60 protein-coding genes (1 of these 60 only partly in view) are annotated in these 56,803 nt (G+C 31.7%); 57 read left to right on the top strand and 3 right to left on the bottom strand.

Annotation, left to right across the window (positions count from 1 at the left end; genetic code table 11):
• The first annotated feature begins 76 nt into the window (after window positions 1-76).
• The 32 genes from ACREWB_RS15575 (at window position 77) to ACREWB_RS15420 (ending at window position 28,516) form a co-directional block, all read left to right on the top strand.
• The gene (locus ACREWB_RS15575; protein WP_431548361.1) at window positions 77-916 is read left to right on the top strand and encodes an SLC5/6 family protein; all 840 of its coding nucleotides are present in this window, start codon (window positions 77-79) and stop codon (window positions 914-916) included.
• Window positions 917-1,232: 316 nt separating this feature from the next.
• Window positions 1,233-1,574, top strand: coding sequence for a hypothetical protein (locus ACREWB_RS15570; protein ID WP_431548360.1), 342 nt, complete (start codon window positions 1,233-1,235; stop codon window positions 1,572-1,574).
• 85 nt (window positions 1,575-1,659) lie between these two features.
• On the top strand, window positions 1,660-2,484 hold the full coding sequence (locus tag ACREWB_RS15565; RefSeq protein ID WP_431548359.1) for a flagellin N-terminal helical domain-containing protein: 825 nt from the start codon (window positions 1,660-1,662) through the stop codon (window positions 2,482-2,484).
• Between the two features lie 437 nt (window positions 2,485-2,921).
• Window positions 2,922-3,326 (top strand): flagellar basal body rod protein FlgB, encoded by a 405-nt coding sequence (gene flgB, locus ACREWB_RS15560; RefSeq protein ID WP_431548358.1) that lies wholly within the window; start codon window positions 2,922-2,924, stop codon window positions 3,324-3,326.
• Window positions 3,327-3,332: 6 nt separating this feature from the next.
• Window positions 3,333-3,767 carry a flagellar basal body rod protein FlgC gene (gene flgC, locus ACREWB_RS15555; protein WP_431548357.1) on the top strand — a complete coding sequence of 145 codons (435 nt, stop codon included), beginning with the start codon at window positions 3,333-3,335 and terminating at the stop codon, window positions 3,765-3,767.
• Between the two features lie 11 nt (window positions 3,768-3,778).
• Window positions 3,779-4,078, top strand: a complete 300-nt coding sequence (gene fliE, locus ACREWB_RS15550; protein ID WP_431548356.1) for a flagellar hook-basal body complex protein FliE — start codon at window positions 3,779-3,781, stop codon at window positions 4,076-4,078.
• 15 nt (window positions 4,079-4,093) lie between these two features.
• Window positions 4,094-5,650, top strand: a complete 1,557-nt coding sequence (gene fliF / locus ACREWB_RS15545) for a flagellar basal-body MS-ring/collar protein FliF (RefSeq protein ID WP_431548355.1) — start codon at window positions 4,094-4,096, stop codon at window positions 5,648-5,650.
• Between the two features lie 6 nt (window positions 5,651-5,656).
• Window positions 5,657-6,670 carry a flagellar motor switch protein FliG gene (gene fliG / locus ACREWB_RS15540; RefSeq protein WP_431548354.1) on the top strand — a complete coding sequence of 338 codons (1,014 nt, stop codon included), beginning with the start codon at window positions 5,657-5,659 and terminating at the stop codon, window positions 6,668-6,670.
• Window positions 6,654-7,400 carry a FliH/SctL family protein gene (locus ACREWB_RS15535; protein ID WP_431548353.1) on the top strand — a complete coding sequence of 249 codons (747 nt, stop codon included), beginning with the start codon at window positions 6,654-6,656 and terminating at the stop codon, window positions 7,398-7,400. The genes fliG and ACREWB_RS15535 overlap by 17 nt, the downstream gene beginning before the upstream one ends.
• A gap of 17 nt (window positions 7,401-7,417) precedes the next feature.
• A complete protein-coding gene (gene fliI, locus ACREWB_RS15530; RefSeq protein WP_431548352.1) occupies window positions 7,418-8,725 on the top strand; it encodes a flagellar protein export ATPase FliI in 1,308 nt (435 codons plus the stop codon).
• Window positions 8,726-8,761: 36 nt separating this feature from the next.
• On the top strand, window positions 8,762-9,217 hold the full coding sequence (gene fliJ / locus ACREWB_RS15525; RefSeq protein WP_431548351.1) for a flagellar export protein FliJ: 456 nt from the start codon (window positions 8,762-8,764) through the stop codon (window positions 9,215-9,217).
• Window positions 9,214-11,844 carry a flagellar hook-length control protein FliK gene (locus tag ACREWB_RS15520; protein ID WP_431548350.1) on the top strand — a complete coding sequence of 877 codons (2,631 nt, stop codon included), beginning with the start codon at window positions 9,214-9,216 and terminating at the stop codon, window positions 11,842-11,844. Before fliJ ends, ACREWB_RS15520 begins: the two co-directional genes overlap by 4 nt.
• A 33-nt stretch (window positions 11,845-11,877) precedes the next feature.
• The gene (locus ACREWB_RS15515) at window positions 11,878-12,546 is read left to right on the top strand and encodes a flagellar hook assembly protein FlgD (protein ID WP_431548349.1); all 669 of its coding nucleotides are present in this window, start codon (window positions 11,878-11,880) and stop codon (window positions 12,544-12,546) included.
• Between the two features lie 29 nt (window positions 12,547-12,575).
• On the top strand, window positions 12,576-12,977 hold the full coding sequence (locus ACREWB_RS15510) for a TIGR02530 family flagellar biosynthesis protein (protein ID WP_431548348.1): 402 nt from the start codon (window positions 12,576-12,578) through the stop codon (window positions 12,975-12,977).
• A gap of 123 nt (window positions 12,978-13,100) precedes the next feature.
• Window positions 13,101-14,093: a flagellar hook-basal body complex protein gene (locus ACREWB_RS15505; RefSeq protein ID WP_431548347.1), complete on the top strand. Its 993-nt coding sequence runs from the start codon at window positions 13,101-13,103 to the stop codon at window positions 14,091-14,093.
• Between the two features lie 113 nt (window positions 14,094-14,206).
• Complete coding sequence (locus ACREWB_RS15500) at window positions 14,207-14,398, top strand: flagellar FlbD family protein (protein ID WP_431548346.1); 192 nt, start codon at window positions 14,207-14,209, stop codon at window positions 14,396-14,398.
• An 11-nt stretch (window positions 14,399-14,409) separates the two neighbouring features.
• Window positions 14,410-15,222 carry a motility protein A gene (locus tag ACREWB_RS15495; protein ID WP_431548345.1) on the top strand — a complete coding sequence of 271 codons (813 nt, stop codon included), beginning with the start codon at window positions 14,410-14,412 and terminating at the stop codon, window positions 15,220-15,222.
• Window positions 15,215-15,958 (top strand): flagellar motor protein MotB, encoded by a 744-nt coding sequence (locus tag ACREWB_RS15490; protein WP_431548344.1) that lies wholly within the window; start codon window positions 15,215-15,217, stop codon window positions 15,956-15,958. The genes ACREWB_RS15495 and ACREWB_RS15490 overlap by 8 nt, the downstream gene beginning before the upstream one ends.
• A complete protein-coding gene (locus ACREWB_RS15485; protein WP_431548343.1) occupies window positions 15,955-16,407 on the top strand; it encodes a flagellar basal body-associated FliL family protein in 453 nt (150 codons plus the stop codon). The genes ACREWB_RS15490 and ACREWB_RS15485 overlap by 4 nt, the downstream gene beginning before the upstream one ends.
• An 8-nt stretch (window positions 16,408-16,415) precedes the next feature.
• Window positions 16,416-16,784, top strand: coding sequence for a flagellar biosynthetic protein FliO (locus ACREWB_RS15480; protein WP_431548342.1), 369 nt, complete (start codon window positions 16,416-16,418; stop codon window positions 16,782-16,784).
• Window positions 16,768-17,598, top strand: coding sequence for a flagellar type III secretion system pore protein FliP (fliP, locus tag ACREWB_RS15475; RefSeq protein ID WP_431548341.1), 831 nt, complete (start codon window positions 16,768-16,770; stop codon window positions 17,596-17,598). The genes ACREWB_RS15480 and fliP overlap by 17 nt, the downstream gene beginning before the upstream one ends.
• A gap of 10 nt (window positions 17,599-17,608) precedes the next feature.
• Window positions 17,609-17,878 (top strand): flagellar biosynthesis protein FliQ, encoded by a 270-nt coding sequence (gene fliQ / locus ACREWB_RS15470; protein ID WP_431548340.1) that lies wholly within the window; start codon window positions 17,609-17,611, stop codon window positions 17,876-17,878.
• 11 nt (window positions 17,879-17,889) lie between these two features.
• The gene (locus ACREWB_RS15465) at window positions 17,890-19,728 is read left to right on the top strand and encodes a fused FliR family export protein/FlhB family type III secretion system protein (protein WP_431548339.1); all 1,839 of its coding nucleotides are present in this window, start codon (window positions 17,890-17,892) and stop codon (window positions 19,726-19,728) included.
• 12 nt (window positions 19,729-19,740) lie between these two features.
• The gene (gene flhA / locus ACREWB_RS15460) at window positions 19,741-21,807 is read left to right on the top strand and encodes a flagellar biosynthesis protein FlhA (protein ID WP_431548338.1); all 2,067 of its coding nucleotides are present in this window, start codon (window positions 19,741-19,743) and stop codon (window positions 21,805-21,807) included.
• Window positions 21,804-23,060 carry a flagellar biosynthesis GTPase FlhF gene (gene flhF, locus ACREWB_RS15455; protein WP_431548337.1) on the top strand — a complete coding sequence of 419 codons (1,257 nt, stop codon included), beginning with the start codon at window positions 21,804-21,806 and terminating at the stop codon, window positions 23,058-23,060. The genes flhA and flhF overlap by 4 nt, the downstream gene beginning before the upstream one ends.
• On the top strand, window positions 23,054-23,917 hold the full coding sequence (locus tag ACREWB_RS15450) for a MinD/ParA family protein (RefSeq protein ID WP_431548336.1): 864 nt from the start codon (window positions 23,054-23,056) through the stop codon (window positions 23,915-23,917). Before flhF ends, ACREWB_RS15450 begins: the two co-directional genes overlap by 7 nt.
• 12 nt (window positions 23,918-23,929) lie before the next feature.
• The gene (locus ACREWB_RS15445) at window positions 23,930-24,574 is read left to right on the top strand and encodes a flagellar brake protein (protein ID WP_431548335.1); all 645 of its coding nucleotides are present in this window, start codon (window positions 23,930-23,932) and stop codon (window positions 24,572-24,574) included.
• Between the two features lie 12 nt (window positions 24,575-24,586).
• Window positions 24,587-25,315, top strand: coding sequence for a FliA/WhiG family RNA polymerase sigma factor (locus ACREWB_RS15440; RefSeq protein WP_431548334.1), 729 nt, complete (start codon window positions 24,587-24,589; stop codon window positions 25,313-25,315).
• Window positions 25,316-25,343: 28 nt separating this feature from the next.
• The gene (locus tag ACREWB_RS15435) at window positions 25,344-25,805 is read left to right on the top strand and encodes a DUF6115 domain-containing protein (RefSeq protein ID WP_431548333.1); all 462 of its coding nucleotides are present in this window, start codon (window positions 25,344-25,346) and stop codon (window positions 25,803-25,805) included.
• Window positions 25,806-26,001: 196 nt separating this feature from the next.
• Window positions 26,002-26,784 carry a flagellar hook-basal body complex protein gene (locus tag ACREWB_RS15430; protein ID WP_431548332.1) on the top strand — a complete coding sequence of 261 codons (783 nt, stop codon included), beginning with the start codon at window positions 26,002-26,004 and terminating at the stop codon, window positions 26,782-26,784.
• Window positions 26,785-26,812: 28 nt separating this feature from the next.
• Complete coding sequence (locus tag ACREWB_RS15425; RefSeq protein ID WP_431548331.1) at window positions 26,813-27,610, top strand: flagellar hook-basal body complex protein; 798 nt, start codon at window positions 26,813-26,815, stop codon at window positions 27,608-27,610.
• A 318-nt stretch (window positions 27,611-27,928) separates the two neighbouring features.
• Window positions 27,929-28,516: a hypothetical protein gene (locus tag ACREWB_RS15420; RefSeq protein ID WP_431548330.1), complete on the top strand. Its 588-nt coding sequence runs from the start codon at window positions 27,929-27,931 to the stop codon at window positions 28,514-28,516.
• Between the two features lie 70 nt (window positions 28,517-28,586).
• Here the strand turns inward: ACREWB_RS15420 and ACREWB_RS15415 are convergent, their stop codons facing one another.
• Entirely contained in the window at window positions 28,587-30,230 is a 1,644-nt protein-coding gene (locus tag ACREWB_RS15415; protein ID WP_431548329.1) for a putative manganese-dependent inorganic diphosphatase, read from the bottom strand.
• A gap of 178 nt (window positions 30,231-30,408) precedes the next feature.
• Here ACREWB_RS15415 and ACREWB_RS15410 point away from each other — a divergent pair, with 178 nt between their 5' ends.
• Window positions 30,409-32,973, top strand: coding sequence for a cation-translocating P-type ATPase (locus ACREWB_RS15410; protein WP_431548328.1), 2,565 nt, complete (start codon window positions 30,409-30,411; stop codon window positions 32,971-32,973).
• 59 nt (window positions 32,974-33,032) lie between these two features.
• On the opposite strand, the gene ACREWB_RS15405 is transcribed toward ACREWB_RS15410, so the two are convergent.
• Window positions 33,033-33,458 (bottom strand): hypothetical protein, encoded by a 426-nt coding sequence (locus tag ACREWB_RS15405; protein WP_431548327.1) that lies wholly within the window; start codon window positions 33,456-33,458, stop codon window positions 33,033-33,035.
• A 191-nt stretch (window positions 33,459-33,649) separates the two neighbouring features.
• On the opposite strand from ACREWB_RS15405, the gene ACREWB_RS15400 reads away from it, so the two are divergent.
• Window positions 33,650-35,944 carry an AAA family ATPase gene (locus ACREWB_RS15400; RefSeq protein ID WP_431548326.1) on the top strand — a complete coding sequence of 765 codons (2,295 nt, stop codon included), beginning with the start codon at window positions 33,650-33,652 and terminating at the stop codon, window positions 35,942-35,944.
• Between the two features lie 62 nt (window positions 35,945-36,006).
• Here ACREWB_RS15400 and ychF read toward each other — a convergent pair whose 3' ends face one another.
• Window positions 36,007-37,104: a redox-regulated ATPase YchF gene (gene ychF / locus ACREWB_RS15395; RefSeq protein ID WP_431548381.1), complete on the bottom strand. Its 1,098-nt coding sequence runs from the start codon at window positions 37,102-37,104 to the stop codon at window positions 36,007-36,009.
• A gap of 305 nt (window positions 37,105-37,409) precedes the next feature.
• On the opposite strand from ychF, the gene mraZ reads away from it, so the two are divergent.
• The 23 genes from mraZ to pyrR all read left to right on the top strand — a co-directional run.
• A complete protein-coding gene (gene mraZ, locus ACREWB_RS15390) occupies window positions 37,410-37,838 on the top strand; it encodes a division/cell wall cluster transcriptional repressor MraZ (protein WP_431548325.1) in 429 nt (142 codons plus the stop codon).
• 14 nt (window positions 37,839-37,852) lie between these two features.
• Window positions 37,853-38,785 (top strand): 16S rRNA (cytosine(1402)-N(4))-methyltransferase RsmH, encoded by a 933-nt coding sequence (gene rsmH / locus ACREWB_RS15385; RefSeq protein ID WP_431548324.1) that lies wholly within the window; start codon window positions 37,853-37,855, stop codon window positions 38,783-38,785.
• A gap of 27 nt (window positions 38,786-38,812) precedes the next feature.
• Window positions 38,813-39,298, top strand: coding sequence for a hypothetical protein (locus tag ACREWB_RS15380; protein ID WP_431548323.1), 486 nt, complete (start codon window positions 38,813-38,815; stop codon window positions 39,296-39,298).
• Window positions 39,299-39,374: 76 nt separating this feature from the next.
• Complete coding sequence (locus ACREWB_RS15375) at window positions 39,375-41,570, top strand: stage V sporulation protein D (protein ID WP_431548322.1); 2,196 nt, start codon at window positions 39,375-39,377, stop codon at window positions 41,568-41,570.
• A 232-nt stretch (window positions 41,571-41,802) separates the two neighbouring features.
• On the top strand, window positions 41,803-43,248 hold the full coding sequence (locus tag ACREWB_RS15370; protein ID WP_431548321.1) for a UDP-N-acetylmuramoyl-L-alanyl-D-glutamate--2,6-diaminopimelate ligase: 1,446 nt from the start codon (window positions 41,803-41,805) through the stop codon (window positions 43,246-43,248).
• On the top strand, window positions 43,249-44,643 hold the full coding sequence (locus ACREWB_RS15365) for a UDP-N-acetylmuramoyl-tripeptide--D-alanyl-D-alanine ligase (protein WP_431548320.1): 1,395 nt from the start codon (window positions 43,249-43,251) through the stop codon (window positions 44,641-44,643). It begins immediately after the preceding gene.
• Complete coding sequence (gene mraY, locus ACREWB_RS15360) at window positions 44,643-45,593, top strand: phospho-N-acetylmuramoyl-pentapeptide-transferase (protein WP_431548319.1); 951 nt, start codon at window positions 44,643-44,645, stop codon at window positions 45,591-45,593. Before ACREWB_RS15365 ends, mraY begins: the two co-directional genes overlap by 1 nt.
• A 24-nt stretch (window positions 45,594-45,617) precedes the next feature.
• Entirely contained in the window at window positions 45,618-46,724 is a 1,107-nt protein-coding gene (gene spoVE / locus ACREWB_RS15355) for a stage V sporulation protein E (RefSeq protein ID WP_431548318.1), read from the top strand.
• Between the two features lie 230 nt (window positions 46,725-46,954).
• Window positions 46,955-47,758 carry a cell division protein FtsQ/DivIB gene (locus tag ACREWB_RS15350; protein ID WP_431548317.1) on the top strand — a complete coding sequence of 268 codons (804 nt, stop codon included), beginning with the start codon at window positions 46,955-46,957 and terminating at the stop codon, window positions 47,756-47,758.
• Between the two features lie 71 nt (window positions 47,759-47,829).
• Window positions 47,830-48,552, top strand: coding sequence for a DUF881 domain-containing protein (locus ACREWB_RS15345; RefSeq protein ID WP_431548316.1), 723 nt, complete (start codon window positions 47,830-47,832; stop codon window positions 48,550-48,552).
• A 10-nt stretch (window positions 48,553-48,562) separates the two neighbouring features.
• On the top strand, window positions 48,563-48,904 hold the full coding sequence (locus tag ACREWB_RS15340; RefSeq protein WP_431548315.1) for a small basic family protein: 342 nt from the start codon (window positions 48,563-48,565) through the stop codon (window positions 48,902-48,904).
• Between the two features lie 9 nt (window positions 48,905-48,913).
• A complete protein-coding gene (locus tag ACREWB_RS15335; protein ID WP_431548314.1) occupies window positions 48,914-49,630 on the top strand; it encodes a DUF881 domain-containing protein in 717 nt (238 codons plus the stop codon).
• A gap of 128 nt (window positions 49,631-49,758) precedes the next feature.
• The gene (locus ACREWB_RS15330) at window positions 49,759-50,418 is read left to right on the top strand and encodes a YggS family pyridoxal phosphate-dependent enzyme (RefSeq protein ID WP_431548313.1); all 660 of its coding nucleotides are present in this window, start codon (window positions 49,759-49,761) and stop codon (window positions 50,416-50,418) included.
• 14 nt (window positions 50,419-50,432) lie between these two features.
• Entirely contained in the window at window positions 50,433-50,876 is a 444-nt protein-coding gene (locus tag ACREWB_RS15325) for a cell division protein SepF (protein ID WP_431548312.1), read from the top strand.
• 38 nt (window positions 50,877-50,914) lie between these two features.
• Window positions 50,915-51,175, top strand: coding sequence for a YggT family protein (locus ACREWB_RS15320; protein WP_431548311.1), 261 nt, complete (start codon window positions 50,915-50,917; stop codon window positions 51,173-51,175).
• A gap of 21 nt (window positions 51,176-51,196) precedes the next feature.
• Window positions 51,197-51,970 carry a YlmH family RNA-binding protein gene (locus ACREWB_RS15315; protein WP_431548310.1) on the top strand — a complete coding sequence of 258 codons (774 nt, stop codon included), beginning with the start codon at window positions 51,197-51,199 and terminating at the stop codon, window positions 51,968-51,970.
• Between the two features lie 16 nt (window positions 51,971-51,986).
• Window positions 51,987-52,598: a DivIVA domain-containing protein gene (locus ACREWB_RS15310; protein WP_431548309.1), complete on the top strand. Its 612-nt coding sequence runs from the start codon at window positions 51,987-51,989 to the stop codon at window positions 52,596-52,598.
• 93 nt (window positions 52,599-52,691) lie between these two features.
• Window positions 52,692-53,384, top strand: coding sequence for a 5'-methylthioadenosine/adenosylhomocysteine nucleosidase (locus tag ACREWB_RS15305; protein WP_431548308.1), 693 nt, complete (start codon window positions 52,692-52,694; stop codon window positions 53,382-53,384).
• Window positions 53,385-53,395: 11 nt separating this feature from the next.
• Window positions 53,396-54,193, top strand: a complete 798-nt coding sequence (gene aroF, locus ACREWB_RS15300) for a 3-deoxy-7-phosphoheptulonate synthase (protein WP_431548307.1) — start codon at window positions 53,396-53,398, stop codon at window positions 54,191-54,193.
• A gap of 109 nt (window positions 54,194-54,302) precedes the next feature.
• Window positions 54,303-54,902, top strand: coding sequence for a TraR/DksA C4-type zinc finger protein (locus ACREWB_RS15295; protein ID WP_431548306.1), 600 nt, complete (start codon window positions 54,303-54,305; stop codon window positions 54,900-54,902).
• Window positions 54,903-55,013: 111 nt separating this feature from the next.
• The gene (gene lspA / locus ACREWB_RS15290; protein ID WP_431548305.1) at window positions 55,014-55,460 is read left to right on the top strand and encodes a signal peptidase II; all 447 of its coding nucleotides are present in this window, start codon (window positions 55,014-55,016) and stop codon (window positions 55,458-55,460) included.
• A complete protein-coding gene (locus ACREWB_RS15285; RefSeq protein WP_431548304.1) occupies window positions 55,461-56,378 on the top strand; it encodes an RluA family pseudouridine synthase in 918 nt (305 codons plus the stop codon). It abuts the gene before it with no gap.
• 178 nt (window positions 56,379-56,556) lie between these two features.
• Window positions 56,557-56,803: the beginning of a bifunctional pyr operon transcriptional regulator/uracil phosphoribosyltransferase PyrR gene (gene pyrR / locus ACREWB_RS15280; RefSeq protein WP_431548303.1), read on the top strand. 290 nt of this gene lie beyond the right edge of the window; only the first 247 of its 537 coding nucleotides appear in the window; the start codon lies at window positions 56,557-56,559; its stop codon lies off the right edge, out of view.

The following is a 56,803-nucleotide window of genomic DNA, read 5'->3' as shown; positions in this document are numbered from 1 at the left end:
AAAATTTAATTGACTCATTTGAAATCCTCCCGTATATGTTGGTTTTGTCACTTAACATTATACTAGAGTATTTCCCTTGAGTCTTTATTTTTTTTATTCTTCGGTCATTTCATTATACAACTTACCTATTGTAGCATCAGCAATGACAACAGTTTCCTTAAATGAATTTGCAGAAGTAATTCTTGGAGGAAGTATTGCAATACCAATTACTTATGCATTCATGGGTGTAGACGGTCTAAGTCAATCAATAGGTCTATCATTTATAGCACTACCAAATATATTTAGAACTATGGATGGTGGTCGACTTCTTGGAACACTTTGGTTTATGTTATTATTCTTTGCAGGGTTTACATCAGCTATTGCAATGTATAATTACTTAGTTACAATACTCGAGGAAGGCATGGGTATGGCAAAGAAGAAGGCATCTTTAATAGTTTTCTTTGGATATATATTAGTTGGTCTACCTGTTGCACTCGAGCCAATACTTACGAAAACAGCTGAACTTGCTTATTTTACGGAACTTGATAATTGGGTTGGTACTTATTTATTAGTTGTTATGGGTCTAATTGAAATAATTGTAGCTGGTTGGCTTATGAAAGATAATCCACTAGATGAGATTAACCATGGCTCATACTGGCAGGCACCAAAATGGATATATACTGTTATGATTAAATTTGTAACGCCTGCGGTAATAATAGTTATTTTAATTGGATCAACTTGGACCTATATTCAAGAAGGATATTTTAAATTTATACCAACTTTTGTAGCAAAAACACCAGAGCTAATTCCATGGGTTAACGGTGCAAGAGTAGTTTTAATGTTAGTATTTATCCTAGGATTTGTTGGAACTTATAAGAGTTTAAAAGCCGTTTATGGAGAAGAGATTACACAGAATAAGGTTCTTATAAGGAAGTAACAATCACATAGGTAGAAATTATTATATATTTTAAATCATTATAAGGAGGTGTAACTATGAGTGGTCAGGCGTTGGCCTTTATGCTAGTAATGTGGTGTGGAATAATAACTGCATCGATCCTTGGATTAAGAGCTGTATTAAAGAATAAATAAGTAAGGGTACACAAAAAAATAGCCAATAGATAGTTACTTTAAACTATTTATTGGCTATTTTTAATACTCTATATAAAGTTATTAGTAAATCAAACGAAATATAAAGTGATATAATAAATTATCGCATGTGTTATAACATTATAAATATAAAGAGGTGATGTTGTGTGAGTAGCAATGAGCAAATTACAATTTCAATGCAGCAAGCTGAAGAAATTATTGAAAAACTAAAACAAATAAGCAGTGTTTGTTATGAGCCTAATCTAAAAACGAAAATTGATGTACTACAAAGTTTTGTTTCTAATATTCTTAGTCCGGAAGGTGAACCTTCTGTTCAAGAAGTTATATATGAAAAAATGGTAGAAGTAAAGCGCAGTAATCCAGATCTTCATTTAAAGCTATATATGTTATATAGAAATCTTATGAATGGTAAAGTTTCAGAAATAGATGCAATGGATTCTTATGAAAATGCTTTAAGTATGTACCCACCAGATGTGATACTATATTAAAGTTAAAAAAACTTCTAAAGTAAAACGATATATATACGATATACTAGTGTAGATAGCAAATAAAAACTTTAATGGAGTTGATTGTATGAGAATAAGTAAGAATATTGCTTCTTTAAATATATATAAAGCATATAGCCGGAATATTAAAAAGCAAAATGCATCCCTAGGGCGGATATCTTCTGGTGTTAAAATAAATAGTTCTAAAGAGGATCCTAATGCCATTGCTCAAAGTGAGAGACTTAGAATGCAGATAAGGGGTCTTCAGATGGCAGCGAGAAATACTCAAGATGGAGTTAGTATGCTTCAAACGACGCAAGGTGGGCTTACTGGGATTACTGAAAGTTTACAAAGAGTTAGAGAATTATTAGTAAAAGCTGGAGGAACCACTAATGATGCAGACAAAGTGATTATTCAAAATGAAATAGACCAAATGATTAAGGGTGCTGATGATCTGGCAAATAATACTGAATTTAATGGAGTTAAACTTTTAGTCGGTGGGGAAAATGATGGTACAGATTTTATAGAAACTGTTACAGGTGCTAATGTAGGAGAAAAGATTAAAATACTAAAATATGATTTAGATACTGTGGGCTTAGGCCTTGATGATATAGATGTGAATGATATAGATGGGTCTTTAAATAAAATCGATAATGCTCTTGATACAGTCATTGGTGCTAGAAGTAAGTATGGTGCTTTAGAGAATAGACTTGAAAGTACCTTTAATTCTATAATAGGGATGGCGGATAAAATACAATCTGCCGAAAGTAGTATAAGAGATACAGACATGGCAGAAGAAATGATGGAATATGCTAAGTATAATATTCTAATAGAAGCTTCAACTGCTATGATGGCTCAATCCAATAGATTTCCACAGGATGCATTAAAAATTCTAGAAAATGTTAGATCTTGATAAATTAATTAGAAATAAACTACATTTAATAATAGCAAAAGGAGACTTGATAAAATTCAAGTCTCCTTTTTAAAATGTAAATTATATTTCTTTTTTTATTTAAGTATTTTAATAGACAAATTACAACAATAATGTATAATACAATAGTAGAGTGTAAATATAAGATGAACAATGTAAACATTATTTACAATGCAACATAACCATTCAAAAATACATTTAAACAGTTAAAAATGACAGTTTGAATCTTAAATCTAATTAAATTAATAAAAAACAATAGAAAAAAATTCATTAAGTCTAATAATAGGTATATAATGAGAGTTATAAAGTGTAATATATTAGGACTTAAATGAAATTCGTGAATTTTTAGTAAAAAATGAAATTTCAAGAAGGAATTTTAGATTATTTGTCAAACTAATAGATTAGGGGAGATGGTGATTTTGAATATGAATGGAAGTTCAACAAGTGAAAATACGTATAACTTGTTAAAAAAGAGTATGGATGCTTCAGCACTGAGAGGCAAAGTTATTGCAAATAACATTGCAAATATTAATACAAAGGGATACAAAAAGTTCTATGTTACGTTTGAGGATACCTTAAAGGATAGCATGGGTGGAGATAGAATGAAGACCGATAATAATAAGCATATGCAAACGAGTAGTAACAGTGGAGAAATCACAGTGAAAAAAGACGAAAGTACTAGCATGAGGCAAGATGGTAATAACGTAGATATAGACCTTGAAATGACCAATCAAGCAGCAAATACATTAATGTACAATGCACTAGTTAAGCAAGTTAATAGTAAGATTTCGCTTAAAAGTTATATTATAACGGGGGGGAAATAATACATTATGAATAATGTTTTTAACGGAATGAGAATTAGTTCTAGTGGACTAACAGCAGAAAGATTAAGGATGGATACAATTGCTTCAAATATTGCAAATGCAACTACTACAAGGGGAGAAGATGGTAAGCCCTACATAAGAAAGATAGCTGTATTTAAGGAGAATTTACAAAAGGAATTAGATAAAACTAGCGGTACATACAAAACAAGTTTTAAAGGGGTACAGGCTATGGGCATTGTAAATGATGACTCACCTTTAAGAAGGGTTTACGATCCATCACATCCAGATGCAGATGGAGAGGGGTATGTGACTATGCCAAACGTAAACATTTTAAATGAAATGGCAGATATGATTGCGTCTACAAGAGCATATGAGGCAAATGTAAGTTCTATAAATGCCCAAAAAAGTATGTTTTCTAAAGCTTTAGAAATAGGTAGATAGGAGAATGATATATGAATATTAGTACTTATGTAAACAATGCAAAAGCAATTAATGAGTTTCAAAAGAATGACGTAGAAGATAAAAGTGAAAATAGTGGCTTTTTAGACACCCTAAAAGAAAAATTGAGTGAAGTTAATGATAAGCAATTAGAAGCAGATGATCTTACTCAAAAATTTATAAAAGGCGAAGAGGAAGATGTGCATAAGGTTATGTTATCTACAGAAGAAGCTAAACTGTCTTTAGAGCTAGCAGTACAAATTAGGAATAAACTTGTAGAGGCATATCAGGAATTCAATAGAATGCAGATATAGTAAGGGGTGCTAGCGATGAATAAGCTACTTGAAATGAGAAATAAATTTTCTCAAAGTTGGAGCAAATTAAGTGGAAGCAAAAAAATAGCTTATAGTTTGCTTATGTTGGTAGTCACATTTGCCCTTATCTATTTTTTAGTAGCAGCAACTTCGACAAAATATGATGTCTTGTTTTCTAATATGACAGCAGAGGACTCAGGTGCAATTGTAGCAAAGTTAAAAGACAAGAAAGTTGATTACAAGATTACAGGTAGCTCAATACTAGTTCCTAAGGCAGATGTTGATAGCCTTAGAATGGAGCTTATGTCAGAGGTTAAAATCACAGAAGGAAGCGATGGGTTTGAACTTTTTGATAGTGGTAAAATGGCACCTACAGATACAGAAACTAAAATCATGTACCAAAGAGCCTTAGCTGGCGAAATTGAGAGAGCAATTAAGTCTTTTTCAGAAATTGAGGGAGCTAAGGTTAATTTGGTGTTACCAGAAAACACAGCCTTTGTTCGCGAAACGGAACCGGCTAGTGCTTCTGTTACATTGAAACTTAAAGCAGGTACAAACCTTAATAGCTCACAGGTAAAAGCTATAGTATCACTTCTAACTGGAGCTGTGGAGAACCTTCCAAAGGAAAATGTTAGTATAGTATCTGATAAATTTAAACTCTTAACAGAAGGATTATATGATGCAGAACAAGATACCTTAACTGCATCTACAGATAAGCAACAATTGTTAAAAGCACAGGTCGAAAAGAATTTTGAAGCAAAAATAATGAAAGTACTTGAGCCTATATATAAAGATGGAGTGCGAGTTTCAGTTAATACGGAGCTGGATTTTGATGCAGTTGAAAAAAATACAGTTAAGTATGATCCGAAAGGTACAATTGTAAGTTCACATCAAATCGAAACATGGAATGATAATTCTGGTAATGGACTATCCACTAGTCCTGTAGATGAGGCCTCAAAAAATACTGTTGAAACAACTTCGCCTGATGGAAATGTTGTGACTAGGGAGATTACAAGAAATAATGAAATCTCGAAAATAGAAGAGACCATAATACAAGCCCCAGGTTCAGTTAGTAAAATAACTACTTCAGTTGTATTAGATGGTAATTTAGATGAAGCAACTAGAGCTTCTGTAAATAATTTAGTTGCTAGCACTATAGGATATTCTGAGGATAGAGGAGATTTAATAAGTATAGAAGGTTTGTTTTTTAACACCGACAGTAAAAAAGCTGCCGAACAAGGGCTACTTGATATAGATATTGCTAACAAGTTAGCTGATAGAAAAATATTATATACTCGTATTGCATATGGAGCTTTAGGTATTATATTATTTATTATATTTTTAGTTGTAATTCGAAAGGCTAGTAAGAAGAAAGATAAAACTTCTGTAAGTATTGATAGTTTAATTGGAGATGAGATTGCTCCGAAGCAGCAAGAATATTTTGCTCCTATTGAATTTGATACAAACAATAAAAAATCAAACATGGAAAAGCAAGTTAAAAAGTATGCAGAAGAAAAACCTGAACAAGTTGCAGATATAATTAAGTCTTGGCTGACAGAGGATGAGAGGTGATAAATAGTGGCTAAGAATGGGAAACTTACGGGAATTCAGAAGGCGGCTATATTATTTATAACCTTAGGTCCAGACGCTTCTTCAGGTATAATAAAAAAATTACCAGAAAAAGATATTCAAAAGATCACCTATGAAATTGCTAATATAACTTCGGTTAAATCGGAACAAAGACAGACAATTCTTGATGAATTTATGGAAATGAATAAGGCAAAAGATTTTCTTTTAGAAGGTGGAGTTGACTATGCAAGGAATTTACTATCCAAAGCACTTGGAACTTCCAGAGCAAAAGAGATATTAGATAAGGTTATGGAAGAAACACAACAATATAGACCATTTTCCATTGCAAGAAAAGCAGATGCACATCAACTTTTGAATGTTATATCAAATGAACATCCACAAACAATAGCACTTATTATGTGTTATATGCAGTCGGATAAGGCGGCTCAGATATTAGCGGCACTACCACTGGATTTGCAAAGCGACGTATCTTTTAGAATTGCAACCATGAGTAGTATATCTCCTATGGTTATTAAAGAAATTGAAAAAGTTTTAAATGGTAAATTATCTTCTGTTATTAGAACAGATAGTGCTGTGGTTGGTGGCATTGAATCCTTAGTGGAGATTTTAAACCAAGTGGATAGAACTACAGAAAGAAATATTACCGAGGGCCTTGAGAGAGAAGATGCAGAACTTGCAGAAAAGGTTAAAGAATCTATGTTTGTATTCGAAGATATTATTACCTTGGATGATGTTTCAATACAAAGAATTTTACGAGAAATAGATAATAAGGACTTGTCTCTTGCATTAAAAGGATGTTCAGAAGAAGTTGCAAACTGTATATACAAAAACCAATCTAAAAGAGCAGCTGCATCACTAAAAGAAGACATGGAATTCCTTGGACCAGTTAGGCTTATGGATGTTGAAAAAGCTCAACAGAAAATTGTTGGTGTATTAAGACGTTTAGATGAAGCTGGTGAAATCGTACTTTCAAGAGGTGGAGAAGATGCAATCATCAATTAATGTGATAAAGAATTCAAGAATTATCGATCAGGGAAATAGAGAAATAAATACCCAGTTAAGCGTAGCTGCTAGAAATGTAAACACACGTAGCGATAATGGTAGTTTAGACGTTAGTATGGAAAGCTATGAAAAAATTGCAAGCAATATGTTAGAGAATGCAAGAAGGCAAAGTGAAAAAATTATATCCAAAGCCTATATAGATGCAGCAAAGGCAAAAACCGAGGCTTTTAAAGAGGGTTTAGAGAAGGGGAACAGGGAAGGCTATGAAACAGCATATAAAGATGCTATTGATGGCGCAATGGAATCGGCAGACACTGTGAGGGCTGATGCTGATTTTATACTAACTCAAGCAAAACATCAATATAGTGAGTATTTAGTAAAAAAGGAAAAGCATATAAAAGCACTAATCATAAATATTGCTGGAAATATATTAAAAAAAGAGGTAAAAGAAGTAGATGCTCTAAATGAAATGATATTCAACACTATAAAAAGTGAAAGAAATGTAAAATCATATGTAATAAAAATCAATAGTACTCATTTTATTACCATAAAAGATGAAATTCAAAATTTTAAAGACAGGCTTGCTTTTCAAGGTGATATATTTGTAATAGAAGATAATTTTTTAGATGATGGAACTGCTGTTATTGAAAAAGAAACTGGTAAAAGTGTTGTAAGCATAGCTTATGGTATTGAAAAAATAATAGAAGTTTTTCAGGAAGAACAAATATAGAAAGGTCGAGAACAATTATGATAGCTTTAAATTTTGAGTATTTAATGAATAAAATTCCTGATATTAATTACACTTATTCTGAAGGTGTGGTAGTAAATGTTATAGGGCTTACTATTGAAGTTCAAGGGATAACGGCTTTTGTTGGCGAAGTGTGTAAAATTTATAATAAGTCAAATGATGAAATCTCTTGTGAAGTTGTAGGTTTTAGAGATATGGATGTAATTTTAATGCCTCTGGGAGAGCTTGTGGGTATTGCCCCAGGCTGTAGAGTAGTACCAACGGGAAGTCCCTTAAACGTCAAATGCTCTGAGGAACTATTTGGTAAAGTCCTAGATGGTTTAGGAAACCCATTAAACGGCTCAGAAATTACTAAATATACAGCTTATTCACTAAATGCATCTCCACCAGATCCGCTAAAAAGACGAAGGATAACAGATATTATACCTACTGGAGTTAGGGCAATTGATGGATTTTTAACTTGTGGAGAGGGGCAAAGAATTGGTATCTTTGCAGGTAGTGGAGTAGGTAAGAGTACCACACTTGGGATGATAGCAAGAGAGGCAAAAGCTGATGTAAACGTAATTGCACTTATTGGAGAAAGAGGAAGAGAAGTGAGAGATTTCCTTGAAAAAGATTTAGGTGTAGATGGAATGAAAAAGTCAATTATTATATGCGCAACATCCGATAAGCCAGCTCTAGTAAGAATAAAAGGTGCATTTACAGCTACAGCTATTGCAGAATATTTTAGAGACCAAGGTAAAAAAGTAATCTTAATGATGGATTCAGTGACAAGATTTGCAATGGCACAGCGAGAGGTTGGACTAGCAATAGGAGAACCTCCAGCTACTAAAGGATATACTCCCTCAGTGTTTGCAATGTTACCTAAATTAATGGAACGTAGCGGTATGTCTGATAAAGGATCTATTACAGCTTTTTATACAGTACTTGTAGATGGTGATGATTTTAATGAGCCAATAGCAGATGCTGTAAGGGGTATACTAGATGGGCATATAGTTTTATCTAGAGCTCTAGCCGCAAAAAATCATTATCCAGCTATTGATGTTTTAAATAGTGTTAGTAGGCTTATGACTGAAGTTGCTACAAAAGAGCATGTGCAGGCTGCTTCAATGGCAAGGGATTTAATGGCAACTTATAAGGATTCTGAAGATTTAATAAATATTGGGGCCTATGTAAAAGGAAGCAGCGCAAAAATTGACAGTGCAATTAAGTACAATGATAGTATAGAAAAATATTTAAAGCAGGATGTACATGAAAGTACAGACATTACAGATAGTTTAAATATGATGAAAAACATGTTTAATTAAAAGTTCAGAGTGAGCTTTCAAAGAGGAGTTTTTAAATTGGCTGAAAATTATAGGTTCAGATTGCAAAAACTGCTTGATATTAGAAAAGACTTTGAGGATAAAAGTAAAATTAAATTTATAGAGGCACAAAGAGAAAAGAACATTATTGAAGATAAGCTTAATAATTTAAAAGAAACTTATAAGATAAATAGAAATATAGATGCATATGAACCGCTCCTTCAGCAGAAAATGAGACAGAATTATTTAAATGCTCTAAATTTGGCAATTAATGAAACCTCACTTGACTTAGATGATAAAGATAAAATATTAGATCAAAAGAGAGAAAAATTAAAACAATGCCAGGTTGATAAGAAGACTGTTGAAATACTTAAAGAAAAACAAAAAAGTGCTTTTTTAAATGAACAAAATTTAATTGAACAAAAAACCAATGATGAATTTGCACTTTATGCTTTTATAAGAAATAATCATGGGAAGGGAGGTGAGAAAAGATGAACGTAAATATGAATGTAAGTACTAATGCTACTTCCAAAAAACTTGACATTATAAATGTATCAAGTAAAACGGAACAGTTTAAAAAAGTCCTAGATAACCATGAATTTCGTTTTAGAAATTTAACAAATGAAAATACACAAAAAAACCTCGTTAGGTCTGAAAATACTAAAAGCGGTATTGAAGAAGCTATAGCTTATGGTACTACCACAATAAATTTGAATGATTCTGAAGATATTACTGAGTTAAAAGCAGAAATAGTCAAATTTATAGAAATATCTATTGATTCAGCAAAGCAAAATCCTGTTAATCTAGATGGAGAGTTAAGAGAAGAATTGATAAGTTTTATACAAACAACTGTTGATGATTTAAAACAAACTCCAGAGAATCTCTCAAAAGGTTCTGCCGAAAAAGATGGTAATAATGATTCAATAGTTCAAACTCAGCAGGTATTAAAATCTTTGAGTTCCATGTTTGAAACTCAGCAGAGTGCTGTAAAAACCCAAAATAAGCTGAGTAGTTTAAAATCTAGTGACATAGGAAAGATGATTGATGATCACTTAATAGACGTAGAAGATTTAACGCCTGATGTGAAAAATACGCTTAAAGATAACCTTACTAAAATATTTGCACTGATAGATAATTTAGATGCAAATACGGACGAGCTCTTGCCAACACAAAACGTACTAGAAAAGTTAATGAGCAATTCTAAAGATAAGAGGCCGTTAAGATTAGAGATAATCAATTTTGTACAAACAGTTACAGAGGCGTTAAACCCAGAACCAGGAAATAAAATTAATGCTTCAAAACCTCAAATTCTACAGATACTACAATCTTTGAGTTTAATGTTTGAAACTCAGCAGAGTGGTTCAAAAACCAAGAATAAGGAAAATGACTTTAATTCTGTTGACCTAGAAAAAATGCTTGATGATAACTTGATAGGTGTAGAAAATTTAACGCCAGATGTGAAAAATACACTAAAAAATAACCTTACTAAAATATTTGCACTGATAGATAATTCAGATGCAAATACGGACGAGCTCTTGATAACACAAATTGTACTAGAAAAGCTAACAAGAGAAGTTAGTGGAGTAAAGGGAGAGTTAGACACAAGTTATTTGAAAAACTCTAAAGATGATACATCAAAACCTCAAATTCAACAGATACTACAATCTTTGAGTTTAATGTTTGAAACTAAGGAAAGTAACTTAAAGCCTGTTGGTCTAGAAAAGATGATTGATGATCAATTAGTAGGAGTAGAGAATTTAACGCCAGCCACAAAAGATACACTGAAAGATAACATTATTAAAATATTTACACTTATAGAAAAATCAGACTCGCATAAAGTAGAGTTAGATACAAGTTATTTGAGTAATTCTAAAGATAATGCTTCAAAGCCTCAAATTCAGAAGATACTACAATCTTTGAGTTTAATGTTTGAAACTCACGAAAGCAACTTAAAACCTGTTGACCTAGAAAAAATGCTAGATGAACACTTGATAGGCGTAGAAAAACTACCTGATAAAACAAAAAATACGCTTAAAAATAACCTTAGTAATATATTTAAACTTATTGGAAAGTCTAATGCAAATAAGTACGAGCCCCTTAAAGTACAAAATGTACTAGAAAAACTAATGGTGGAAGTGGGCCAGGTAAAGGGAGATTTAAGTTTATTACCAAAAGATAATATTAATGTACAAGAGGCTCAAATTCAGCAGATAATACAATCGCTAAGCTCTATGTTTAAAACTGATCACAGTGGTTCAATGACAGAGAAGCAACAGCGTGATGTTAGTTCTATTAATATAGAACAGTTAATAGGAGTAGAGAATTTAACACCTGAAGCTAAGAATATGCTTAAGAGAAGTTTTAGTGAAATATCTGTACTGATAGAAAAATCAAAAACAAATGTTGAAGGATCGTCTAAAATACTTCAAGTGTTACAAAAATTAACAACGCAGGTGCATGTGGTAAAGGGAGATTTAAGTCTTCTGAAAATGCCTAGTCCTCAAAATGTTATAGTAAATAGTGAAATAAAATCAATAAAAAATAGTTCTAAAAACTCCCTTGAAGAAAAATTTCTTGGTAATTTGATCAGCGGTGATAAGGATGAAATGAAAATATCAAAGGCAATCAATTTTATGAATCAATTTAAGGGTGCAGAAACTTTAAGTACAGGTAGAGTAGAAACTCCAAATGTGGTTATTGTTAAAAGCAATTTTACAGTTGATATTGTTAAGTCAATGAAATTTATGGAAAATAATAATATTAAGAATTTAACGATAACAATGAGTCCTAAAGAACTTGGAGAAATAACTATAAAGCTTACGGTGGAAAGTGGTGTTATGAAGGCATTTATATCTGCTCAAAATAAGGACACTTTTAATTTGTTAAATAGTAATATTCAAGATATTAGTGACAAATTAAGAAATATGGATATTAAAATTCAAAGCTTGGATATAAATATTTATGAGGATTCTACATTTTTCAATAAAGAATCTAACAAGAAAAATAGTAATCAGAAACAAAACAATGATTCAAAAACAAATTCAGTTTCAGAAGAAATAGATGATGTTCTTATAAGAGATAATTATTCTATAGAACAAAATGCAGTAAATAAATTTGTTTAATTATCTTAGAATAAATGGTTAAGGGGTGATAAGATGGCAACAGATATGAATACAGCACTTTCAAATGATGAGATGGCAAGACTTGCTAGGGCAACTAGCAGAGGAACAAAGATTGTAAAGAAAGGTCAAGGAATGGACCAAAATTCTTTCCTTAAAATACTTTCTGCGGAACTTACTAACCAGGATCCAACGGCGGCTAAAGATGGTACGGAATTTGTAGCTCAAATGGCCCAATTTGCATCACTAGAGCAAATGACTAATTTAAGTAGTACAATATCTTTTTCTAACTCATCTTCACTAGTTGGAAAGATGGTAGCTTTTGATAGCTATGATGAAACAGGAATGCAATATGGAGGAACCGTTAAGGCTGTTTTTAAAGAATCAGGTGCGACTTACATGGCGGTGGAACTTTCAGATGGTACTCTAAAGGATTTTCCAGCAGACAGTTTATCAGATGTTATAGATGCATCGGATAGTACATCTAATTATTTGAATGGAAATGAGGGGTTTTCAGCAGCTATAAACTTAATGGGTAAACATGTTGAAACATCACCAATGGAAGATGACGTAGTTTATTCAGGAACTGTTAAAAGTGTTTCTAGAGATGCAAAGGGAATTAATTTAACTATAGCTTACCTAGAAAATGGTGAGGAATTAACTAAGAATGTAAGCTATGGAGACATCGTAAAAGTAGAAGAGTAATTAATTAAGATGGTAAGGTGATGTTAGACATGTCATATAGAGTAATAAATGGAAAACTATATTCAACAGCAGACTTTACTGAGTATTCAAGGGAAGGTCTCAAAAATAAAACAAATAATGTGAGCAAAGAACAAAGCCAATTTAACAAAGTTTTGGATAAGCAGATAAAAAAAGAAGAATGTTTTACCATATCGTCACATGCAGCACAAAGGCTTAATACTCGAAATATTGATTTTAGTGATGATGATATGAAGAAGATTAATACAGGTATAAATATGGCAGAGGACAAAGGTGCCAAACAATCTTTAATACTATATAAAGATATGGCTCTCATAACAAGTATCAAAAATAGAACTGTAATTACTGCTTTAGACAAAAATGAAAGCGAACCAAGTATAATAACCAATATAGATAGTGTAGTTATGATATAAGCTGGACCTTATAGGGGGCTTAACTTTGTGGAAAGACAGAAGCAAAGTGATTATTATAAAAATTAGAATTACATTATATATTTATTGATTTAATTAAAAGAATAAAATAGTGGAGGTAATATTATGTTAAGATCATTATATTCAGGAGTAAGTGCAATTAAAGTAAATCAGGTGAAATTGGATGTTATAGCAAATAATATAGCAAACGTTGGTACTACAGCATTTAAAAGCTCAAGAGTTAGATTTAAAGATATGATAAGTCAAAGTGTAACTGAGTCTGCAGCTCCTGGAACAAATCAAGGTGGAGTTAATCTAAAGCAAGTAGGTCAAGGTGTACAAATTTCAGGAATAGATACAATGGTAGGTCAAGGTATGATGCAACCAACTTCTAGAAATCTAGACGTTGCAATGGATGGTGAAGGATATTTAATGGTTGGTAAAGGTGCAATACCTACTACGAATGCTGCTGGCGTAACGCTGGATACTACTACAAGTGCAGTAACTCCTGATGAAAAAATGGGACTATATTACACTAGAGATGGTGCTTTAACTCTAGATAAAAGTGGTAATTTATTAAATTCCGATGGCCTAAGGGTATTAGGTTACACATTCGGCAATTTAACTTATACTTCTGGAGTAGCTAAATTAAGTTATGTCGATGCAAATGCTGCATTAACTCCAGAGGCAAAACTTGTACCTCTTGTCATTCCAGATACAATCACGGATGGTAGTGTTGAGGTTAAAATTAAAAGTTTTTCAATAGAGAAGGATGGTCAAATAAAAGCAGTTTTAGATAACGGTAAAATAACGGTTCTTGGACAAATTGCTACGGTTTCATTTAAGAATCCGGCAGGACTTGCGAAAGTTGGAGGAAATTTATACGGAAGTACATCTAATGCAGGAGAAGCAATAGTAAGAACGGCAGAGGACTCAACTCTTGCGGATAACACTCAAGGCTATGGAGACATGCTTCAAGGAATGCTTGAAATGTCAAACGTTGACCTAGCAGAACAATTTACAGACATGATAATTACAACAAGAGCCTTCCAGGCAGCTGGTAAGACTATTACCACAGGAGATGAAATATTACAAGAAATAATAAATCTAAAGAGATAATATAAGCCATAAGAAATTTTAAATTAAATTTGAATAAGTCTCAAATACTTTAAGTATTTGAGACTTACCAAATTTTTTATACAAATAATACATATTGCATATTAGGAGGTCCTATGATAAAACTTACAGGATTAAATAAAATAGAATTCATATTAAATGCAGAAGTTATTGAAAAAATCGAAACAGTTCCAGACACTTTATTAACTTTAATAAATGGTAAAAAGTATCTTGTACTTGAGAGTACGGAGGTCATAATCGAAAAAGTATTAAAGTATAAAAGGAAGATATTTACTGGGGAGTTATAGGAGGAAGTGCCATGAAAAAACATGATATGTTGACAGGTGTTGGACTTATTGTAGGGGTTATTTTAATCTTTTGGGGTATGACAGCTGGAGGAGCTAGTTTAAAAATTTTTTTTGACCCTGCTTCAATAGCAATTACCGTAGGAGGTTCATTTTCAGCACTGCTCATAGCTTACCCTCTTTCAGCAATGAAGAAGGTAATCAAAGTTCTTGTACAGTCTTTTAAAGAAGGTACAATGTCTAGTACAGAAATTATTAATAGTTTTACTAATTTATCTAAAAAGGCAAGAAGAGAAGGACTTTTATCTCTGGAAGATGAGATGGCACAATTAACAAATGAGTTTTTAAAAAAAGGACTTCAAATGGTAGTTGATGGACTGGAACCTGAAACAATAAAGGAAATTATGGAATTAGAAATAGGGGAAATGGAGAGACGTCATACTGATGGCGCTAATATGTTAAAAGCTTGGGGAGCTTATGCACCTGCTTTTGGTATGCTTGGTACCCTTATAGGACTTATTCAAATGTTAGCAAATTTAAGCGATTCCTCAGCTCTTGCTTCTGGTATGGGAAAAGCATTAATAACTACATTTTATGGGGCACTTCTAGCAAATTTAATATTAATTCCAATGGCTCAAAATTTGAATTATAAATCTAGTATTGAAGTGAATAATCGTGAGATGATGCTTGAAGGAGTACTTGCAATTCAGTCTGGTGTAAATCCAAGAATTGTTGAAGAAAAATTAACATCTTACTTATCTCCTTTTGATAGAACTGTATTTTACGCGGAGCAAGCCAAAGCTGCTGGGGTGAGCGAAGATGCCTAGAAAGAAAAATAATAAAGAGGAGATGCGAACAGATGCTTGGATTGCTACTTTTGCTGATACCATGACACTGCTTCTAACTTTCTTTGTTTTATTATATTCCTTTTCAACAGTGGATGCAGCTAAGTTCGAACAAATTGCATCTTCACTTCAATCAGTACTCACAGGCGAAGCTGGAACTACTATTATGGATTTAAATGTGAAAAGCGGAGAAATTCCATTAGTTGGTGAACCTATGCCAACGGTGCCAGATACAACAGCTACTACTGAGACGGAAGACATATATGAAAAAGTCCAAAGTTTTATAAAAGAGAAAAAACTGGAAAACATAGTAAAGTTAAAATCTGATGATAGAGGGGTTATAATTCAACTTAGGGAAAACATTTTATTTGAGAGTGGAAAAGCAGAAATTATAGGTAAAATTAAACCTGTTTTAAAAACAATAAGCGGCCTTGTATCTTCTTTCCCTAATGATATTGTAATAGAGGGGCACACAGATAATGTACCAATTAGTAATTATGAATATAAAAATAATTGGCAATTATCTTCGGCAAGGGCATTAAATGTACTTGAATTTTTTGTGGGAATGAATGACCAAATGCATCCAGAGCGATTTACATCTGTTGCTTACGGCGAATATCAGCCCATTGCACCGAATAATAACGATGTAAATAGAACTTTAAATCGAAGAGTAAATATTTTAATTGTCGCAAATGAAAAGGAGGCCACTAAAAAATGAGTGATAAACCAAAAAACGGAAATTCTTTTAAGATTATCATTATAGTTCTATTAATACTCGTCATAATTGGCGGCGCAACTTTTGGAGTTATGTACTTCCTTAACAAAAAAAATTCTAGCGTACCTGCTAAACCAGAGGCGATTATTGAGCAAACTTATCCCTTGGGTGAATTCACTATAAACCTTATAGATGACGGTGGCAAAAGGTATCTGAAAGTGAATGTTTATATAGGGTATGAAATTAATAAGAATTTAACTACAGAATTAGATGAAAAAAATGAGCCAATTATTAGAGATGCAGTTAATACATATATTAGAGCAAAACATGCTGCAGACTTTAGTGTTACGGGTCTTGATCTTATAAAAAATGAGTTAATTAAAAGTATAAATCTAAATTTAACTAAGGGCAAAATTACTAATATATATTTTAATGATATATTAGTACAGTAGGTGATGAAATGATAGATGGAGATTTTTGGATTCTTATTTTTAAAATTATAATATTCTTGCCTTTTATATTAGTTTTGATGTATTTATCACTAAAATACGGCAGCACTAAACTTCAAAAATTACAAAATGGTAAATATATGAAAATTTTAGATAGAGTTGCACTATCTAAGGAAAATAGTGTTTTGGTTGTGAAAATTGGTGCGAAAGCATACGCAGTATCTTCTAGTTCCCGGGAAATACGTATTCTATTTGAACTTCCAGCTGAAGAGGTTACTGGTATTGAAAATAGTAAAGATATACCTAAGTTTGAAGACATGAAAGATTTATTTAAAAAACATATTATTAAAAAGGATGTAAAAAATGAAAATAAAAAATAAAAACTTGTTTATTTTTGCTTTGGGGTTATGTGTAATAGGGATTATTACAATAAAAGTTGTAAGTGCAGCGCCTCAGACACTACCGATACCTAAAATTAATATTTCAGTTGATAATGCAAATACGCCAACTGAATATGTTGATAATATTAAGCTTCTAATGCTTCTTACAGTACTTACACTTTTACCTTCAATTATTATAATGTCTACTAGTTTCGTTAGAATTATTGTTGTATTATCCTTATTTAAAAGCGCTATAGGTGTTCAACAAGCAATTCCCAAAGAAGTTATTGTAGGACTTGCACTATTTTTAACATTTTTCACTATGGCACCAACCTTTGAAAAAGTAAATACGCAGGCTTTAACTCCTTATTTAAATAATACAATAACTCAGGAAGTTGCAATTGAAAAAGGGTCTGCGCCTATGAGGGATTTTATGTTAAGACAGACTAGAACAAAGGATTTAAAACTATTTTTAGAAGTAGGACAAAAAGAGGATACAGTTAAGAATGAAGTTGACGCAAAGGGTAATGAAATACTTACAAACGGGAAGCCTAAACTTACCTATGATAAAGTACCCATGTATGTGGTGGTCCCTTCTTTTATAATAAGTGAACTAAGAAGAGCTTTTGAGATGGGATTCCTTTTATTCATACCGTTTATTATAATAGATATTGTTACTGGTAGTATACTTATGGCTATGGGAATGATGATGCTACCGCCAGTTATGATTTCGCTTCCCTTTAAATTATTGTTATTCATTATGGTAGATGGATGGAATCTACTTGTAAAATCACTTATTATGAGTTTTAGTTGAGGTGAATTAAATGACCGAAAGTATTGTTTTAACTGTAATAAAAGATGCTATTCAAACCGCAATATTGATGGGTGCTCCAATTCTACTTACAGCTACTTTAGTAGGGCTATTAATAAGTATATTTCAAGCAACTACTCAAATTCAAGAGCAGACACTTACTTTTGTTCCAAAGCTTCTTGCAGTAGCACTAATGGGACTCCTAATGGGTAGCTGGATGCTTCGCACTATAGTTACTTTTACAACTAGAATATTTGATCTTATGGTTAATATGGGAGGCTAGGTGGAAATGTTTTGATGAATACTGCTTATTATTTAGGCTTTATAATGGTACTCCTTAGAATATCAGGATTTTTTATGAGTACACCGATTTTCTTTCCTAAGTTTTCGCCTCCAATGGTAAAGGTTGGATTTTGTGTTATGTTCACGTTTTTGATTTTGCCAGGGGTTAATTATGAAAATGTAAATTTAATTAATAATAACGGAACACTGATAATATTTTTTATATCGGAGGTTATCACTGGTTTAACACTTGGATATATAACAAAGTTTTGCTTTTTCTCAGCACAGATGGCAGGTCAACTTATGGATTTTCAAGTAGGATTTTCTATGATGAGTATATTTGATCCTGTATCTAATGAAAATGTTACACTACTTGGGCGCTTACTTTACTGGACAAGTATAGTAATGTTTTTTGTTGTAGATGGTCATCATATGTTAATAAGGGCTATTATTGAATCTTTTAATGTTGTAAAGATTGGTAAGTTTATTCTTGTGCAAGAAACAGCTATGATGATGGTAAAAGTTTTTATTCAGTTTTTTACACTGGGACTAAAAATTGCCATACCAATTATCCTGATAATAATCATAACGGATTTATGTATGGGCTTAGTATCAAGAACGGTACCTTCGCTAAATATTATAATTTTAGGTATGCCAATAAAAATACTAGTAGGACTCAGTTGTTTTGTTTTACTTTTACCTGCTGCATTAAAGTTAATAGTAAATTCTTTTTATCTTGTTCCAGATATAATAAAAGAGTTTTATAGGGTAATACCATTACTTATTTTTATATCAGCAGATAGTGGTGAAAAAACTGAAGACGCTACTCCTAAAAAGAAAGCAGACTCAAAGAAAAAGGGACAAGTAGCAAAGAGTAAGGAATTATCTTCTACCTTTACACTTTTAACAGTTACCCTTGTTATGATTTTGTTAGGTTCTTATGCATTAGGTAATTTAAAAGGCATATTAAGTCTTTTTCTTGGAAATTATTTAACATTGCCTCTTACTGAGTATACTGTAAGAACTGTACATCTTACGGCAATACTAAGATTTGTACTTCTTGTTTTACCACTTGTGGTGCCTATTATGATCATGGGGATTATTGCAAGTTTAATACAATCAGGTTTTATATTTACAGGCGACCCACTTAAACCAGATCTAAAAAAGTTAAATCCTATAAGTGGATTTAAAAAGATATTTTCTACAAGGTCCCTAGTGGATTTAGTAAAAAATTTAACTATAGTAAGCGCTATAGTCTATGTAGCTTATGATTTCATCAGTAGTAATTATTTAGATATAATGAATTATGGAAGCCTTAAAATAGAAGCTATTTTAGTGGTTTTTGGAAAACTAGTCCTAGAGATATTTTTCAAAATCGCTATACTTATGCTTATAGTATCCGTAGCAGATTTTGCCTATCAAAAATATAAGCATAACAAAGAACTTAAAATGAGCGTACAGGAAATTAAAGAAGAATACAAACAACAAGAAGGAGATCCACAAATTAAATCTAAGATAAGACAAAAGCAAAGAGAAATGGCCTCTAGTAGAATGATGCAGGAAGTTCCAGATGCTACTGTGGTTATTACAAACCCAACTCATATTGCAGTTGCCATTAAATATGAGACAGGAGGAGAAGGTGCTCCAATAGTTGTAGCAATAGGTGCAGATAATGTTGCTATAAAAATAAAAGAGGTTGCAAGTGAGAATGATGTGCCGATTATTGAAAACAAACCACTTGCAAGGTTAATATATAAAGAGCTTGAGATAGGATCTGAAATTCCAGCTGATATGTATGAAGCTGTGGCAGAAATATTAGCAATAGTATACAAATTAAAGAAAAGAAAGTAGTGGATGATAACTGTGGCTGAAAATACAAGATTCAAATTAAAAAATAATTTAGATATTCTAGTTGCCTTTGGCGTAATAGGTATTGTACTAATGATAATCATTCCATTACCACCAAAGCTTCTTGATGTAATAATAGCAATGAATATAACACTGGCAGTTGTAATTTTACTTTTAACAATGTTTACAACAGAAGTTTTGCAGTTTTCTGTTTTCCCAACATTACTGCTTATCACAACACTTTTACGCCTTGGATTAAATATATCTTCTACAAGGCTAATACTTACAGAAGCTTATGCAGGTGATATAATTGAGGCTTTTGGTGAGTTTGTTGTGGGAGGAAATTATGTAGTCGGAATAATTATTTTCTTAATAATAATCATTATACAGTTTATAGTTATCACAGCTGGTGCTGGTAGAGTTTCAGAAGTTTCAGCTAGATTTACATTAGATGCTATGCCAGGTAAACAGATGAGCATAGATGCAGATCTTAATGCAGGTGCTATAACTGAAGAAGAGGCAAGAGGGCGAAGAACAAAACTCCAAGATGAAGCTAGTTTTTATGGAGCTATGGATGGAGCTTCCAAATTCGTAAAGGGAGATGCTATAGCTGGTATAATTGTTACTATAATAAATATTTTTGGTGGGATAATTATAGGTGTTGTAATGCTTGGAATGCCAATTTCCGAGGCTACCTCCACTTATGTTAGGCTTACAGTAGGGGATGGTCTTGTAGGGCAGATTCCGGCGCTTTTAATATCAGTTGCTTCTGGTATTCTGGTTACAAGATCTGGTAGTACTACAAATTTAGGAACTCAAATAACGTCGCAACTTACTGCGTTTCCAAAGGTTATTGCACTGGCATCAGTTGTATTATTAGTGCTAGCTGCAATTCCAGGAATGCCCCACTTTGTTTTTATAGTATTATCTATAATTACTGCAACAAGTTCATATTTCCTCTTTAAGGATGAAAAGGATCAAAAGATAATTAGAATAGAAAACGATGAACAAGAAAATTATGAGACTGAAAATAGAGAACCTGAAAATGTAATGAATTTGATTTCTGTGGAGCCTATGGAAATAGAAATAGGATATGGACTCATTCCCTTAGCAGATGAGGCTACTGGAGGAGATTTACTTCAAAGAATTGCCTCAGTAAGAAGGCAGTGTGCACTAGAGATGGGAATTGTTGTTCAGCCCATTAGAATTAAAGATAATCTGCAGCTTAAAACAAACGAATACGTAGTTAAAATTCGCGGAACTGTTATAATTAAAGGAGACTTAATGCCAAGTATGCTTCTATGCATTGATCCAAGTTCTGAGGATATTAACGTACAAGGTATTAAAACTATTGAACCAACCTTTGGACTTCCGGCAGTGTGGATAAACAATGACCAAAGGGAAGATGCGGAAATTAAGGGACTCACAGTTGTGGACCCAACTACCGTAATGGTAACTCATTTAACTGAAACTATTAAAAGTCATGCCTTTGAACTGCTAGGTAGGCAAGAAACTAAGCTTCTAATTGATTCAGTGAAAGAAAAATATGATACCGTAGTTAACGAGCTAATACCAGATCTTATGACTATTGGTGAAGTGCAAAAGGTACTTCAAAGCTTGCTTAAAGAAAGAGTAGCTATAAAGGATATGGTTACAATTTTAGAATCTTTAGCAGATAATTCTAGGATAACTAAGGATATAGAAGTTTTAACAGAATACGTACGTTTTTCACTTGGAAGAAGTATTTGTAATGGACTAGTTGATGAAAATGGGAGTATAACAATCATAACGCTTTCACCTGAAGTTGAAAATGCTATTGCCAGTAATATTCAGAAGTCCATACAAGGTTCTTTTCCGGCAGTAGATCCAGATACTACAGGTAAGATATTAAATTCTATTAAGAATAATATTAGCACAATTTATTTTCATAATAATCAGCCGGTAATACTGGTATCTCCAAAGATAAGACCAGCATTTAGAAGACTTATAGAAATGGTGTTCCCGAATATTACAGTGCTTTCTCTTAATGAGATACCCAATGAAGTGGAGATTAAAACCGAAGGAGTTGTGACTCTACAATGATTATAAAACGATATGTAGTTAATAATATGAATGAGGCTATGACAAGGATAAGATATGAGCTAGGCAGCGACGCGGTAATTATAAGCCAAAGAAAAATCCGAAAACCAGGAATAAAAGGCTTATTCTCTTCGAAGATTGTTGAAGTAACGGCTGCAGTTGAAAATGAAATAAATACAGAGCAGCAAAATGTAAAAGACGGTATTGAAGCGATTAAAAAAGTTGTTCAGAAGGAAAGTGAAATTAGTAGTTACCATAAAGAAGATACAAAACAGAATAATGAAGTACATAATATTCCTATAAATCATGAGGATAGCAGTAATAATTTCTCAAAACATATAATGGATGAAATGAATGAAATGAAAAATATGATCAGTAAACTAACGAATACTAATTCGTTAACGAATACTAATTCGCTCTCGAATACTAATCCGCTGAAAAATGATAGTAAACAGGAAACTAATTGTAGTAATGAACCTAAAAGCTCAATCGCTCAAATACTTGAAGATAATGATGTAGACGTACAAAATATTGATTATATATTGAAAAAAATAGAAGAAGTGGAGCCCAGTGAAGCTGAGTCAAACGAAACTGAAATCACTCAAATTGAAAAGACAAAGAATGTATTAAAAGATATGATTCATGTTACTAAACCAGAATTACAAGGTAGAATAGTACTGGTAGGGCCAACAGGTGTAGGTAAAACTACTACTATTGCTAAACTTGCAGGAAGGCTTGCACTAGTTGAGAAAAAAAAGGTAGGACTAATTACTGTAGATACTTATAGAATCGGTGCAGTAGAGCAGCTAAAAACTTACGCAGATATTATGAATATACCTTTTAGTGTTGTATATAATATGAATGATATGGATAAGGCAATTGAAGGGATGAGTGATCGAGAGGTGATTTTAATTGATACTACAGGACGTAGTAGTAAAAATAAAATGCAAATCTCTGAACTTCGAACATTTGTAGAAAAGGCTGATACTCAAAATATTCATTTAGTGCTAAGTTCTACAACAAAGAACAAAGATATTAAATATATTATTGAAGGATATCAAATTTTACATTATAATAGTATAATAGTAACTAAATTAGACGAAACTTCCACTTATGGTTCCATCCTTAATATACTTAGGCTTGCGAAAATTCCACTAAGCTTTGTGACAACTGGTCAAAACGTACCTGATGATATTAAAGAACTATCCGAGGACAAGCTTATTAGTCTTATATTAGGAGAGGATACCATATGCTAGATCAAGCACAACGACTTAGGCAAATGGCAGTTCAAAATGATGATACAAGTGGTATAAGTAGACCTAGAATTATAACAGTGACCTCTGGTAAAGGGGGAGTTGGTAAAAGCAATATCGTAGTGAATTTATCTATTGCACTTCAAAAGATGGGCAAGAAAGTTATGATTTTTGATGCAGATATTGGCATGGGAAATGATGATATTATAATGGGATGTACTTCTAGATATAATGTTTTTGATGTTATAAGTAAAGGCAAAGAAATTCAGGATGTTGTCCTAACAGGACCTTTTGGTGTGAAGCTTCTAGCAGGTGGATCAGCACTTACAAAAGTTGAGGATTTAACAGAAGCTGAAAGAAATTTGTTTTTAGATAAGCTGTCAGCTTTAACAGGATTTGATTACATAATAATGGACACAGGTGCTGGTGTAAATAAAAGTGTTTTAGGCTTTATAGCTTGCTCAGAAGATTTAGTAATAGTAACCACACCGGAACCTACATCACTAACTGATGCATATAGTCTGCTTAAGGCTGTTAAACATTTTAACATTAAAGATTCTGCTAAGGTTATAGTGAATAGATCTCTAGATAATAAGGAAGCTGACCTTACCTATAATAAATTTAACAATGCAGTTACTAAATTTCTAGGCATGAAGCTAGAGTATTTAGGTAAAATAAGTGAAGATAAGAAATTAGCTTATGCAGTAAGAACGCAACAACCAGTAATTATAAGCTACCCGCATTCTGAAGCAGCTCAAGACATAAATAGGATTGCAAATAAAATCGAAGGCGCTAGCCACAAATCAAGTGGTATGGGAGTAGAAGGGTTATTTAAAAAAATCTTCAGTATTTTTTCATAAGGGGTTGGTGTAATGACTAAAGTGGATTTTACCATAAATAAGAAGCTAGAAATCCTAGTTGACGAAAGATATTTTAAGAGTAATATACAAGATATAACAGAACAATATATAGCAATTAGCATTCCCATTAATTCGGGAGAATATCTTCCACTATCTAAGGGGACGCTTATAGATGTAATTTATTATGAAGAAGATAATCTATATAAATTTAAGTCAGTAGTTATAGGTCGTAAATTTGAAAACATACCTATTTTACTTATAGCAATACCTGTGGAAATAAAAAAGATTCAAAGAAGGAAATATGTTAGAGTACCTACAATAGGGACAGTTAAATATATAAATCTTAAAAATGAGCCAATGACTAGTCCTAGCACTATACAAGAAAGCGAATATTCGCAGGCTATATTACTAGATTTAAGTGGTGGTGGCATGAAGGTTAAAATATCAGAAGAAATTAAGTTAAGTAATTTTATTTTGGTATGTTTAACTATTAATGACGAAGACATACTTATAGTAGGGCAAGCAATGCGAATAGTTAAAGATGATGAAGGTAGATTTAATTGTGGACTTAGTTTTGAATTCTTAGATAATGCTACTCGTGAAAAAATTATTAAGCTTAATTTTAAACTTATGAGAGAACAGATGAAAAAAATTTAGGGTGGTGTAGATATGTCAATAGCAAGTGTAGCTTCTGAACGCGAGCAAATTGTGAAACAGCATATACCTCTAGTTAAATATATTGCGTCTAGAGTAATAATTGGTAAAACTAAATATGTTGAATATGAAGATTTAATTAGTTATGGTATGCTAGGACTTATGGATGCACTAGGGAAATTTGATGATACTAAAGGTATGAAGTTTTCAAGCTATGCATCAATAAGGATAAAGGGATCTATGATTGATGAGCTCAGGCGAAATAGCCCTATATCTAAAGGTGCTATGGATAAGCTAAACAAATATAATGCAGCTATTGAAAGGCTACAAAAACGTCTTTATAGAGAACCACTAAATCATGAAATAGCAAGCGAGCTAAATATTACAATTGATGAGGTTTCAGACATTGAAAATACCATAAATTATATATCAATAGTATCACTTGAAGATTTAATATTTTCTGATGAGGATGACATGCCACTTAGTGGTACAATAAAAGATGATAAGAGTCCAAGTCCAGAAAAAACTTTGGAAGAAAAAGAGCAAATTGAATACTTAGCGTTAGGTCTTGATCACCTAAAGGAAAAAGATAAATTGGTTATAACGCTTTATTATTATGAAGGGCTTACACTAAAAGAAATAGGAAATATATTAAGTGTATCTGAATCAAGGGTTTGTCAACTTCATAGTAGGGCTCTCATAAATCTAAGAAAAGCACTAGCAAAGCTAAAATATGAAATATAATATAATTTAAAAAGATGGAGTGAGTAATATGCCATGGTTTCTGATTTTTATCGGATTAATTCTTGTGATTTTAAATGTTTTAGCTATAAAAAAACAAAATAGATCCTTTAATGGAGTGCTAGGAAGCGCTATGGGAAATATTAATGATGATGATATTAGAATAGGAGAACTTAGACGAGAGTTTTCTGAAAGTATTTTAGAACTACAAAGTGAAATAATGGATATGAAGAGGATTATGGGAACAAATATGGAATTACATAATAATAAGGAATTGCATAAAACAAGTGAATTACCTAAAGAAGATAGTGAGATAATGTATGATAAAAAAGAAATTGTAATAGCTAAGCCCAATATTAGTAATAATAATAGTGAGAAAATCCAGAAAATAATAAAATTATTTGATGAAGGGTATTCTGAGGACTCAATATCAGAAATGCTACATCTAGGTAAGGGGGAAGTGCTATTAATAAAGGATTTATATATAAGATAAAAAAAATAATAGACTTTCTAAGTGATAGAAAACTTCTAATAGGAATAGGCATAGGTATGATTTTATCATCTATTTTACTAAGTGGTGCAAAGATAAATTATGAAATGAGTAAAGGAAAAATTGAAATAAAAGCTAAAGGATATGGAATGCGTTATCCTGATGAAATGCCAATTATTATTAATAAGGATGTGAAAAAATGATTAGAGGGCTTTATACAGCAGTTACAGGACTCATAACGGGAGAAGCTAAACAAAGTGTAGTAACCAATAACTTAGCGAATGCCAATACAACTGGGTTTAAAAGTGATAATCTTTCTATTAAAAAATTTGATGACGTGCTAATACAAAACTACGATAAAATTGTAAACGGTGTGAATACTAAAAGTACTATTGGATCCTTAAGTATGGGGAGTGAAATAGATGATTTAAATACATATTTCACGCAAGGAGTAATTCAAACTACGGATAAATCTACAGATTTTGCTATTGAAGGAAGTGGATTTTTTACCGTACAAAGAGATAATGGTATTGATAATAAAAATTATTACACTAGAAGTGGTGATTTTCATGTTGATGCAAAGGGATATTTAGTAACGGATAGTGGAGATAAGGTATTATGCAAAGATAAACTAACAAATGCAAATGGACCACTATTTGTTGGCGAAGGCACAATGGTAGCTGATAAGTATGGAAATATAAAAGTTAACGGGGAAGATCGATACAAACTAAGTACCGTAGACTTTGAAGATTATAAGAGCATGAAAAAAATTGGTGATAATTTATTTGAAGCTGCAAACCCTATCCAAAATGCTGATGTTACAGTTAGACAAAACGCATTAGAAAAATCAAATGTCAATGTGACAAGTGAAATTGTAAATATGATGACAATAATGAGAAATTTTGAAAGTAACCAAAAGGTTGTACAGGCTATAGATGAAACACTAGGAAAAGCAGTAAATGAAGTTGGTACAGTAAGGTAGTTATTAAAATGAGGGTGGTGAAGCGTATATGTTAAGAATGTTATGGAGTAGTCGAAGTTCTATGATGGCCCAACAGGAAAAATTAGATAGCATATCAAATAATATTGCAAATGTAAATACCAACGGGTATAAAAAAGTTAATACTAATTTTAAGGATCTAGTCTACGAATCTCTTGATAGAGCAGGGTACCCTGTATCATCAGGTAAAGATGGTAAAGCAATACTACAAAATGGTACTGGTGTAAGGGTTGGGGAATGGACGCGAGATACTTCCCAAGGAAATATTACATCTACAGACGTTCCAACAGATTTAGCTATAGATGGAACGGGTTATTTTGAAGTAGTTCAAGCAGACAATAGCAAGGCTTATACAAGAGCTGGTGATTTTACAACAGATGCAAATGGTAATATAGTTGACCCTAAAGGAAATAGGCTTAGTATAGTAGATAATTCTGGTAACAATATTAATACTATAGATGGACCTTATAAATTCCAAAGAAACAATTTCGTTGTAGATTCGAGTGGAGTTGTATCCGTAAAAGAACCAGCAGGTAACTTGGCTGTGGGAAAAGTGAAGATTTCAAATGTTATTGGTGACAATTCAATGGTTTCTATAGGAGATGGTCTATTTATGCCAAGGCCTGGTTCAGAGGCTATAGATAGCACAGATTATTCTATTAGACAAGGTTTTTTAGAACTATCAAATGTAGATATTACAACTGAAATGACTCAAATGCTTATTACTCAAAGAGCTTTCCAACTTAGTTCTACTACCTTAAAAACGGCTGATGAAATGTGGCAAATGGCTAATAATTTGCGAAGATAAATAAAATATAAAAATAGACATGCTCTTATGAGTATGTCTATTTTTACTTTTACAAAATAATAATTGAGAAATAGTTTTAATTATTGAGAATCCCTCATATATTATTAGCAGTGGCTGTAACAATATGAAATAGGAGGGATGAATTTGGGTATAGGATATACAGTTGGTTGTTTAATTAGTATATTACTCTGGAAACTCGACAGACAAGGGCTAGTGCGAACTGTTAACAAAAAAATAAGGAAAAAAATCAAAAACCCTTATGTGATACAATTTTTATATTTATGTGCTTTAACTTTTATATATATGGGGCTTTTTATTGTGAAAAATAATGAGATATACAATGCCATCACAGCTTTTATAGTATTAGATATAAGTAATACAGAGAGAAAAAATATAAATAACACGGAAAAGAAGCATTTTTATGACACCATTTCCACTATATCTAGAGCACTAGTATGTGGATTTATTGCACCATTATTTTATATTGTAATACTTGGGAATGCGTCAGCTATTGTATTTACTCTACTCTACAATATTAGCTTTGATGAGGAACTTAATTTAATGGGTTTATTAGTAGCTATAGCTAACATAATTCCTTCATTGATAACTGAAGTTTTTTTATATATAATTTATGTTTTAAGAAATCGAAAGTTCAAGGTAAAATTTAAAGGTGATTATATTAGCAATCTTTTTAAGATGCCTATGTTAAATGTGGATATATTAGCTGCCTATATAGGATCTGTTAATTTTTACTGTCATTATAATGGGAAAAATATGCATTACCTAAAATCCTATGGAGACTATAACAATAAGATCGATGATGTGTGTGTTAAGAATTATTTAAATATTAGTTATTCTATATGTTTTATGATTTTTACAGCTTTTGTAGTGGTGTATTTATTATAGAACATAAAAAAATGGAAGCATTTATTATTAAAATAAATGCTTCCATTTTTCTACTACTTAAATTACTAATTTAGTTTGTTTTATTTATGGCATCTGTAATAGGGGGTATAACTTGTTTTTTTCTTGAAACTAGACCAGGAATGTATACTCCGTTATCAGTAAGTGTAATATTAAAGGCTTTTGAAATAACTTCTTTATGTTCACCAACGGCTATTAATGTGGAACCGCCATTTAGTATATCGGTTAGCATTAGCAAAATGATGTCAAAGCCACTTTCTTCGGTTTTTTTATTCATTAAATTTATCATATCATCTTTCATTGGGTCAAAGCCTTCAATGTACATTGTGCCAACTTGTGATACTCCTATTTTAAAATTATTAAGAGTAAAAACCTTAAAGTCTTGGTAAAAAATTTCCTTTGCAGTTTTACCTTCAAGGGAGGTACCAGCTTTAAACATTTCTTTGGCAAACTCTTCTACATTTAAATCTGCAATTGTAGATAATCTTTTTAATATAAGTTTATCTATTAAAGTTGAAGTAGGAGATTTTAGAAGTAGGGTATCAGAAATAATTGCTGCACATAGAATTCCTGCTGCTTTCTTAGAGGGTCTAATTCCATTTTCAAAGAATATGGAGGCAATAATTGTTGAGGTGCTACCTACAGGTTCGTTTCTAAAATAAATAGGGGTACCAGTTTGTACATCTGCAATTCTATGGTGGTCTATTATTTCTAATAGATCAGCATCTTCAAGTCCCGGTACTGACTGAGTTTTTTCATTATGATCTACAAGTATGACTTTTTTTCTGTTTTGTGATATTAAATGATATCTAGATACTGAACCGATAACTTTATTGTTTTCATCAATAACTGGATAACTTCTGTATCTAGTTTCAAGCATAATATATTTTATCTCATCAACAAAATCATCTACATTAAAACTTAAAACATTCTTTTTAGTCATAACATAACTTATAGGGATACTTTGTGTTATAAGTCTGGAAGCTGTAAATGTATCAAAAGGGGTTAACACAATTGTACATTCATTAGTTTCGGCTAGTTTTATAATTTCCTCAGTGGGCGCATGGTTTCCTGTAACTATTAAGAGAGCAGCTTTAGATGTAATTAGTAAATGTTGGGAGTCTTCTCTATCTCCACATATGGCAATATCACCAGGTTCAATTACAGCTTTCGTACTATCTGGATGCATAGCAGCTACAATAATCTTTCCTACTATGTTAAATGGTATGTCGGGTTTGTATAAACATTTAGCTGATAAAGTATCTAAAATATTCTCAAGAGTCGTATTACTTTTAGCAAGAATAGAATTATCCCAAATATCTAGATAGCTTGCAGCAAGATTAGAAACTGATGCTACACCAGCTAACCTATCATTTTCATCTATAACAGGTAGTGTCTTTATACTATTTTTTTTCATAATAGACCAGGCCATTTTAAGAGAAATATCAGGTGAAATAGGGGCTACAATGTCAATATCTAAATCTGAAATTTGCGTTTTAACTGTAGTTATAAGTTTCGGTTCCTCTACATCAAAATAATTAAGAATAAATTGAGTTTCACGATTAATCTCTCCAAGTCTTATAGGTATTGCAGGAATTTTTCCTGTCTTATTTTTAAACTCTGCATAGGCAATAGCAGCACAAATTGAATCTGTATCTGGATTTCTATGCCCTGTAATATAAATAACGTTTTTCACTTATGTTCCTCCTAGTCATTTTCATTGGCAATGATTGTTAGTATTAGTTTATAATGAAATGCCTATATTGTAAAGAAAAACCCAAGATAAGCTAAAATAATTCACTGTATGTTTTTTCATATGTAGGTAAAATAACACATATATTAGTAGAGAGTGAAGAATATAAGGGGGAGTTTACGTGATTAATGAAAGATCGGAAAATAGTAATGAACTTTGGAGTGGACTTACATCTAAGCAGGCGGAGACTAGGCTTAAACAATATGGACTGAACAAATTAGAAAATAAAAAAAAGATATCCCCGATTCATATATTCTTATCACAGTTTAACGATTTTATTACTTGGGTACTTATAGCAGCAACAGTGATTTCGGGACTTATGGGAGAGAAAGCTGATGCAATAACCATATTTATTATAGTTATAATGAATGGAATACTAGGATTTATTCAAGAGTATAAAACGGAGAAGTCCTTAGAGGCACTTGGAAGGCTTGCAGCTCCAACTGCTAAAGTACTAAGAAATGGTGGCGTGTCAGTAATAAATGCTATATATTTAGTGCCTGGTGATTTAGTAGTATTAGAAAGTGGAGATAGAATTCCGGCGGATTGTATATTGGTTCAAGATAATAATGCAATGCTAGATGAATCACTACTTACTGGAGAGTCTGCGGGAGTAAATAAAAGTTCTAGGTCCTCTGATAATAATATTTATATGGGAACAATACTTCTCACAGGAAAAGCTACTGCAAAAGTTCTAGCCACTGGTATGATGACTGAAATGGGAAAAATAGCAAGCATGCTTCATAGCATTGAAAATGAACCGTCTCCACTAAAAGAAAGACTAGAACATCTTGGAAAAATATTAGTTGCACTTTGTATAATTATTTGCGCTGTTGTAACTGTAATGGGTATTTGGCGTGGACAAGATATGTATACAATGTTTTTACTTGGGATAAGTTTAGCCGTAGCTGCAATTCCAGAAGGCTTAACTGCTATAGTTACAGTTGCATTAGCACTAGGGGTATCTAGAATGCTTAAAAGAAAAGCATTAATTAGAAAATTACCTGCAGTTGAAACGTTAGGGTGTACGTCAGTAATATGTACAGATAAGACAGGAACACTAACCCAAAATAACATGACAGTAAAGGCATTATATTTTAATAGTCGCGTTCATTATGTTGATAGTGATAAAATACCATTAAATCTATTAATGAAAAAAGCCTATACATACTGTAACGATTGTAACTATGATTTTAATAAAGGTGATATGGAAAAATGTTTATTTGGTGACCCTACAGAAACTGCATTAATTAAAGCTTATTTTACAAAGACACAGGATCTAAAAGAATTTTTAAATAAATCTACAAGGGTATATGAAAATTCTTTTAATTCAACTAGGAAGATTATGTCAGTCGTTGTTAGTGAAGATGGTAATGAAGTTTGTTATGTTAAGGGTGCGCCGGAAAGGGTTATAGAAAAATGTAAGTATATATACATTGATGGAGTGGTGCAACCTATGCTTTTAAATTATAAAAATTCACTATTAAGGGCTGTGGAGTCTATGTCCTTTAAGGCGTTAAGGTGTATCGCCTGTGCCTATAAGGTATCTGGTCTTACGCGTAACGAGAATTTAGAGTCTAATTTAATTTTCATAGGTGTTGCAGGTATAATTGACCCTCCTCGGCCTGAGGTGAAGGAGGCCGTCCAAAAGTGTATCATTGCAGGTATAAAGCCAGTAATGATAACAGGTGATCACAAAAATACAGCTTACGCTATTGGGAAGGACTTAGATATATGTAAATCTCCAAATGAGGTAATAACGGGAGATGAGCTAGATAAATTAAATGATGTGGAGCTTGACAAATCTATTGATGGTTTTAGAATATTCGCAAGAGTAAGTCCAAAACATAAGCTGAGAATTGTAAAAGCTTATAAACATAAAAATTATATTGTTGCAATGACAGGTGATGGTGTAAATGATGCGCCTGCTATAAAAGAAGCAGATATTGGCATAGCTATGGGAATATCTGGAACAGATGTAACTAAAGAAGCAGCTTCAATGATTCTTTTAGATGATAATTTTGCCACAATAGTTGCAGCAGTTGAAGAAGGACGGGTAATATATGATAATATAAGGAAATTTATAAGATACTTATTATCCTGTAATTTAGGAGAAGTACTTACTATGTTTTTGGCTTCATTATTTTACCTAGAAAATCCCTTACTTCCAATTCAAATTTTATTTGTTAATCTAGTTACAGATGGGCTTCCTGCCATTGCACTAGGGGTGGATCCTGCGGGTAAGGGAATTATGCTCCAAAGGCCTAGAGAAAAGAGAGAAAGCGTATTTTCAAGGGGACTTACAGAAAAGATTGTCATTCGTGGGACCCTCATTGGTGTATGTACAGTTTTATCATTTATTGCAGGTATTTATTATGGCATGAGTCTGGAAGCATGTAGAACATTGGCCCTAGGTACACTAGTTTTATCTCAACTTATACATGTTTTTGAATGTAGATCAGAAAAACAATCACTTTTTGAAATTAATCCCTTTACAAATTTGTACCTAATTGGGGCAGTTGGTATATCGATATTAATGTTAATTAGCATAGTATATATACCTTTTCTACAGAGCGTATTTCATACAATACCTCTTAACTTCGGTCAATGGCTAATTATTCTGTTTTTCTCTGGCATTATATCTTTCATTAACAGTTTGTATTTATATTTAGTTCATAATCATTAAAGTAGAGTACTAAAAAAAGATGTATGACAAAGTAAAATCTAACTTTGTCATACATCTTTTTATTTTAAATGTTTATCGGCTCTTACTCTTTGCACTTTTGGAGTAGTATTTCCCTTCATTGGAACTAAATCTTTCTTTGTTGTTAAATTTCTAATGTTTACAACTTGAATTTGTTCTCTGTGTTCTTTTCCTTTTTTACCCTTCATTCCTTGAATTATAACAGACTGTCCTTGAAGCACAGAAATAAAGTGAATTTTCTTAAACCAACGTTTTTTCTTAAATACGCATCTTGCAATAGACTTGCTTCCGTCTGCCTTTACCAAGATAGTTACAGTTAATTTACTAAATATTCTTAAAAATTTCCAATAAATTTTTTCATCTACTTTGACAGATAGAACTCTACCTTGTGTTTGAGTAAGTCTATCCCCATATCTTTTCAAGTAAGCATTTGTATAACTATTAGTTAATTTGTCTTTTAATCCCATTAGTATTACTCCTCTACATTAAAAATTATAATAAATATAAAAAGTCAATAAACTAATTATATCTTATGTTGTAATCAAACTCAAGTATTAAAAATAGTCTATTAAAATATTTATCTATTAATGATAATATTTGTTCCTAAATTTATAATTTAAGAATATTAATATAATAAAGGATTGGGAGGAGGCGGAATATGAAGAGGGAATTAACTCCAAGTGAAATTATTTATGAATTTGATATTGAAGACATTAAGGTACAAGACCCCTTAGATGTTATGCCACAGTATATGGATGTAATAGAAAATATTAAAACTGGATTAGGTATAGATAAAGAGGGTTTTAATATTTATTTAATAGACGATTTTTCAAAAGAGGGGCTTAAAGATATTGTTAAATATGTAAATAATATTTTTGAAAAAAGAAGCAAGCCAATGGACATTTGCTATGTGTTATTCGAAGATGATAAATCTCCGAAACCTATTTTTGTAAGTAATGGAGTAGGTAATAAATTAAAAAAGGTAATAAAGGAAATTCAGAATGAATATCTAGAATGTACATTTGAGTTTTATAACAGTTCTATAAATAAAGAAAAAGATGATATTGCAGAAAATATTCAAAAGCAAAGGACTGATCTAATTGCTAAATTAATAGATACAGCAAAAGAAAATGGGTTTGATATAAAATCCAGCAATAATGGATTCACATTCATTCCTTTAAGCAGTGGAAAGGAAATGACTGAAAGTGAATATGACATCTTAGATAAGAGTAAAAAAGAGACTATTTTAGAAACAGTAAGTACTTTAAAAGATAAATCTAAGCAACTATTAGAAGAATTAAAAGATATTGAAGATAGAGACTTAGAAAAGTTAAAGAAAATTATGGAAGTCTTCTATAAAAATGAAATGTTGGATTTAAAAGAAGAATATAAAATTATGTTTAGTTGTGACGCGGATGTACAGAATTATATTGATATAGTCTGCGCGGATATTGAAGAAAAACTTATAGATAATTATTCGCTAAGTTATGATGAGGATGAGGAAAAAATAAATGAAATTATATATAAATATGTTGTAAACGTAATTGTAGATAATAGTAAAAATTTAGTTCCTCCAGTAATATTTGAGCAAGATCCCAATTTAACGAATTTACTTGGAAATATAGAATATGAAAATCACAATGGGGTTTATTCTTCGGATATAGAATTCATAAATGGTGGAAGTATGATAAAAGCAAATGAGGGATGTTTAATAATTAGAGCTAATAGTTTGCTGACTAATCCAGCCGCTTACCATTATTTAAAAAAATCCTTATTAACGGGTCAGGTTGACCTAGCTTACAGCAAAAACCTTTATGAAATTGTCTCAATAAACACTTTGAAACCGGAGCCCATACCTATTAGGGAAAAGATAATTCTAATTGGTGATTACGAGACTTATGACTTACTTTATAACTATGATGAAGACTTTAGAAAAATATTCACGATAAAAGCAGAATGTAATCCTCTTCAGAGTATAGACAAAGATTTAAAGAGTTCTTTGGTATTTGAAATAAATAAAATTTGTAGTGAAAATAATTTGAAATCTCTTACTAAGGGTGCTATAAGGGAGGTTGCAAAGTTATTATCACGAAAGGCTCAGAGTAAAGAAAAAATATATTATGATAAATATGAAATAACTAAACTATTAACCTTATCAAACAATAGTATTAAAGATAAAAATAGAGGAGAAATTAGTGAAGGTGACATAATTCAAGTAGGATACAAAACAGATATTATGGAAAAAGAAATTCTAAATAACTATGCTGATAATAAAATGCTTATTGAAGTTAAAAATAGTAAAATTGGTCAAGTTAATGGGTTATCAGTAATTGATGCAGGATATTTTAGATTTGGAAAACCAATAAAGATTACTTGTTGCTGTTATAAGGGAGAAGGAAATATTGTGGATGTTCAAAAGGAGAGCAATCTAAGTGGAAGCATCCATAGTAAGTCTATTAATATATTAAAGGGATATATAAGTAGTATAAATGGGGGATTTAATAAACTTCCAGTAGATTTTCACTTATGCTTTGAACAAATTTATGGCAAAATAGATGGGGATAGTGCATCAGTTGCAGAAATAGTATGCATGCTTTCAGCTTTAAGTAAAATACCTATAAAGCAAAATATTGCCATTACAGGTTCCGTAAATCAATTTGGTGATATCCAACCAATAGGAGGGGCTAATGACAAGATAGAGGGTTTTTATGGGGTGTGCAAAATAGTAGATACAATAGTGGATAAAGGAGTAGTAATTCCACTGTCTAATGCGGGTGACTTGGTTTTAAATGATGAGGTTGAAAGAGAAATTGAAAATGGGAATTTTCATATATATACTATGTCATCTATAGAAGATGCAGTAGATATATTGATGGGAGACGCTGACACTGACTTTCAGGTAGTAATGACAGCTATTAACAAAGAACTAAAAAAATATATTACTAAAAAATAATAAGGCGTAGGTAAAAAACAAGCAGGACATTTTAGTTGTCCTGCTTGTTCTTAGTTTTAATATTATACGTTAAATCTAAAATTAACTACATCACCATCTTGCATAATATACTCTTTTCCTTCAAGTCTAAATAGACCCTTCTCTTTAGCAGCAGCTTCACTGCCACATTCAATTAATTTGTCATAAGAAACTATTTCTGCTCTTATAAAGCCTCTTTCTATATCTGAATGGATTTTACCAGCAGCAGCAGGGGCTTTAGTTCCAATGTGTATAGTCCAAGCTCTTATTTCTTGAGGACCTGCAGTTAAAAAGCTCATGAGTCCTAATAGCTTGTAACTTGCATGAATAAGTTTATCAAGGCCTGATTCATCAAGACCATATTCCTGTAGAAGCTCCATTTTTTCATCATCATCTAGAGATGACAATTCTTCTTCTAGTCTTGCACAAACTATCATTACTTCTGAGTCCGTGCTACTAGCATACTCTTTAACTTTTTTAACCATATCATTATCCATATTACCAGACATTAAATCATCTTCACTAATGTTTGCAGCAAATAAAACTGGCTTTGAAGTGATTAGAAAAAGAGTGTTTATAAAAATAGCTTCTTCGTCGTTAACCTCAAGGGTTCTAACTGGTAAATTTGATTCAAGTTGCTGTTTTATTCTCTCCATAAGGTCATATTCCATTTTGGCTGTTTTGTCTCCAGAACGGACAAGTTTCACGGACTTTTCCATTCTTCGGTCCAGTACATCAAGATCAGAAAAAATAAGTTCTAAATTAATAGTATCTATATCGCGTAGTGGATCGATACTACCATCTACGTGTACGACATTCTCATCTTCAAAACATCTTACTACATGAACTATAGATTCTACTTCTCTTATGTGAGATAAAAATTTATTTCCTAAACCTTCTCCTTTACTTGCACCTTTTACAAGACCAGCTATATCATAAAATTCAATTGCAGTATGAACTATCTTCTTACTATTATAAAGAGCTTGCAAAACGTCTAATCTTTTGTCAGGAACGCTAACAACTCCTACATTTGGTTCTATAGTACAAAATGGGTAGTTAGCAGATTCCGCCCCTGCTTTTGTTATTGCATTAAACAATGTGCTTTTTCCTACATTTGGTAAACCTACAATTCCTAGCTTCATATATATGTACATTCCTTTCTTACTCTTAGATTATTGACACCCCATAAATTATACTCTACATCACAAGTCATTTCAAGAAAGTAAATTTTAAAATTAGTTTTAGTGAACAGAACCGTGGGTGACAATTGATATAAAGTAAATATATTCTAATAATGGCAATTGAGAATTTATTTATTTTGAAAAATATTAATTTTACTTTAAAATAAGAAGGAATTTTGATTTTTATATAGAATAATACTAAAAAGTGGTTTAGAATGGTTGGAAGTGGATTAAAGTGGAGTGATTAATAAGCTGGGGGTAGTAAAATGTTTATAGGTGAGTATCAACATGCCATTGACAGTAAAAACAGAATGATTATCCCCACAAAGTTTAGAGATGAACTTTCTAGTGAATTTATATTGACCAAGGGCTTAGATGGGTGCTTGTACATATATACCAAAGGCGAATGGCTAATAATGGAAGAAAAACTAAAAAAACTTCCATTAACTAGTAAGGATGCAAGAGCCTTTGTACGATTTTTCTTCTCAGGTGCTAATGAAATTACCATTGATAAACAAGGAAGGGCTTTAATACCACAAAATTTATGCGAATACGCAGGCCTTCATAAGGAAATAGTAAGTATAGGAGTATCAACTAGAATAGAGATATGGGCAAAAGATAAATGGGATAATTATAATGACTCGGATATGAATTTTGACGAGATAGCAGAAAAAATGAATGAACTCGGTATTTAAAAGGAGATATAGTAATGGAATTTAAGCATGTATCAGTTTTATTAAATGAGTGCCTTGATGCACTAAATATTAAAGAAGATGGAATTTATGTTGATTGTACACTAGGGGGTGCAGGTCACTCTTTAGAAATTTTAAAAAGATTATCCACAAAGGGGAGGTTAATTGGAATTGATCAAGATGCGCAGGCTTTAAAAGCTGCAAAGGAAAATCTTAAAGATTATAATAATGTTACTTATGTACATGATAATTTTTATAATATCGATGCAATACTAGAGAAACTTGATGTAGGGAGTGTAGATGGTATTTTGATGGATCTTGGTGTGTCTTCTTTTCAATTAGATGAAGCAGAACGAGGGTTTAGCTATATGAAGGATGCCACCCTTGATATGAGGATGGATAGGAGTAAAGGAATATCTGCCTATGAGGTTGTGAATAACTACAGTGAACAGCAGATAGGTGAAGTTTTAAGAAATTATGGAGAAGAAAAATTTTCGAAAAGAATAGCTAATTTTATAGTGGACAGAAGAGTAGACAAACCAATAAATACTACTTTAGAACTTGTAAATGTTATAGATGCGGCTATCCCAGCAAAGTACAAGAGGGATGGAGGGCATCCAGCTAAAAGAACTTTTCAAGGTATAAGAATTGAAGTTAACGGTGAACTCAGAGTACTAAATAATGCAATAGAAAATGGAATACAAAGACTAAAAAGTGGAGGAAGAATGGCTATTATAACATTTCATTCACTTGAAGATAGAATTGTAAAAGTTAAATTTAAAGACTTGCATGATCCTTGTAAATGTCCCAAAGAGTTACCTATGTGTGTGTGTGGTAAAACACCAATTGTAAATCTTATAAGTAGAAAACCTATAGTGGCAAGGTCTGAAGAATTAGAAATAAACAAAAGAAGCAGGAGTGCAAAGTTAAGGGTTTGTGAAAAAATTTAGTTCTAAATTGTGGATGGGGTGAATAAAGTGATAGTAGCAAAAAATACCTTTCAAGTGGATGGAAATACAGTGTTATCACCAGATGAATCTTTTAGAAAAAAACGATATGATGACTTAGAAAAATCACGAAAACAAGCCGAACAAGCTAAAAAACAAAAGGATATAAAATACAAGCAAAGTGTTCTTAAAAATATCCTTTTAGTTTTTGTCATTGGAGTGACTATTATTACTAGGTATTGCATGATTTATAGTTACCAAGATGTAGCATCTAAGACTAAAGCTAAGCTAGAAATAGTAAATAAAGAAAATAGTGGTTATAAAGTACAACTGATTAAATTTAGAAATATAAATTATATTGAGGAAGTAGCGCTTGGTAGACTTAATATGGTTAAACCACAAATTAGTGACATAGAGTACATGAATTTAAGCAAGAACAATTTAGGAGTTAAAAGTGAGTTACAAGTGAAAAAGAAAACCATGATATTAGATAAAATCAAAGATATTATTTTTTAAAGGTGGATTATCCACATGGTGCGTTTTCACATGGCGTGTGCACATGCATGTGCAGAAATAATAAGGGGGATATAAATTGGCAAAAGGGGAGTATAGAGACAAAGTACTTGTTAAACGAAGAATGATTTTTGTCTTTTTCATACTTTTTATTTTGTTTTTTCTATTGGTTAGTAGGTTAAGCTACGTAATGATAGTTAAAGGAAAGGATTTAAAAGTAAGAGCAATTTTGCAGTGGACAAGTGATGTTCGTATTGCAGCAAGTAGAGGAAGAATTTTAGACAGAAATGAAAATGAATTAGTCATAAGTGCAAATGTTTTTAGAGTTGATTTAGAGCTTAATGCTTTAAGAGATACTACTTCTAATAATGACTTAACCATGAAGGATATTGCACCTGACCTTGCAAAAATACTTGATATGGAGCCTAAGGATGTTTTAGCTAAATTAACTGCCACTAATTCTAAGGGAAAAGCTATTGGAGGAGTAGGTCTTAAGAGAAGAATAGATAAAGAGGTAGCTGATAAAATAATTGATTTTTCTAAGGCAAATAAACTTAGGGGAATAGTTATTACTGGAGATACGAAAAGATTTTATATCAATAATAATTTTTTGGCAAATGTTCTTGGACACACTAATTCCGATGGAAAGGGACTGGTAGGGGCTGAACTATATTATGATAAATATCTAGCCGGGGTACCTGGAATAAAAATCACAGAAACTGATGCGAAAAGTGAAGATTTGGCGTATAAAATATCAGATTATACAATGCCAGTTAATGGTAAAGATTTGATTCTTACTATTGATGAGAAGATTCAGCAATTTATAGAAAAAGCAGCTGAAGAGGCTATGATTGATAATAAAGCAGGCGCAGTTAGCATAATTGCAATGAACCCTAAAAATGGAGAAATACTAGGCATGGTTAATAAGCCAGACTATAATCCAAATGATCCATGGGACGATGATATAAGTTTTGATGAAAATCAAAAAGCTTGGAGAAATCGAGCAGTAAGTGATACCTTTGAACCAGGGTCGATTTTTAAAGTAATAACTTCTATAGCAGCCATGGAAGAAGGATTAGTTAAGGAAGATGATAGATTTGTTTGTAATGGTAGTACTGTAGTTTTAGGCAAAAAAGTTAAATGTTGGAAAACTACTGGGCATGGATCTCAAAATTTTATAGATATTCTAAAAAATTCTTGTAATGTTGGATTTATGGAACTGGGCAGAAGGCTTGGACCAGAAAAATTAAATAAGTACATCTACAAGTTTGGACTTGGCAAAAAAACTGGTATTGATTTAAATGGGGAAGCGGCAGGGATAATCAGAAAAACTAAAGATATGACTGCGCTTGATGTAGCAGTAACATCATTTGGACAAGGTGGAACACTATCTTGTATACAGTATTTAACGGCTTTTAATGCTATCGCAAATGGAGGAAAGCTTATTACTCCTCATATTATGAAAGAAATAGTACAATATGACGATTCAAACAATAAAAGTGTTTTTGAGACTTATTCAAACTATAATGAAAGAAGAATAATAGATGAGCCGGTTGCAAAGCAGCTTAGGTCTTATCTTGAACAGGTAGTGCAAGATGGTGGTGGTAAGAAGGCATATATTGCAGGATACCATATTGCTGGGAAGACAGGAACTGCTCAAAAAATTAATCCGGCAGGAGTAGGTTATTTACCAGGAAAATATGTTTCGTCTTTTGCTGGAATGGCACCAGCAAATGATCCACAAATAACACTGCTAATTAATATTGATGAGCCAGATCCAACTTGGTATTATGGTGGTCAAATTGCAACAGTAGTTGCAAAGCAAGTTTTTAATGATGTTTTCAATTATTTAGCACTAAAATCTGACGCTACTAGTGAGGAAACTGCGAAAAGTTTACTTAAGGATGTTATCATTCCGGAGGTAAGGGGCCTTAAAACTGCAGATGCTAAAAAATTATTAAAAGAAAATAATTTAAAAATGAAATTAAGTACGCAGGGAGAAGTTATTACTGATATGACTCCAAAACCTGGATATACAGTTAAAGAAGGAACTGAAATTATTTTACACACAGATTCAAAAGTAGAATACAATAATACTGTAATGGTTCCAAATGTTAAAGGGAGTACTCCAGAGCAAGTTACAAGACTTTTTAATAGTCTTGGTATAAAAGTAAAGTTTACTGGTAATGGTACAGTCGCAGATCAAAGTGTAGAAGAAACAGAAGTGAAAAAGGGAACTACGGTGACAGTACATTTAGATATTATTGCTGATTAGTTAAAGCATCATCTGTGATGCTGTTAAATACAGTGTATAACTATATATTATAGACATTAAAACAAAAACCGACAGGACTCAGCTTTGCTGAACTGTCGGATTTGCCATGTAAAGGGAAATTGTGTTATCATTGAAAAATTAACTCTATAGTGTATACTATTCTTAAAAGAGGTTAGTAATTTAAATAAAGCTAGAAACATAATGCACGTGATGATTTAAGGGAGTGATAATTATGAAATTAGAAAAAATTATGGATAATATTAAATTTGATTTAATTCAGGGTAATATGGATATGGAAATAGTGGGAATTCAATATGATTCAAGAAAAGTTAAAAGTGGAGACGTGTTTTTTTGCATAGAAGGATATAGTGTTGATGGTCATGAATATATACAAAATGCAATAACAAATGGTGCCGTGGCCGTTGTATGTCAGAAGAATATAGAAGAGTTAAAAAACTGCACAGTTATTAGAACAGATGATACTAGAGTGGCACTTTCCATAAGTGCAGCTAATTACTATGGGAATCCTAGTAGTAAAATGAAAATGATAGGTATTACAGGTACTAATGGAAAAACAACTTCAGCATTTATGATTAAAGCTATTTTAGAACAGAGTGGATATAAGGTTGGCCTTATAGGAACTATAGCAAATTATATTGATCAGAAGAAAATTCATACAGAGAGAACAACTCCGGAATCACTAGAACTTCAGGAGCTATTCAATCAAATGGTGGATGCTAATGTGGATTATTGCGTTATGGAAGTATCTTCACATTCGCTTTATTTAAATAGAGTATATGGCATAGAGTTTTGTGACAGTATTTTCACAAATTTAACCCAAGATCATTTGGATTTTCATAAAACCTTTGAAAATTATTTTAATGCAAAGCTAAAGCTGTTTGAAAATAGCGTGAACTCTATAATTAACATTGATGATACTTATGGCGAAAAAGCTTATAGTTTAATTAAAAGTAGCAAATTAACCTATGGACTTTTGGATAAAGCAGATATTAGGGCCAGTGATATAAAAATGAATTCAAGAGGTAGCAAATTCACTTTAGAGTATAGCGATAAATCTATTGAAATAGAGCTCAAAATACCAGGAAATTATAATGTATACAATGCTCTTGGTTCTATAGCTGTGTGTTTGAATCAAGGAATAGAGCTATCAGTCATTAAACTAGGGCTACAAGAGGTACAAGTGCCAGGTCGCTGTGAAATTGTAGCGGGTAATTATAACTTAGGCTTTGAAATAATTTTAGATTATGCTCATTCTCCAGATGGCCTAGAGAATATACTTAAAACTGCTAGAGGATTTACAAAATCTAAACTTATAAGTGTTTTTGGTTGTGGTGGAAACAGAGATAAAACCAAAAGACCTATAATGGGTGTGATTGGAACTGATTTAAGTGATTATTGCGTAATAACTTCCGATAATCCAAGAAATGAAGAACCTATGGAAATAATTAAAGATGTAATAAGTGAAATTAAAAAACAAAATTTTGAAATTATAGAAAATAGACGTGAAGCTATAAAAAGAGCAATAGAAATAGCAGGGAGTGATGATGTAATTGTTATTGCAGGAAAAGGTCATGAGGATTATCAGGTTTTAAAAGGTAAAACTATTCACTTTGATGAGCGAGAAGTTGTTTCAGAGATAATAAAGGAGCGAATCTAGATGGAGTATATTAGTCGTGACGAGATAATAGAGGCAACGGGGGGAGAACTAATAGTTAAAGGTACAAATGCACTGTGTAACAATGTTAGCATAGATACAAGAGCAATAAGTGATAATGATATCTTTATAGCCCTAAAAGGTGAAAATTTTAATGCTAATGATTTTGTTTTACAAGCTAGTAAAAGTGGAGCTTCAATTTGTATAGTTGATGAGGTTAAGTTTAAAAATACTGAGCTAGATATGAAAACCTCTGTAATTATGGTACAGGATACTAATGTGGCCATAATGCAACTTGCAAAGTTTTATATAAATAAATTGAATATAAAAGTAGTGGGGATTACCGGTTCTACAGGTAAAACTTCTACAAAGGATTTGGTGGCAGCAGTTCTAGGCTCGAAATTCAAAGTATTTAAGACCTTAGGAAATTTTAATAATGAAATAGGGTTACCTATGATGATATTTAAGCTTGATAGCACTTTTGATGTTGCTGTGCTTGAAATGGGTATGAGTGATTTTGGAGAAATTCACAGACTGTGTGATGTGGCTAGGCCCAATATTGGTATTATTACTAATATAGGAATGTCCCATATTGAAAATCTTAAAACTAGAGAAAATATTTTAAAAGCTAAAATGGAGATAACGGATTTCTTTAATAAGGACAGTGTTTTAATTGTAAACTCGGATAATGATTTGTTAGAAGGTATAACCACATCAAAAAGTAAGCTTATAAAAACAGGAATTGATTCTATAGCAGAATACAAAGCCGTTGATTTAAATATTTATCAAGAAAAAATAACGTTTAATATATTAGAAGCAGGAAAATTAATAGTGAAAACTATTGAAGTTGATATACCTGGAAGGCACAATGTTCTAAATTCGTTATTAGCAGTAGCCTGTGCTAGAGAGATGGGTATGAATTATGATGAAATTGCAGGAGGTTTTAAAAAGCTGGAAGCTACTTCAATGCGTTTAGATATAATAAAAGGAAATAAATTTACTATAGTAAATGACTGTTATAATGCTAGTCCAGACTCAATGATAGCTGCAATTGATGTGCTTTGTAATATTTCTGGTAAATCTAAAATTGCAATACTTGGTACTATGAGAGAACTTGGAACTAGCTCCTTTCAGGCTCATAAACAAGTTGGTGCCTATGCAAGAGATAAAAATATCGATTTATTAATTACCTTAGGTGAATTTAATCAGGCATATAGTGAAGGATTTGTGGATATAAATAAATATAGAAGTTTTGAAACTTATGATGAAGTAATTTCCTTCCTAGAGGGTATCCTCTCTGAAGATGATGTTGTTTTAGTTAAAGCTTCAAGATATATGAAATTTGAGAGTATAGTAAATTGCCTAGGAAATATAAATTCTAAAGAGGTGATGGGATAATGAGTATAATTATTTATTCAGTTATAATTGCATTTTTATTGTCAATTATGCAAGGTCCATTATTAATTCCCTTACTGCATAAACTTAAATTTGGACAAAATATAAGGGAAGAGGGGCCTAGAAGTCATCTCAAAAAAGCAGGAACCCCAACTATGGGTGGTATTATATTTATGACTTCAACGATAATTACTATGTTAATTATTGTTAGGCACGTTAATGATGAAGCTATGATTGTATTATATTGTTTTGTAGCTTTTGGATTAATAGGACTTATTGATGATTTAATAAAAACAATACGTAAAAAAAATGAGGGACTTAGCTCTAAACAAAAGATGCTTCTTATAGTTGTAGTATCAGGTTTAATAGGTTATTATACTTCAATTAAAATAGGAACGGATATAATGATACCATTTCTAAATAAGTCTGTAAATTTAGGAATCTGGTATGTACCTCTTATTATTGTATATTTTGCAGCTACCACAAATTCAGTTAATTTAACAGATGGATTAGATGGTTTAGCTACTTGCGTTACAATAGTAGTTATGACATTCTTTGCTTTAGTTAGTAATAGTTTGTCTAATGCTACTCTAGCAATATTCTGTGCCTCCCTTGCAGGGGCACTATTAGGATTTTTAAAATTCAACTCTTATAAAGCACAAATTTTTATGGGAGATATGGGGTCTTTAGCACTAGGAGGGGCGGTAGCTGCAGTTGCTATGATACTAAAACAGCCACTACTTGTTGTGATTGTAGGGGGCGTATATGTTTGTGAGGCTCTTTCGGTTATTATTCAAGTTGCTGTTTTTAAAGCTACAGGTAAGAGAGTATTTAAAATGTCTCCAATTCATCATCATTTTGAGCTGAGTGGGTGGCATGAAACTAAAATCGTTGCAGTGTTTTCCATTATAACAGTAATTTTATGTTTAATTGGATTTCTATCATTTCTCTAGTAGTGATATGAAGGAGTGTATAATATGAAAAAGTCTAGTGCGAAGATGGGACAAATAGATTTTATGTTGTTTGCAACCGTAGTGCTTCTTGTAACAATAGGGGTATTAATGGTTTTTAGTGCCAGTTCATGGTTTGCGCTTGTGAACTATGATGATCCTGATTATTTTTTTAAAAAACAGATGATGTGGGCAGTTATAGGATTTATTTTTATGGCTATAGCTATTAAAATTGATTATCATAAATATAAACAATACACTGGCCTCATTATGATAATTACAATAATATTATTACTTGCCGTATTTGTATTCCCACCTATTAAGGGGGCTAGGCGGTGGATTCCACTTGGAATTGCAAATTTTCAACCATCTGAAATCGCAAAATATGTTATTGTATTATTTATGGCTAAAAGTTTAGACTTAAAGGGAGAAAAAATAAAAACCTTTTCTAGGGGCGTATTTCCATACCTTTTAATTTCGGGATTTTATGCAGGTTTGATTTTGATGGAGCCAAATTTAAGTATCGCATCTATTATAATGATTGTTACTGTAATTATTCTATTTGCAGCAGGGGCAAGATTTAAACACATTTTGGCAATAGGTGGAACGTTAGTTGCGGCAGTTGGGGTTTTAATATTAATAGCACCATATAGATTGGAAAGAGCTTTGAATTTTATGGATCCTTTTGCTAAAAGTCAAGATGAGGGATATCAACTAGTTCAGTCACTTCTTGCACTTGGGTCAGGAGGAGTTACTGGCGCAGGTATTGGGCAATCACGACAAAAATGCTTATACATACCAGAACCTCACACGGATTTTATTTTTTCAATTATTGGTGAAGAATTAGGCCTAATCGGAGTTGTATTTATAATCTCACTGTTTTTAATCTTTGTATGGCGAGGGATTAAAGTAGCAGTTACAGCTAAAGATATGTATGGTACCCTTTTAGCTATAGGAACTACATCGGTCATTGCTGTTCAAGCAATTATTAATATAGCAGTAGTAACTGGATCAATGCCAGTAACTGGTGTTCCACTTCCATTTATAAGTTATGGAGGGTCAGCTCTTGTTATTAATATGTTTGCCATGGGAATACTTTTAAACATATCAAGGCAAACTACAAATAAAAATTAATATTAGAACGAAGGCGTGCAATTATGCATGGCTTTTTCTATGTTTATACTCATTTTTAAGGATAGAATATGAATTTTTTTAAAATACTAATAAATACATCAGAATAGAGATGAAAATAATTACATTAAGTGTTATTATATATATAATAGATAAGTTCAAATCAAATTTAGGATTTTATTTTTATTAAACAAAGGTTGTAATAATATATATTATTAAACGAGGGGTAATGAATGAAAATCAAAAATGATAGCATTGATAAAGGAAATTATATAATAGCAAATAGTGAGAAACTATTAAAAAAAAGGAAAGTGAAAAAACAAGTAAGGAACTTAATGTTACTTGTAATAATTATGTTATCTACTTTGGTTACTTTATGCCTTAAGTTACCTTATTTTAACATTGAAAATATTAAAATAACAGGAAACGTAAATGCCTCTAACGCTAAAATTAATGAGCAAGTTAGTGCTCAGTTAAATAATAATATTTTTTACGCTAATTTTGTTGATAGTAAAAAAGAAATTATAAAAAACCCTTATATTCTAGATGTGAAAATTAAAAAGAAGCTACCCAATAAAATTTCAATTGAAATAGTAGAAAGAGTAGCTGTTTTTTATGGAAAAGTAAAGGATACTTATTACATTATAGATAATCAAGGGAAGCTACTGGAAAAAAAATCTAATATTAAAGGGATGAACTTAGTTAATTTAGTTGGACTTAAACTGGAAAATTGTAAAGTGGGAGATACAATCCTATCAGAGAATAGAAAAATGGATATTGCTAATGAGCTAGCAAACATTATTAATGTGTACAGAAAGACTAAAGATAATATAATTATTAATAGTGTAGATATAAGTAATGTTTTGGATGTGAAAGTTTTCTCTGGGAAAATGTGCATTAAACTTGGAACCACCGAAGACTTAGAAAATAAGTTTAATAGGGCAATAAATATCTTAGCACAACCAAAATATAAAACTACAGCAGGTTATGTAGATGTTAGTTTTAAAGGAAATCCAGTAGTTCATATACAAGAATAGAGAAGTTAAAGAAAAACGAGTTAAAGAATTAACAATAAATATATCCCCCAGACACAGTAAGGAGGAAGGCTATGAAGAAATTTAGAGCTCAAATATCAATTGGTTTAATATGTGTGTTGTTAGGATTTATGATAACATACCAACTTAAAGTGATGAGCAAGCAAAATGCTGCAATAACAGATGTTAATAAGAATACACCAGAAATTATAACTGAAAACGTGCAACTTAAAAAGCAAATAGAAGAAACAAAAAAGAAAATTGATGAATTAGAAGCTAAAAATAGTGAATATGAAAAAGCTGCAAGTGGAAGTGACCAGGCAACCAAACTCTTATACAAGGAGCTACAAGATTCTAGACTGCTTACTGGGGGCATTGAAGTATCAGGAACAGGTGTAATAATTTACATAGAGGCAAGGTCTGATATTTTTGATAGTAGCATTGCAGCACTGCCTGTAGTAGATAAGGATTTAGCTCATATAATAAATGAATTAAACGCTGTAGATGCTGAAGCAATTTCTATTAATGGTATTAGGTTAACTTCCCGTAGTGCTATACGGACCGGTGGTAATTCAATTATTATAAATGATGAGAGAATTCCGTCCAATGAGAAAATCACCATTAATGTAATTGGGAATAAGAAACTTTTAGTTGCTGCAATGGGATATCCAGGCACACTTTCATCGGATTTGATTGATTACTTTAATGTAACAACAACACCAACAGATAAAGTGGAAATTCCTAAATATAATAAAACATTTAAATTTGATTATGCTAAACCAATAGAAGAGAAGTAGAGGTGATAAAATGGTTGCTTTTGTAGGATTATTAATAGGTATTATAATAGGAATTGTATGGAATGTGGAAATTCCAGTTAAATTTTCTCCGTATATTTCTGTAGCAATTTTTGCATGTTTGGATTCGGTATTCGGAGCGCTGCGAGGATCAATTTCTCATAATTTCAGAGCTGATATTTTCATATCAGGTTTTTTTGGAAATGCAGCACTGGCTGTAGCAATGGTTTATTTAGGCGATAAACTTGGAATACCAATATATTTGGCTGCCGTTATTGTATTTGGTGGAAGGATATTTGATAACTTTGCAATTATAAGACGAATTTTAATAGACAAAACCAAATCTCACTCATGAGGTGATTAAATGAAAAATAACGAAGCTACCATATTTGTTTTTATCGCTTCTATAATTATAGGACTTCTTATATCTATGAACCTTGGATTTGAGGGAAAAGTTAATTTTTTAGATGTGAAACAATATAATGAAGCATATAGTGAGAGAAGTAAACTGTATTTAGAACTAAACAACTTACAACACGAATATTTTAATATTAATACAAAGTTTAAAAATTATGATAGTAGTTATAACACTAACGCTAAAGTTTTAAAGGAAATTCAAAAAGAAGTCATTTATAACAATCAAATTATAGGGAAAAGTGATCTTGAAGGACCAGGAGTTATGATTACCTTAGATGATGGAATACCACTTACTAGTGATTATAATGAAATTACGAGAATGGGAGTTCATTACTCGGATATTGAAAAAGTGATAAATGACCTGAAAAATGCAGGCGCAGAAGCCATTGAAGTAAATGGTAACAGAGTTACATATAATAATTATCTATGGTGTGTTGGCGCTGTTATTCAGATGAATGGAATTAAAATTCCAGCACCTTTTTATATTAGTGCCATAGGAAACCAAGATTCGATGTATGATTATTTGAATAAAGAACAATCTCATGTAATGTCATTAAGGCTTAGAGAAGTTAAAGTTAACATTGAGAAGAGTGATAAAATAAAAATATTATCTTATACAGGAGAATTTAAACATGATTATATGGCCCCTTTAATTAAAAAATAATAATAAAATTAAAAATTACATTCAAATAATGAAGGAGTTTTTCTATTCAATGAAGAATTAAAAGAGAAATAGGTATTACAATTAATAATTGACTTTTATATAATAAAACAATAAGGAGGGATTGAAAATTGGCAATTGGTGAAGTTTATAACAAATTAAAAAATGAAATCCCTAAAAAAGTAACACTTATATGTGTTTCTAAAACTAGGCAAATAAGTGAAATAAAAAAGGCATATGAATCTGGAGCTAGAGATTTTGGCGAAAATAAAGTGCAAGAGCTATTGGAAAAATATGACAGCATAAGCGAAGATGTTAGATGGCATTTTATAGGACATTTACAAAGAAATAAGGTTAAATATATTGTTGGAAAAGTTCATCTTATTCATTCTTTAGATAGCATACGATTACTTAGAGAAATAGAAAAACGGTATGGAGATAAAGATAAAATTGCTAACTTATTAATTCAAGTTAATATAGGTAATGAAAGTTCGAAGACTGGTATAGCAGTTAAAGATTTAGATGCCCTAATAAAAGCTTGCGAGGGCTGCAACAGTATAAAAATCAAAGGTCTAATGGCTACAATTCCGATTGGTGGCGATAAGGATTGTAGAAAGTACTTTAGTGAGATGAAAACTATATTCGATAATTTAAAAACTTTTGAATATAAAAATGTTACAATGGAATTTCTGTCTTTAGGTATGAGTTCTGATTATGAGATTGCAATAGACTCAGGAGCTAATATGATAAGACTTGGAGAGAAAATATTTGGGAAAAGAGATTACAAATAACTGGAGGTATAAAAATGGGTAAAGTAATGAATAAGGTAATGGGTTTTTTAGGTATGGCAGATGAAGATGTGGACGAAGTTGAAGAAATAGAGAATGAAGATGATAACATGGATATTGAATCGCTTATGAGTGCAAACAAAAAACAAAATAAAATTGTGAATATTCACACCACATCATCTGCTAAAGTGGTTATTATAAAACCAGACGATTTCGATGAGGCAACTACTATAAGTGATAATTTAAAATCCAGAAAAATAGTAGTAGTTAACACAACTGGACTGGAACCTAAAACTGGTCAAAGATTATTAGATTTTATTGGAGGAGCTTGTTATGCTTTAGGCGGTGAACTACAGCAGATAGAAAAAGGAGTGTATATAATTTCTCCATCCAATGTAGAAGTGGATAATGCATTAAAAAACGAACTAAGTTCAAAAGGGATTTTCAATTGGAATAAATAATAAGTATCCCCTAAAGAGGATTACAGGAGGTATAAAATTTGTTTTTTTATAATTTTTTTAGTGTTCTTTTTAATGTATTACAAGGTGCAATATGGATTGATGTGATTTTATCTTGGGTATATCCAAGTCGCACAAACCAATATATAGAATTATTGCATAATATTACAGGCCCTCTTTTAACACCGGGCAGAAAAATTCAAGAAAAATATTTTGGAAATACAATGGTAGATTGGTCACCGCTGATTGCACTTTTAATTTTAATGTTTGCAAAAGGATTGGTTCTAGGGCTACTTAGATAAATAGATTAAAGGAAGAGTTAAATGGATAAAAAAGAATTTTTAAATAGTATAAATTGCGATGATAAGAATTTAATTTCTAGTATATACAATAAAATGCAACTAGCTGAAAAAACAAATAAGATAGTATTTACTAGTGATTTTATATCACCAGCAATTTGGAATGAAATTTTAGTTAAATGTGAAAATTATAAAGTAAAAGCCTTTACAAGTGGTATATTTAAAGATGCTGATAGAAGAATTTTAGCATTTTCATGCACAGATGAGCCCAGTGAATATCCTATAAATTTGCTTGAAATAAGGAATAAATCAAAGTTTAGTACTCTTTTGCATAAGGATTATTTAGGTGCAATAATGTCCCTTGGAATTAATCGAGAAAAACTAGGTGATTTAATAGTTCAAGATGAAATATGTTATGCTACCGTTTGTAGTGAAATTAGTAATTATATAACTTCTAATTTGGAAAGTATAGCAAATTGTCCCTGTGAAGCTTGTGAATATGATTATATGAACAATAATCTTCCACAAAGGAAATTTCAAGAGAAAATAGTCATATCTACTTCTTGTCGTTTGGACGGTCTAGTTGCAGCTATATGTAATGTTTCGAGAAATAATTCAGTGGGGCTAATATCTGAGGGTAAAGTATTACTCAATTATTTTCAGTGTTTTAAAAAAGATGAAACCTTAAAAAACAATGATACCTTAACAATTAGAGGATATGGAAAGTTTAAAATTCGAGAAATTATAGGAACTACTCAAAAGGACCGTTTGAAAATTGCAATATTAAAATATATTTAGTTATAGGGGGAAACAAATGAAAATGACTGCTATGGACATTGTTAGTAAAGAGTTTAAAAAGGGATTAAGAGGTTATAATGTTGATGAAGTTGATGAACATTTAGAAAATGTGTCTGATGAATATGAAATTATTTATAAAGAGAATTCGGCTTTAAAAGAAAGAACAGAGTTTTTAGAAGAAAAATTAGAACATCATGTTAAAATAGAAGCAACAATTCAAAACACATTAGTCCTCGCTCAAAATGCAGCAGAACAAGCAAAACTTTCTGCGGAAAAGGAATCAGAGTCCATTATTAGAAATGCAAATGACTCCGCTCAAAGGGTGTTAGACAAGGCAAACGATAATGTGATTAAGATAAATGATGAATATGAAAAAATCAAACAAGAGTTTGCAATTTTCAGAACAAAATTTAGAAGTTTTATGAATTGTCAGCTTGAGATGTTTGATGGCCTTGAGAATGATTATTTAAAAAATTATAATGCTTCTGTGGATCAAAACAATAAAAAAAGCCATAGTGAAATTGTTGCCCCACAAGAGTATTCTGATTTAACAATTAAAAATATTGATGAAAGAGATTTTAATGACAAGGATCTAGAAGAAATAAAAACATTTTTTGCAAAAGGCTAAAATAAAAAGTCTCACCCACTAGGTGAGATTTTTTATGTAGAAAATGTGTTATAATATATGGTATCTGATTTAGAGGATTTCGAGGAGGAAAAAATGATTATAGGTATTATTGGAGCAATGAGTGAAGAAGTTCAGTTTTTAATTAGAGATATGGACTTTCGAAGCAGTGAAATTAAGGCTAAAATGGAATTCAGTGTTGGTGTTATACATAATAAAGAAGTAGTGGTAGTTACTAGTGGTATAGGTAAAGTTAATGCGGCAGTTTGTACACAAATATTAATCGATGATTTTAAAGTTGATTATATTATAAATGTTGGTATTGCAGGTGGAACTAAAGATAATATATACCCTGGAGATGTTGTCATAGGGGATAATTTAGTACAGCATGATATGGATACTACAGCATTTGGTGATAAAATAGGACAGATTCCAAGAATGGATACTTTTGAATTTAAATGCGATAAAAAACTAATAGAATATGCAACAAAGGCTTGCAAGGATATAAGTGGTCATAATTACTTTACGGGAAGGATTGTGTCGGGAGATCAATTTATAGCCAGTGCTTCTAAAATAAGGTGGCTTTATTCAGAGTTTGAATGTTTAGCTTGTGAAATGGAAGGTGCAAGTATTGCTCAAGTGTGCTATTTGAATGAAGTGCCATTTATTGTTATTAGATCAATATCGGATAATGCAAATAATGGTGCTCATATGGATTACGAAAAATTCAAGGATATTGCTGTAGAAAATTCTACAAATATTTTAAATAATATGTTAAAACTAGTTTAGGAGTCGTATATATGGAAAAGTTATTAGTTGATAAAAAAAGTGGGAAGGATTTACTTGTAAATGTTAAAAATGTAGTTATTGGCGGAAGTGAAAAAGTTATTATATCAGGCCCTTGCGCAGTTGAAAAATATGATAATATGTATGCTATAGCTAAGGGTTTAAAAAAGGCAGGGGTACATATATTAAGGGCGGGAGCCTTTAAACCAAGAACTTCACCCTATGATTTTCAAGGATTAAAGGAAGAGGGCCTCAAAATACTCAAAAGCATTGGTTCTGAATTTAATATGCCCATTGTAACAGAGGTTATGGATACGAGTGATATAGATTTAGTATCAAATTATGCTGATATGTTACAAATAGGCTCTAGAAATATGTACAATTACAGTTTACTAAAAGAGGTTGGGAAATTAAAAATACCTATTTTATTAAAAAGAGGCATGAGTGCAACGCTTTCAGAGTGGCTTCATGCAGCAGAATATATCATTTGTAATGGTAATGAGAATGTTGTGCTCTGTGAAAGAGGTATTAGGACCTTTGAAACATACACAAGAAACACATTAGATTTAAGTATTGTGGCTGCAATTAAACAAAAATACCGTACCCCAATAATTGTTGATCCAAGCCATGGAACGGGTAGGCGTGAACTTGTAGAGACGATGTCACTTGCATCAATTGCTGCAGGAGCGGATGGCCTCATGATTGAAAGTCATGTTACCCCCGATAATGCTATATCCGATGCAAAACAAACAGTATCAATAGATACTATAGAATCAATAGTAAAAAGCGTAAAAAAATTTGAGAAATTTTAAATATTTTTAAATAAGTGTAATAAATTTCACTCCATGTGAAAACATAACCTTATAGGAGTTTTATTAATTTAATATTAATACAATATTAAATACTAGAGGAGTTGTTATCATGGATAAGGAAAAAACACAGTATTATAAAGAAAAATTGATAAGTGAAAAATCGAGAGTGAACAGTCTTATTAATACAATGAAACAAAATGGAGTTATAAATTCTAACAGTGAAATGGCGTCTGAGCTATCTTTTTATGATAATCATCCGTCAGATAGTGCATCAGAACTATTTGATAAAGAAAAAGGGCTTGCACTTAAGAAAAATGAAGTGTCGATTATTAATAAAATTGAAGATTCACTAAAAAATATTGAAAATGGCACCTATGGGAAATGCAAGAGCTGCGGTAGCGACATAATTGAGGAAAGATTAGAATTTATACCCTATGCAGAAAACTGCGCTACATGTCAAAAAACTATAGATAGCAATAAGCCAGCAGAACAAAATAATAGACCAGTTGAGGAAGAAGTGATTGGTACACCTTTTAGGTACAGTTACAGCGGTGAAGCAAGTATTGATGCTGAAGATACTTACCAGATAGTAGAACACTTTAATAAATTAGAAGATACAGCTGAATCTTACGAAGAGGATGAGGATGGTTATGTGGAACCTATAGAAAAAATAAGTAATGAGCAGTATAGGAATCAGTTACCTGATTAAAAAAAAGTATTTTAAATATGAATAATAGAAAAAGTATATATTGCGGTGAAATATTAGTTTGAGAACATTGTGCAATATATACTTTTCATTTTATAGCATAGGGGGAAGGGTATGGAAATATTAATTGTTTTTTTAGGCTTGCTATTGGATAGATTATCTAAAATTTGGGCACTTGGTACTTTAAAAGAAAACAGTGCAGTTGTATTAATTAAAGACTTTTTTAGTTTAGAATACTTAGAGAATAGAGGAGCGGCTTTCGGAATTTTACAAAATAAAATAATAATATTAGCTATAGTTACTTTACTTGTTATATCAGGAATGATATATTATATTATTGCGTATAAGCCAAAATCAAAACTCGTAAGAATAAGCTTTGCACTGATCATAAGTGGAGCGCTAGGAAATTTATATGATAGATTATTTTATAAATACGTAGTAGATTTTATTTTACTTCATTACAAAGATGTATATTATTTCCCAACATTTAACGTAGCTGATATGTTAGTAGTCCTGGGTACATTTGTTCTGATGATTTCTATACTAAAGGGAGAGATATAGATGGATGTTTTTGAATTTAAGGTTGATGAGAGTGAAGTTTCACAGAGATTAGATGTGTTTATTTCTAGTAAATTAGAAAATAAATCTAGATCCCATGTCCAAGGGATAATTGAAGGCGGAACGGCCTTCGTAAATGGTAAATGTAGAAAAAGTAATTATAAATTAAAATTACAGGAACAAGTAACAATAACTATTCCAGAGCCTGTAGAGTTAAATATAAAAGCGGAGGATATACCACTGGATGTTATATATGAAGATAGCGATGTAATTGTAATTAATAAGCCGCAAGATATGGTAGTTCATCCAGCACCTGGAAACTATACTGGAACACTAGTTAATGCGCTTTTAAATCATTGCAAGGACCTATCAGGTATCAATGGTATACTACGACCAGGAATAGTGCATAGAATTGATAAAGACACATCTGGAGCCTTAGTGGTGGCTAAAAATGACAATGCTCATAACTGCTTAGCGGATCAGTTTAAAGAACATTCAGCGAAAAGAAGTTATGTGGCCCTTGTGGAAGGTATAATTAAAAGCGATGAAGGTATAATTGATAAACCTATTGCAAGAAATCCTACTGACAGAATAAAAATGGGTGTAGTAGAAAGTGGTAAAAGGGCTGTTACCCATTATAGTGTAATAGAGAGATTTGAAAGTCATACATTAGTTGAATGTAATTTAGAAACAGGACGAACTCATCAAATAAGAGTACATATGGCAAAGATAGGACATCCTTTGGTTGGTGATTTGGTTTATGGTTATAAAAAGCAGAGATTTAATTTAAAGGGGCAAGCTCTTCATGCCAAAATGCTTGGATTCATCCATCCAACCACTAAAAAGTACATAGAATTTATTTCACCTCTTCCAGATTATTTTGAAAAACTTATAACCAAGTTAAGAAAAGAGTTGAAATAGCACATAATTTATGATAGTATGTCTTTAATATAATATTTATGCCTTTAAATGTTCCAGAGAGTTCATAAGGATAGTGATAGCAATACTAGTATGCAAGTATAGTATGCCCTTACCTTATGGTGAGGGCTTTTTTATACTGGGTATAAATAAAAAACACTACTAAATAGGGGGTGAGATTATGGAATTAAAATCAGTACTTTTAGATAAAAAAGCAATAGAAAGAACTTTAACAAGAGTAGCACATGAAATTATTGAGAAAAATAAAGGGGTAGAAAACATAATCTTTGTAGGCATAAAAAGACGAGGTGAACCAATCGCACAAAGAATATCTATCCTAATAGAACAGTTTGAGGGTATTAAACTTCCAGTAGGATCTGTTGATATTACATTATATAGAGATGACCTTACATCATCAAATCAGCAAC

The sequence above is a fragment of the Clostridium sp. genome (genome assembly GCF_050717635.1).
Classification (GTDB): domain Bacteria; phylum Bacillota; class Clostridia; order Clostridiales; family Clostridiaceae; genus Clostridium_AD.
The sequence above is the reverse complement of the archived record's forward strand: the minus strand, read 5'-3'. Positions and strand labels throughout refer to the sequence as shown.

What these genes read in the sequence shown, in the direction of transcription:
- ACREWB_RS15565 (WP_431548359.1), top strand. Translation starts at nt 1,660, where the DNA reads ATGAGAATAAGTAAGAATATTGCTTCTTTAAATATATATAAAGCATAT.
- flgC (WP_431548357.1), top strand. Translation starts at nt 3,333, where the DNA reads ATGAATAATGTTTTTAACGGAATGAGAATTAGTTCTAGTGGACTAACA.
- fliE (WP_431548356.1), top strand. Translation starts at nt 3,779, where the DNA reads ATGAATATTAGTACTTATGTAAACAATGCAAAAGCAATTAATGAGTTT.
- fliF (WP_431548355.1), top strand. Translation starts at nt 4,094, where the DNA reads ATGAATAAGCTACTTGAAATGAGAAATAAATTTTCTCAAAGTTGGAGC.
- ACREWB_RS15535 (WP_431548353.1), top strand. Translation starts at nt 6,654, where the DNA reads ATGCAATCATCAATTAATGTGATAAAGAATTCAAGAATTATCGATCAG.
- fliI (WP_431548352.1), top strand. Translation starts at nt 7,418, where the DNA reads ATGATAGCTTTAAATTTTGAGTATTTAATGAATAAAATTCCTGATATT.
- ACREWB_RS15520 (WP_431548350.1), top strand. Translation starts at nt 9,214, where the DNA reads ATGAACGTAAATATGAATGTAAGTACTAATGCTACTTCCAAAAAACTT.
- ACREWB_RS15515 (WP_431548349.1), top strand. Translation starts at nt 11,878, where the DNA reads ATGGCAACAGATATGAATACAGCACTTTCAAATGATGAGATGGCAAGA.
- ACREWB_RS15510 (WP_431548348.1), top strand. Translation starts at nt 12,576, where the DNA reads ATGTCATATAGAGTAATAAATGGAAAACTATATTCAACAGCAGACTTT.
- ACREWB_RS15505 (WP_431548347.1), top strand. Translation starts at nt 13,101, where the DNA reads ATGTTAAGATCATTATATTCAGGAGTAAGTGCAATTAAAGTAAATCAG.
- ACREWB_RS15500 (WP_431548346.1), top strand. Translation starts at nt 14,207, where the DNA reads ATGATAAAACTTACAGGATTAAATAAAATAGAATTCATATTAAATGCA.
- ACREWB_RS15495 (WP_431548345.1), top strand. Translation starts at nt 14,410, where the DNA reads ATGAAAAAACATGATATGTTGACAGGTGTTGGACTTATTGTAGGGGTT.
- ACREWB_RS15490 (WP_431548344.1), top strand. Translation starts at nt 15,215, where the DNA reads ATGCCTAGAAAGAAAAATAATAAAGAGGAGATGCGAACAGATGCTTGG.
- ACREWB_RS15485 (WP_431548343.1), top strand. Translation starts at nt 15,955, where the DNA reads ATGAGTGATAAACCAAAAAACGGAAATTCTTTTAAGATTATCATTATA.
- ACREWB_RS15480 (WP_431548342.1), top strand. Translation starts at nt 16,416, where the DNA reads ATGATAGATGGAGATTTTTGGATTCTTATTTTTAAAATTATAATATTC.
- fliP (WP_431548341.1), top strand. Translation starts at nt 16,768, where the DNA reads ATGAAAATAAAAAATAAAAACTTGTTTATTTTTGCTTTGGGGTTATGT.
- fliQ (WP_431548340.1), top strand. Translation starts at nt 17,609, where the DNA reads ATGACCGAAAGTATTGTTTTAACTGTAATAAAAGATGCTATTCAAACC.
- flhF (WP_431548337.1), top strand. Translation starts at nt 21,804, where the DNA reads ATGATTATAAAACGATATGTAGTTAATAATATGAATGAGGCTATGACA.
- ACREWB_RS15450 (WP_431548336.1), top strand. Translation starts at nt 23,054, where the DNA reads ATGCTAGATCAAGCACAACGACTTAGGCAAATGGCAGTTCAAAATGAT.
- ACREWB_RS15445 (WP_431548335.1), top strand. Translation starts at nt 23,930, where the DNA reads ATGACTAAAGTGGATTTTACCATAAATAAGAAGCTAGAAATCCTAGTT.
- ACREWB_RS15440 (WP_431548334.1), top strand. Translation starts at nt 24,587, where the DNA reads ATGTCAATAGCAAGTGTAGCTTCTGAACGCGAGCAAATTGTGAAACAG.
- ACREWB_RS15435 (WP_431548333.1), top strand. Translation starts at nt 25,344, where the DNA reads ATGCCATGGTTTCTGATTTTTATCGGATTAATTCTTGTGATTTTAAAT.
- ACREWB_RS15430 (WP_431548332.1), top strand. Translation starts at nt 26,002, where the DNA reads ATGATTAGAGGGCTTTATACAGCAGTTACAGGACTCATAACGGGAGAA.
- ACREWB_RS15425 (WP_431548331.1), top strand. Translation starts at nt 26,813, where the DNA reads ATGTTAAGAATGTTATGGAGTAGTCGAAGTTCTATGATGGCCCAACAG.
- ACREWB_RS15405 (WP_431548327.1), bottom strand. Translation starts at nt 33,458, where the DNA reads ATGGGATTAAAAGACAAATTAACTAATAGTTATACAAATGCTTACTTG.
- ACREWB_RS15400 (WP_431548326.1), top strand. Translation starts at nt 33,650, where the DNA reads ATGAAGAGGGAATTAACTCCAAGTGAAATTATTTATGAATTTGATATT.
- ychF (WP_431548381.1), bottom strand. Translation starts at nt 37,104, where the DNA reads ATGAAGCTAGGAATTGTAGGTTTACCAAATGTAGGAAAAAGCACATTG.
- mraZ (WP_431548325.1), top strand. Translation starts at nt 37,410, where the DNA reads ATGTTTATAGGTGAGTATCAACATGCCATTGACAGTAAAAACAGAATG.
- rsmH (WP_431548324.1), top strand. Translation starts at nt 37,853, where the DNA reads ATGGAATTTAAGCATGTATCAGTTTTATTAAATGAGTGCCTTGATGCA.
- ACREWB_RS15370 (WP_431548321.1), top strand. Translation starts at nt 41,803, where the DNA reads ATGAAATTAGAAAAAATTATGGATAATATTAAATTTGATTTAATTCAG.
- ACREWB_RS15365 (WP_431548320.1), top strand. Translation starts at nt 43,249, where the DNA reads ATGGAGTATATTAGTCGTGACGAGATAATAGAGGCAACGGGGGGAGAA.
- mraY (WP_431548319.1), top strand. Translation starts at nt 44,643, where the DNA reads ATGAGTATAATTATTTATTCAGTTATAATTGCATTTTTATTGTCAATT.
- spoVE (WP_431548318.1), top strand. Translation starts at nt 45,618, where the DNA reads ATGAAAAAGTCTAGTGCGAAGATGGGACAAATAGATTTTATGTTGTTT.
- ACREWB_RS15350 (WP_431548317.1), top strand. Translation starts at nt 46,955, where the DNA reads ATGAAAATCAAAAATGATAGCATTGATAAAGGAAATTATATAATAGCA.
- ACREWB_RS15345 (WP_431548316.1), top strand. Translation starts at nt 47,830, where the DNA reads ATGAAGAAATTTAGAGCTCAAATATCAATTGGTTTAATATGTGTGTTG.
- ACREWB_RS15340 (WP_431548315.1), top strand. Translation starts at nt 48,563, where the DNA reads ATGGTTGCTTTTGTAGGATTATTAATAGGTATTATAATAGGAATTGTA.
- ACREWB_RS15335 (WP_431548314.1), top strand. Translation starts at nt 48,914, where the DNA reads ATGAAAAATAACGAAGCTACCATATTTGTTTTTATCGCTTCTATAATT.
- ACREWB_RS15325 (WP_431548312.1), top strand. Translation starts at nt 50,433, where the DNA reads ATGGGTAAAGTAATGAATAAGGTAATGGGTTTTTTAGGTATGGCAGAT.
- ACREWB_RS15315 (WP_431548310.1), top strand. Translation starts at nt 51,197, where the DNA reads ATGGATAAAAAAGAATTTTTAAATAGTATAAATTGCGATGATAAGAAT.
- ACREWB_RS15310 (WP_431548309.1), top strand. Translation starts at nt 51,987, where the DNA reads ATGAAAATGACTGCTATGGACATTGTTAGTAAAGAGTTTAAAAAGGGA.
- ACREWB_RS15305 (WP_431548308.1), top strand. Translation starts at nt 52,692, where the DNA reads ATGATTATAGGTATTATTGGAGCAATGAGTGAAGAAGTTCAGTTTTTA.
- aroF (WP_431548307.1), top strand. Translation starts at nt 53,396, where the DNA reads ATGGAAAAGTTATTAGTTGATAAAAAAAGTGGGAAGGATTTACTTGTA.
- ACREWB_RS15295 (WP_431548306.1), top strand. Translation starts at nt 54,303, where the DNA reads ATGGATAAGGAAAAAACACAGTATTATAAAGAAAAATTGATAAGTGAA.
- lspA (WP_431548305.1), top strand. Translation starts at nt 55,014, where the DNA reads ATGGAAATATTAATTGTTTTTTTAGGCTTGCTATTGGATAGATTATCT.
- ACREWB_RS15285 (WP_431548304.1), top strand. Translation starts at nt 55,461, where the DNA reads ATGGATGTTTTTGAATTTAAGGTTGATGAGAGTGAAGTTTCACAGAGA.